Annotated in this window: 42 protein-coding genes, 10 pseudogenes and 1 riboswitch (2 of these 53 only partly in view); of the genes and pseudogenes, 32 read left to right on the top strand and 20 right to left on the bottom strand. The window is 68.3% G+C overall.

What is annotated here, in order from left to right:
* On the bottom strand, positions 1-95 hold the 5' end (the start) of the coding sequence (locus K7396_RS34460; RefSeq protein WP_086718758.1) for a DUF2975 domain-containing protein. Its footprint begins 397 nt before the window's first position; only the first 95 of its 492 coding nucleotides appear in the window; its start codon is at positions 93-95; its stop codon lies beyond the left edge, outside the window.
* Between the two features lie 176 nt (positions 96-271).
* Here K7396_RS34460 and K7396_RS36115 point away from each other — a divergent pair.
* The 4 genes and pseudogenes from K7396_RS36115 to K7396_RS34475 all read left to right on the top strand — a co-directional run.
* Positions 272-568: pseudogene (locus tag K7396_RS36115) on the top strand (IS110 family transposase); the annotation flags it as partial.
* 429 nt (positions 569-997) lie between these two features.
* Positions 998-1,120: pseudogene (locus K7396_RS36070) on the top strand (flavin reductase family protein); the annotation flags it as partial.
* Positions 1,121-1,130: 10 nt separating this feature from the next.
* Positions 1,131-1,325 (top strand): transposase, encoded by a 195-nt coding sequence (locus K7396_RS36075; protein WP_086718759.1) that lies wholly within the window; start codon positions 1,131-1,133, stop codon positions 1,323-1,325.
* Between the two features lie 154 nt (positions 1,326-1,479).
* Complete coding sequence (locus K7396_RS34475) at positions 1,480-2,259, top strand: SDR family NAD(P)-dependent oxidoreductase (protein WP_086718760.1); 780 nt, start codon at positions 1,480-1,482, stop codon at positions 2,257-2,259.
* Between the two features lie 290 nt (positions 2,260-2,549).
* Here the strand turns inward: K7396_RS34475 and K7396_RS34480 are convergent, their stop codons facing one another.
* On the bottom strand, positions 2,550-2,936 hold the full coding sequence (locus tag K7396_RS34480; RefSeq protein ID WP_086718761.1) for a VOC family protein: 387 nt from the start codon (positions 2,934-2,936) through the stop codon (positions 2,550-2,552).
* Between the two features lie 63 nt (positions 2,937-2,999).
* Here K7396_RS34480 and K7396_RS34485 point away from each other — a divergent pair, with 63 nt between their 5' ends.
* Positions 3,000-3,965 carry a helix-turn-helix transcriptional regulator gene (locus K7396_RS34485; RefSeq protein ID WP_086718762.1) on the top strand — a complete coding sequence of 322 codons (966 nt, stop codon included), beginning with the start codon at positions 3,000-3,002 and terminating at the stop codon, positions 3,963-3,965.
* A 273-nt stretch (positions 3,966-4,238) separates the two neighbouring features.
* On the opposite strand, the gene K7396_RS34490 is transcribed toward K7396_RS34485, so the two are convergent.
* The 3 genes from K7396_RS34490 to K7396_RS34500 form a co-directional block, all read right to left on the bottom strand.
* Positions 4,239-4,538 carry a VOC family protein gene (locus tag K7396_RS34490; RefSeq protein ID WP_086718763.1) on the bottom strand — a complete coding sequence of 100 codons (300 nt, stop codon included), beginning with the start codon at positions 4,536-4,538 and terminating at the stop codon, positions 4,239-4,241.
* Positions 4,539-4,817: 279 nt separating this feature from the next.
* Entirely contained in the window at positions 4,818-5,384 is a 567-nt protein-coding gene (locus K7396_RS34495; RefSeq protein WP_086718764.1) for a hypothetical protein, read from the bottom strand.
* A gap of 109 nt (positions 5,385-5,493) precedes the next feature.
* A complete protein-coding gene (locus K7396_RS34500) occupies positions 5,494-6,822 on the bottom strand; it encodes an AbrB family transcriptional regulator (protein ID WP_317852140.1) in 1,329 nt (442 codons plus the stop codon).
* Positions 6,823-6,939: 117 nt separating this feature from the next.
* Here K7396_RS34500 and K7396_RS34505 point away from each other — a divergent pair, with 117 nt between their 5' ends.
* The 6 genes from K7396_RS34505 (at position 6,940) to K7396_RS34530 (ending at position 13,938) form a co-directional block, all read left to right on the top strand.
* Positions 6,940-7,617: a response regulator transcription factor gene (locus tag K7396_RS34505; protein ID WP_086718766.1), complete on the top strand. Its 678-nt coding sequence runs from the start codon at positions 6,940-6,942 to the stop codon at positions 7,615-7,617.
* Between the two features lie 6 nt (positions 7,618-7,623).
* Complete coding sequence (locus K7396_RS34510; protein ID WP_086718767.1) at positions 7,624-9,084, top strand: sensor histidine kinase; 1,461 nt, start codon at positions 7,624-7,626, stop codon at positions 9,082-9,084.
* A gap of 372 nt (positions 9,085-9,456) precedes the next feature.
* Entirely contained in the window at positions 9,457-9,858 is a 402-nt protein-coding gene (locus K7396_RS34515; RefSeq protein WP_223660324.1) for a hypothetical protein, read from the top strand.
* Positions 9,858-10,520, top strand: a complete 663-nt coding sequence (locus K7396_RS34520; RefSeq protein WP_086718773.1) for an ABC transporter ATP-binding protein — start codon at positions 9,858-9,860, stop codon at positions 10,518-10,520. The genes K7396_RS34515 and K7396_RS34520 overlap by 1 nt, the downstream gene beginning before the upstream one ends.
* Entirely contained in the window at positions 10,520-11,296 is a 777-nt protein-coding gene (locus K7396_RS34525) for an ABC transporter ATP-binding protein (protein ID WP_223660325.1), read from the top strand. The genes K7396_RS34520 and K7396_RS34525 overlap by 1 nt, the downstream gene beginning before the upstream one ends.
* The gene (locus K7396_RS34530) at positions 11,293-13,938 is read left to right on the top strand and encodes an ABC transporter permease (RefSeq protein ID WP_086718769.1); all 2,646 of its coding nucleotides are present in this window, start codon (positions 11,293-11,295) and stop codon (positions 13,936-13,938) included. The genes K7396_RS34525 and K7396_RS34530 overlap by 4 nt, the downstream gene beginning before the upstream one ends.
* 24 nt (positions 13,939-13,962) lie before the next feature.
* On the opposite strand, the gene K7396_RS34535 is transcribed toward K7396_RS34530, so the two are convergent.
* Both K7396_RS34535 and K7396_RS34540 read right to left on the bottom strand, forming a co-directional pair.
* A complete protein-coding gene (locus K7396_RS34535; RefSeq protein ID WP_086718770.1) occupies positions 13,963-15,306 on the bottom strand; it encodes a HAMP domain-containing sensor histidine kinase in 1,344 nt (447 codons plus the stop codon).
* Between the two features lie 2 nt (positions 15,307-15,308).
* Positions 15,309-15,992: a response regulator transcription factor gene (locus K7396_RS34540; protein WP_086718771.1), complete on the bottom strand. Its 684-nt coding sequence runs from the start codon at positions 15,990-15,992 to the stop codon at positions 15,309-15,311.
* Positions 15,993-16,170: 178 nt separating this feature from the next.
* Between K7396_RS34540 and K7396_RS34545 the strand changes: the two genes are divergently transcribed.
* The gene (locus K7396_RS34545) at positions 16,171-16,326 is read left to right on the top strand and encodes a hypothetical protein (RefSeq protein WP_158101139.1); all 156 of its coding nucleotides are present in this window, start codon (positions 16,171-16,173) and stop codon (positions 16,324-16,326) included.
* A gap of 354 nt (positions 16,327-16,680) precedes the next feature.
* Here K7396_RS34545 and K7396_RS34550 read toward each other — a convergent pair whose 3' ends face one another.
* The 11 genes and pseudogenes from K7396_RS34550 to K7396_RS34600 form a co-directional block, all read right to left on the bottom strand.
* Entirely contained in the window at positions 16,681-17,196 is a 516-nt protein-coding gene (locus tag K7396_RS34550) for an alpha/beta hydrolase (protein ID WP_233476827.1), read from the bottom strand.
* 12 nt (positions 17,197-17,208) lie between these two features.
* Complete coding sequence (locus K7396_RS34555; protein WP_223660327.1) at positions 17,209-17,427, bottom strand: hypothetical protein; 219 nt, start codon at positions 17,425-17,427, stop codon at positions 17,209-17,211.
* Positions 17,428-17,561: 134 nt separating this feature from the next.
* Positions 17,562-17,894: pseudogene (locus tag K7396_RS34560) on the bottom strand (citrate/2-methylcitrate synthase); the annotation flags it as partial.
* 16 nt (positions 17,895-17,910) lie between these two features.
* Positions 17,911-19,233 carry a tRNA uracil 4-sulfurtransferase ThiI gene (thiI, locus tag K7396_RS34565; RefSeq protein ID WP_152104944.1) on the bottom strand — a complete coding sequence of 441 codons (1,323 nt, stop codon included), beginning with the start codon at positions 19,231-19,233 and terminating at the stop codon, positions 17,911-17,913.
* A gap of 171 nt (positions 19,234-19,404) precedes the next feature.
* Positions 19,405-19,623: riboswitch (cobalamin riboswitch) on the bottom strand.
* Positions 19,624-20,148: 525 nt separating this feature from the next.
* On the bottom strand, positions 20,149-21,423 hold the full coding sequence (locus K7396_RS34570) for a helix-turn-helix domain-containing protein (protein ID WP_143589032.1): 1,275 nt from the start codon (positions 21,421-21,423) through the stop codon (positions 20,149-20,151).
* 94 nt (positions 21,424-21,517) lie between these two features.
* Positions 21,518-24,793, bottom strand: a complete 3,276-nt coding sequence (gene carB, locus K7396_RS34575; protein WP_086715722.1) for a carbamoyl-phosphate synthase large subunit — start codon at positions 24,791-24,793, stop codon at positions 21,518-21,520.
* A complete protein-coding gene (gene carA / locus K7396_RS34580; protein WP_223660328.1) occupies positions 24,793-25,893 on the bottom strand; it encodes a glutamine-hydrolyzing carbamoyl-phosphate synthase small subunit in 1,101 nt (366 codons plus the stop codon). Before carA ends, carB begins: the two co-directional genes overlap by 1 nt.
* A gap of 1,037 nt (positions 25,894-26,930) precedes the next feature.
* A complete protein-coding gene (locus tag K7396_RS34585) occupies positions 26,931-27,317 on the bottom strand; it encodes a class I SAM-dependent methyltransferase (RefSeq protein ID WP_086715718.1) in 387 nt (128 codons plus the stop codon).
* A 536-nt stretch (positions 27,318-27,853) separates the two neighbouring features.
* Positions 27,854-28,743 (bottom strand): annotated as a pseudogene (locus K7396_RS34590) (crotonase/enoyl-CoA hydratase family protein).
* A complete protein-coding gene (locus tag K7396_RS34595; protein ID WP_086715715.1) occupies positions 28,670-30,238 on the bottom strand; it encodes a hypothetical protein in 1,569 nt (522 codons plus the stop codon). The pseudogene K7396_RS34590 and the gene K7396_RS34595 overlap by 74 nt, the downstream one beginning before the upstream one ends.
* A 1,388-nt stretch (positions 30,239-31,626) precedes the next feature.
* Complete coding sequence (locus K7396_RS34600; RefSeq protein ID WP_143589031.1) at positions 31,627-32,838, bottom strand: MFS transporter; 1,212 nt, start codon at positions 32,836-32,838, stop codon at positions 31,627-31,629.
* Positions 32,839-32,983: 145 nt separating this feature from the next.
* On the opposite strand from K7396_RS34600, the gene K7396_RS34605 reads away from it, so the two are divergent.
* The 14 genes and pseudogenes from K7396_RS34605 (at position 32,984) to K7396_RS34675 (ending at position 51,489) form a co-directional block, all read left to right on the top strand.
* Positions 32,984-33,517 carry a PadR family transcriptional regulator gene (locus tag K7396_RS34605; RefSeq protein ID WP_174886984.1) on the top strand — a complete coding sequence of 178 codons (534 nt, stop codon included), beginning with the start codon at positions 32,984-32,986 and terminating at the stop codon, positions 33,515-33,517.
* A gap of 697 nt (positions 33,518-34,214) precedes the next feature.
* Positions 34,215-34,991, top strand: a complete 777-nt coding sequence (gene thyX, locus K7396_RS34610) for an FAD-dependent thymidylate synthase (protein ID WP_086715711.1) — start codon at positions 34,215-34,217, stop codon at positions 34,989-34,991.
* A 26-nt stretch (positions 34,992-35,017) separates the two neighbouring features.
* Positions 35,018-35,581 carry an LOG family protein gene (locus tag K7396_RS34615; protein ID WP_086715709.1) on the top strand — a complete coding sequence of 188 codons (564 nt, stop codon included), beginning with the start codon at positions 35,018-35,020 and terminating at the stop codon, positions 35,579-35,581.
* Entirely contained in the window at positions 35,578-36,723 is a 1,146-nt protein-coding gene (locus tag K7396_RS34620) for an isopenicillin N synthase family dioxygenase (RefSeq protein WP_223660329.1), read from the top strand. The genes K7396_RS34615 and K7396_RS34620 overlap by 4 nt, the downstream gene beginning before the upstream one ends.
* Positions 36,724-36,835: 112 nt before the next feature.
* On the top strand, positions 36,836-37,540 hold the full coding sequence (locus K7396_RS34625; RefSeq protein WP_208629091.1) for a class I SAM-dependent methyltransferase: 705 nt from the start codon (positions 36,836-36,838) through the stop codon (positions 37,538-37,540).
* 73 nt (positions 37,541-37,613) lie between these two features.
* Entirely contained in the window at positions 37,614-39,329 is a 1,716-nt protein-coding gene (locus K7396_RS34630) for a carbamoyltransferase N-terminal domain-containing protein (RefSeq protein WP_086715706.1), read from the top strand.
* 146 nt (positions 39,330-39,475) lie between these two features.
* Positions 39,476-39,910: a PPOX class F420-dependent oxidoreductase gene (locus K7396_RS34635; protein WP_086715704.1), complete on the top strand. Its 435-nt coding sequence runs from the start codon at positions 39,476-39,478 to the stop codon at positions 39,908-39,910.
* A gap of 236 nt (positions 39,911-40,146) precedes the next feature.
* A pseudogene (locus K7396_RS36120) lies at positions 40,147-41,173 on the top strand (IS630 family transposase).
* Positions 41,174-41,201: 28 nt separating this feature from the next.
* Positions 41,202-41,405, top strand: a pseudogene (locus K7396_RS36080) (carboxylesterase family protein); the annotation flags it as partial.
* Positions 41,381-41,638, top strand: coding sequence for a carboxylesterase family protein (locus tag K7396_RS36085; RefSeq protein WP_143589033.1), 258 nt, complete (start codon positions 41,381-41,383; stop codon positions 41,636-41,638). The pseudogene K7396_RS36080 and the gene K7396_RS36085, both read left to right, overlap by 25 nt.
* A 127-nt stretch (positions 41,639-41,765) precedes the next feature.
* Positions 41,766-41,997: pseudogene (locus K7396_RS36090) on the top strand (kinase); the annotation flags it as partial.
* Positions 41,998-42,190: 193 nt separating this feature from the next.
* Positions 42,191-43,291, top strand: a complete 1,101-nt coding sequence (locus tag K7396_RS34665; RefSeq protein ID WP_086715702.1) for a hypothetical protein — start codon at positions 42,191-42,193, stop codon at positions 43,289-43,291.
* Between the two features lie 161 nt (positions 43,292-43,452).
* The gene (locus K7396_RS34670; RefSeq protein ID WP_158101077.1) at positions 43,453-46,710 is read left to right on the top strand and encodes a hypothetical protein; all 3,258 of its coding nucleotides are present in this window, start codon (positions 43,453-43,455) and stop codon (positions 46,708-46,710) included.
* Positions 46,711-46,731: 21 nt separating this feature from the next.
* Positions 46,732-51,489 (top strand): hypothetical protein, encoded by a 4,758-nt coding sequence (locus tag K7396_RS34675; RefSeq protein ID WP_143589029.1) that lies wholly within the window; start codon positions 46,732-46,734, stop codon positions 51,487-51,489.
* Positions 51,490-51,843: 354 nt separating this feature from the next.
* Here the strand turns inward: K7396_RS34675 and K7396_RS34680 are convergent, their stop codons facing one another.
* Positions 51,844-52,020: a hypothetical protein gene (locus K7396_RS34680; RefSeq protein WP_158101076.1), complete on the bottom strand. Its 177-nt coding sequence runs from the start codon at positions 52,018-52,020 to the stop codon at positions 51,844-51,846.
* A gap of 761 nt (positions 52,021-52,781) precedes the next feature.
* Between K7396_RS34680 and K7396_RS34685 the strand changes: the two are divergent.
* Positions 52,782-53,307 (top strand): annotated as a pseudogene (locus tag K7396_RS34685) (glycosyltransferase); the annotation flags it as partial.
* 422 nt (positions 53,308-53,729) lie between these two features.
* Here K7396_RS34685 and K7396_RS34690 read toward each other — a convergent pair.
* Positions 53,730-54,080 (bottom strand): winged helix-turn-helix transcriptional regulator, encoded by a 351-nt coding sequence (locus K7396_RS34690; RefSeq protein ID WP_086715754.1) that lies wholly within the window; start codon positions 54,078-54,080, stop codon positions 53,730-53,732.
* Positions 54,081-54,168: 88 nt separating this feature from the next.
* Between K7396_RS34690 and K7396_RS34695 the strand changes: the two genes are divergently transcribed.
* The 5 genes and pseudogenes from K7396_RS34695 to K7396_RS34715 form a co-directional block, all read left to right on the top strand.
* The gene (locus K7396_RS34695) at positions 54,169-54,990 is read left to right on the top strand and encodes a polysaccharide deacetylase family protein (protein ID WP_086715695.1); all 822 of its coding nucleotides are present in this window, start codon (positions 54,169-54,171) and stop codon (positions 54,988-54,990) included.
* Between the two features lie 151 nt (positions 54,991-55,141).
* Positions 55,142-55,915, top strand: a complete 774-nt coding sequence (locus tag K7396_RS34700; RefSeq protein ID WP_435837633.1) for an NmrA family NAD(P)-binding protein — start codon at positions 55,142-55,144, stop codon at positions 55,913-55,915.
* Positions 55,916-56,590: 675 nt separating this feature from the next.
* Positions 56,591-57,250, top strand: coding sequence for an MSMEG_1061 family FMN-dependent PPOX-type flavoprotein (locus tag K7396_RS34705; RefSeq protein ID WP_086715693.1), 660 nt, complete (start codon positions 56,591-56,593; stop codon positions 57,248-57,250).
* A gap of 122 nt (positions 57,251-57,372) precedes the next feature.
* Positions 57,373-57,534 (top strand): annotated as a pseudogene (locus K7396_RS34710) (IS982 family transposase); the annotation flags it as partial.
* A 28-nt stretch (positions 57,535-57,562) separates the two neighbouring features.
* Positions 57,563-57,671 (top strand): annotated as a pseudogene (locus tag K7396_RS34715) (DUF317 domain-containing protein); it runs 554 nt beyond the window's last position.

Below are 57,671 nucleotides of genomic sequence, written 5' to 3' on the forward strand. Positions count from 1 at the left end.
GTCAGCATCGCCACCATTACTGCCTGGGCGGAGACCGCCCCGGCGTGCAGCGCCACCATCACGGCACGCAGCGCGAGCACTGTCAGCTTTCCCAACGTCGCTCCCTCGATCGAATATCGATAGAAAGCTATCGAATGTCGATAGGAGTGGCAAGTTGGGTCCGTCGACGGGACGGGCCTGCGCGCCTCCCGAGTTCCTGACGCACTGAGGCGAGCCGCTTCCAGGGCGCACGTGGAGCGGCTGGAGCACGGCACCGAGGTCCAAGCTCGGGCTGGCCTCCGCGGCGGGGTTGGCGCCCGTCCCACGTGAATCCGGCCGCCGCACGGACAGCCACCCCCCGCCCACGCGCTGCAGCCGCTGCCCACGAAGGGTGTTCCGCATGTCCGTACAGACCAGCATCATCCGAGAGCGGCCGAACCGGGACTTCTGCCTCAAGAAGCGCGGCGAGGGCTCCCAACGCGTCCAGGCCGTGATGGCCCCGGTCCGCCGACAAGTCGGCGTCCTGTGGGCCCTCCTGCGCGACAACCGGGTCTTCACCCCCGAGCTGCAAGTCGTGCACGCGGCTTGACTCCATCATGGAGACTCCAGGGGAACGAGGCGGAAGGTGCCACGTTCATTCTTGAAGCGCCAGGTCAGCCCGGTCTTCGTCCGCGGGGCCCAAACCCGGATCAGCCGTTTGGCTCACCCGCACCCCGGCCGTCATCCTCCGGTCTGACCTTCGGGCCGCGAGATGGGTCAGGGTTACGTTTCCGACCCGTAGCGTCATCGCTACGCGGCGACCTGGCGTACCACCCTCACTGCATCCTTGATAGCTCTTCGTCGCCGCGGTTCTCTTGCGCTGTGCCCGACCGCAACAACCGTGCCGCCGACGACCAGCCGGCCTCGGCAACTCGTGCTCGGGTACGGCATGACCCCGGCACTCCACCTGCCCACCCCTGAACGTTGAGTCGGGGTCGGGCGGCCCCATACGAATCGAGCGGGAGCCAGTGACTGCACCCTGCGCTTCTCTTCCCGCTCGGGAGGCATACCGTGTCTGACCGCCACCGTGGTGCCGCGGCCGATCGCCTGGGTGTCGACCACGTCGGAGGGCGGAACGCACAACCTCGCACCCGCGAAGTTCTGAGGGGGGTCTGACTGACGACGAGTGGGCGGTGCTGGATCCGCTGCTGCCGAAGAGCAATATCCGGTGCGGGCGGTGGCGGGATCATCGGCAGGTGATCAACGGGATCGTCCATCGGCTCAGCACCGGTTGCCAGTGGCGCGAGCTGCCCGTCGACGGATGCGGGAGGCACCTGCCTTGCCCCGACTTCGGTGTCGACGAGTAGGGGAGGCAGCGCCCACGGAGAACCTGCGGGACTGATGGCTCGCTTCGAATTTCCCCACACTGTGTTCATGGATGGCCAAACCAGCTCAGTGATCCCGCCCAATGCGTTCTGCCCCGGGAACTGCCGCTGTGGACGGGTCTTCTAGGGTGCGGGCATGATCTCGCGAAGCTACCTTTCCGAATTGTTCTCGCTGGACGGCCGGGTCGCCGTGGTGACGGGCGGCAGCTCCGGCATTGGCCGGGCCATTGCCGGGGCTCTCGCGGGAGCGGGGGCGAGCGTGGTGATTGTGGCGCGCAAGGAGTCGGAGCTGGCCGCCACGGTCGACGAGCTGGCGGCGGACGGCTGTCGGGCAGCCTGGGTGAGCGCCGACCTGGGCTCCCGCGACGGGGTGCGCGCGGCGGCGGAGCAGGCAGCCGAGGTGTTCGGCGAGCCGGACATTCTCGTCAACAGCGCCGGGATCAACCTGCGGCCCCCGATGGGCGAGTTGGGCGAAGAGGTGTGGGACGCCACGATGGCGGTGAACCTGGAGGCGCCCTACTTGTTGGGCCAACGGTTCGGGCCCGGGATGGCCGAGCGGGGCTTCGGGCGGATCATCCACGTCACCTCCCAGCAGGCGCACCGGGCGTTCGTCCAGAGCGGCGCCTACGGGGTTTCCAAAGGGGCGCTGGAGTCGCTTGCCCGCTCGCAGGCCGAGGCGTGGTCGCCCCACGGCGTCACCTGCAACACGCTGGTGCCCGGCTTCGTCATGACCCCGCTCAATGAGCGGTTGTCCTCCGATCCGGAGAAGGTGGCGGCGCTGGCCGCGCGCACGATGGTCGGGCGCAACGGCCTGGCCGAGGACTTCGCCGGAGCAGCGGTGTTCCTGGCCGGCCGCGCCTCCAGCTACGTCACCGGGCAGGCGATCTTCGTCGACGGCGGACTCTCCGTTCACTGAGCCCAACACCGCATAGCCACTGACGCCGTAGCGAGCGTCTTTGGCCCCGGCTTGCCTCCATGGGATGACGCCGTTGACGGCAGTCGACCGCGCAGACGTTGGCGGGTGCCATCCGGACTCATCGACATCTCGGCCTGCCGGCGTGCGTCAGCGCCTCCCAATCCGTTCGAGAAACGCTGCTGCGCGTCATCTGCAGAGCCGTGCAACCTCTCCACGATCCCGGCGGGACAGCGGCGAGTTCGCTGCTCAGCCTGGGTGCGCCGTGGTGGTCATCGGCCTTCCGGTCGTGCTCAGGCCAGGGTGGATATGCAGAACGGGTGGCCTGCGGGGTCCAGCAGGACCCGCCACCGGTCGGGGGCCGGCTGGAACTCGGGCCTGACGGCCCCCAGGGCCAGCAGCCGGGCCTGCGCGGCATCCAAGTCATCGACGCCCAGTTCGATGTGGGCCTGCTTTTCCTGGGAAGGGGCCGGCCAGGTGGGACGGCGGTAGTCGGCCAGTCGGTTGAACCCCAGTCCGGCCGCGCCTTCCTGGCCGAGGAGGACGAAGTCCTCGGTGGAGAAGACGACGGGCAGACCGAGGGCCTCGCCATAGAAGCGGGCCAGTTCGGCGGGGTCCGGGCAGTCGAAGGTGACGGCCGAGTAGCGGAACGTGGGAGCGGAGGTGTTTTCCGTGGTCATGCAGAGGACCCTAGGACGGGACCAGGACAGATTCGGTCCTGGTCATGTGGAACACTCGGGAACGTGATCAGCGCATCCGCCCGCCTGCTGCGTCTGGTCTCCTTGCTGGCCGCCAAGCCGTCGTGGACCTGCGGCGAGCTGGCCGACCGGATGGCGGTCACCGACCGCACGGTGCGGCGGGACATCGCCAAGCTCCGGGAACTCGGCTACGCCATCGAGTCCGACCCGGGACCATGGGGCGGTTACCGTCTCCGCGCCGGAGCCCGGACGCCGCCGCTGATCCTCGATGACGAGGAAGCACTCGCCGTGGCTGTCGGACTGCGTGAGGCCGCGCTCAGCGGTGCTCTCGGCGGCGACCAGGCCGCGCTGTCGGCGCTGCTGAAACTGCGGCAGGTTCTGCCTCAGCGCATTGCGGATCGGCTGACTGAGATGGACGACGCCTTCGTACACACCCCTAGACCCGACGAGCCACAGATCACGCCCGGCATGCTGCTGGAACTGGCGGCCGCGTGCCGCCGAGGCGAGCGTGCCCAACTGTCGTACCGCGACTGGGAAGGAAAAGCCACGGTCCGGGACGTCGACCCGTACCGCCTCGTTCACACGGGACGCCGCTGGTACTTCGTCGCCCGGGAGGTGACGCGGGACCAATGGCGAACCTTCCGTGCCGACAGGGTCGACCGACTGCAGCCAACCGGGCACGCGGTGGAACTCATCGACCCACCCGACCCGGCGCTGCTCGTCTCGCGCTCCGTCGCCAACGGCCCCTACCCGCTCTCTGCCACGATCCGTCTCCCGGTGTCCATGGACCAAGCCCTGCGGCTGATTCCTGCGACGGTCGGCACCCACCGTCCCGAAAGCCCCGACACCACGATCGTCGACATCGGCGGTCCCGACGCGGACGGGCTCGCCAGGTACCTCCTCAGCCTGGCCACACCCCTGCGAGTCCTCGCACCAGACGCTGTCCGGCAGGCCCTGCTACGCCGTACTCAAGAACTCTTCGAGGACAACGCGAACGGTCAGTCCCGGTAGAGCGACGTTGCGCAGGAACGAACTCTGGCCCAATGACCAGAACAAGGCGCCGCTGATCGGAGAGACACGGCCTAGTCGAGGTACCTTACGACGTTCTTCGTCGTACATATGACGATGCGCGCCTGTTCCAGGTGAAGGCGATGGGCACGTTGCGCGGGGTTCCGTCTCTGGAGACGTAGGCCAGGCGGGTCACGTCACGGGTCGGCAGCTCCTGGCTGATCGGACGGTCCCGAACTTCGATGATCTCGTTCGGCTGCATGGTGTTCCTGCTTCTCAGTGCAGTTGTTCGGCCAGTCCGACGATGATGCCCTCCGGGCCGCGGAGGTAGCAGAGCAGATAGCTGTCCTCGAACCGGGCGATCTCGCCGACGAGTTCGGCGCCGTGAGGACGCAGGCGGGCCACGGTGTCCTCGATGTCGTCGACGGCGAACATGACGCGGTGCGTGCCCAGGATGTTGTGCGGCCGGTTGCGTGGCCCGGCGCTGATCGCCATGCTGGTTTCTCCTTCTACCTCGTGCGGCCGGTGGTGGCCGCTGATGTTCCTGGGACGGAGCCGGTGGCACGTTCTCGACATCCTCTGCCGTTCATCCCCTCGCCGCACCCGTCCGGGCCCGCCGCGTAGGGTTCCCGACTCTCGGCGTACTTCTGGGGCATCAAAGTCCTGTGCACCACGGTCGGCGAGACGCGACCGACCTGCTGACCGAGAAGCTCGGTCTGGGCACAGTGATCACCAGTGTGTTGTTCTTGGTGACCATCCTCAGTCTGGTGGTGTTTTTGACGGTCATCCGAAGGGACGGCCGGACCAGGCAAGCCGTCGAGGGTGGGCGGTCTGTATGTCCACGGTGCTGGTCCGCTATGCCGTACCCGGATCGATTTCAACAGATGTCTCTTGCACGGGAGCCGGACGAGGGTGAGTCTGGGAGCCGTCACGACGTCTTCTTCTTGGCGATCGTGGTTCTCGCGGCGGCTGGATATGGGACAAGCCGTGGGTATCGGTGCTGCAGTAGACCAAGCCGTCGTGATCGACGTCTTGGGGGGTGATGGTGCCGTCGTCGTACACCAGCCAGGCGAGCACCGGGCGGTCCTCGCTGGTGGGACCTGTCGGGGTGTCGAGGTGGTAGCAGGCCGTCCAGCCCATGCCCGGGAGTGCGGTGATGACGCGGGGGCGGCGCTCGTAGCCGAGGAAGCCGGGATGCAGATCGGCCCGGATGATCCGGCCGCTCTGTGCGTCGTGGATGTAGCCGACCAGTTCTTTCTCGCAGCGCCACCAGTGCACGACGTCGCACTCCTCCGGCCCAACCGCGTCATGGTCGACGAGGGCCACCCACTGCTGCTCGGCCAAGGAGACGCACTCCGGCGCGGCTGCCATGACGGCGACGACATCGGGGAGCGGGGACGAAGCCGGTTGAGAGGGGGCCATGGTGCCAAGACCTTTCCGGTGAGGTGGAGCAACTGCTCGAACGCTGCCGGGTATCCGACGGATCGTGGGCGTGGACGTGACACTGTGAGGCCCCGAGGTGGGGGAGTCGTCAGGTCTGTGCCCGCTCCTCGGTCCTCGCGCCGGTTGCCGCGGGGCGGGCTGTCGTCAACCAGCGTGTGATCACCGGGGTCACCAGCACGACGATCAGTAGCCGCAGGCTCTGCACCGTCGAGATCAAGGCGACATCCGCATGCGAGGAGACCGCCGTGGCGAGGACCGCGTTGATCCCGCCGGGGGTCGTGGCGAGATAGGAGTCGACTACGGGGGTGCCCGTGAGCTTGGCGAAGAGCCACGCCAGCCCCGCGCAGCCTGTGCAGACCGCGGCGATGGCCGTCAGGATCGAAGGCATGAGACGCCGTACACGAACGAGTGTCTCCCGGGTGAAGCGCACCCCTACGTCGAGGCCGACGAAGACAAAGACGAGGTTCTGGAGCAGGCCGGCTGGGGCGAATCCCGGCACGGCGCCGCTCAACGTGACCACGAGTGCGGCCAGCATGGGGCCGATCAGCGAGGGTGTGGGCACCCGCAGCCGGCGGCCGGCCAGGACGCCGGCGACCGACACGGCGGCGAGGGTGAACAGGCCGGTCAGCTGGTCGGAGCCCATGACCAGGGGGAGGAAGCCACTGCCCTGACCACCGATACCCGTGTGGCCGGCGGAGCCCGCCGCTGACGCGGATGCCAGCCAGTGGGCGGCCAGAGGCGCGGTGGTCGCCACCAGCCCCACCCGCAGGTATTGGGTGAAGGCGACCATGCGCACATCGGCTTGGAGTTCGTCGGCGCAGGTGACGATCGCCGCTGAACCGCCCGGCACCATGCCGAGGACGGCACTGGGACGGCTCAACCGTCCCCCGCGTGCCAGGAACCAGGCGACGGCGACGCTCAGCGCGATGGTGGCGGCGGTGACTGCGGTCAACGGCAGCGCGACGGGCGCCGCGGCGGTGAGGGCGGGCCAGGTGAGGTAGCTGCCCATGAGCGCGCCTACGAGAGCTTGAGCCGTGCGGTTCGCCGGGGCAGGTACTCGCTCACGCACTACGCCCGTCAGCGCCAGCGCGGCGCCGACCAGCAAAGAACACAGAAGGTAGGGGGCCGGCACACCGAAGGCGGCGGCTGCCAGGCCCGCCGCGTACGCCGCCGCGGCAATCAGTGCCCAGCGTCCGGCGGGGGCCGGTCGGGATTTTCGGACTTCGGTCGGGTGTGGGGCGGGCTTCGCGGTGCCGGGCGAGGGCGTGTGCTCTCGCTGCAGCGCGGAAGTCGGAGCCACGAGGACGCCTTTCGTTCGCAAGAGGCATGTCCCGGGAGACGGGATGTCCCACAAGACATCTGCTCCGCCACTGTGCGGCAACGCCCCTGAGCTGCGGCTGAGAGTCGCTGAGCGCACGCTGAGGGCATCCTGAGAGAACGCTGAGAGCAGGCGAGTGACCAGGCGCGAAGCCTCTAGACTCGAAACCGGAGATCAGCCCTATGGCTGGCCCCATCGCGTTGCGAGGAGATTCGGGTGCGCGTGCTGGTAGTCGAGGACGAGCGACACATCGCCGCCGCGGTGGAACGGGGGCTGCGCGCCGAGGGGTTCGCCGTGGATCTGGCCGAGGATGGCGAGAAGGCGCTCATCCTGGCCCGCCACAACGTCTACGCCGTGATCGTGCTGGACCTGATGCTGCCCGGCCGCAACGGCTACGACGTCTGTCGGACGCTGCGTGCCGAGGACGTGAGCACCCCGGTGCTCATCTTGACGGCCAAGGACGGCGAGTACGACGAGGCGGACGCCCTCGACCTCGGCGCCGACGACTACCTCACCAAGCCGTTCTCCTTCGTCGTCCTCCTCGCCCGGATTCGCGCTCTGCTGCGCCGCAGCTCCCCCCAGCGCTCCGCGGTGCTGAGCGCCGGGGACCTATGGCTGGACCCCGGCGCCCACCGCTGCGGGCGCGGGGAGAACGCTTTGGAACTCACTCCGCGCGAATTCGGGCTTCTGGAATTCCTGTTGCGCCACCCCGACACCGTGGTGAGCAAGGGCGAACTCCTCAGCGAAGTCTGGGACGCCTGGTTCGACGGGGATCCCAACATCGTCGAGGTGTATGTCGGATACCTCCGCCGCAAGATTGACACCCCCTACGGCCGCACAGCGATCGAGACGGTACGAGGAGTCGGATACCGGCTCAACGGGAAAGGGGGCTGAGCCGGAGTGCGCCGCCTGTTCCCCCGCCTGGTGCCGACCCGCCGGCTTTGGCTGGCCAGTCGGTTGACCATGCGGTCACGGGTGACCTTGTGGGCCACCTCGATCGTCGCCATTGCCATGATCATCGCTAGCCTCGGTTTGTTGTTCGGGCTGCAGCACTCGCTGTGGAGGAACCTGGACGGAACAGCACGGCAGCGCGTATCCGACGTTGCCTCCCTCATCGAGCACCATCAACTGGTGGAACTGATCCCCTCCAACGGCGGCGACGCGGACGTGGTGGAGGTGGTGGATTCCGCAGGACGAGTGCTTGCCAGATCCGACTACGAGACGCGACCCGGCACTCCCAGCGGACTGCCGCATCCGCTGCCGCGCAGGCTCACCAAAGGCCACGCCGAGACACTGCACGACCTGCGCATCGGCGATGGCGGCGACTTCCGCGTCACCGGCAGGCCCACCAGGGTCGACGGCCGCCCAGCCACCATCGTCGCCGCCGTCTCCCTGGACCAGGCCCAATACACACTCTCCAGCCTGGCCACCGGCCTTGCCGTCGGCGCCCCGGCGCTGACCGTCCTGGTCGCCTGGACGATCTATCGCACCGCAGGACGCACCTTGCGGCCAGTGGAAACGCTACGCCGCCAGGCCACTTACATCAGCGCCACCGATCTGCACCGCCGGCTCGACCTTCCCGCCTCCCGGGACGAGGTGCACGCCCTGGCCGCCACCCTGAACGACATGCTCGCCCGGCTGGACGAGGCATCCGCCGCCCAGCGGCGTTTCGTCGCCGACGCGGCCCACGAACTGCGCAGCCCGCTCACCGCGATCCGCTCCCAACTGGAGGTGATGGCCGCCTACCCCGACCCGCAACGCGATCCGCTCGTCGCTGCGGCGCTGCTGGAAGACGCCCTGCGACTGAACGAATTGGTGGAGGACCTGCTGGCGCTGGCCCGCAGCGAGGACCCGGCAGCGCGGCGACCGAACACCCTCACCGATCTCGACGAGGTCGTCCTCGCAGAGGTACGCCGTCAGCGCGACCTGACGCCGACGAGCATCGACGCCCGAGGGGTCTCGGCAGGCCGAGTCCGGGGCGACGCCGAGGCGCTGCGCCGGGTGGTGCGCAACCTTCTGGACAACGCCCGACGGCACGCCGCACAACAGATACGAGTAACCCTCACCGCGAGTGGCGGCACCGTCGAACTCACCGTCAGCGACGACGGCACCGGCATCCCGGCGGACCAGCGCAGCCGCGTCTTCGAACGCTTCACCCGCCTGGACGAAGCCCGCTCCCGCGAGGCCGGCGGATCCGGCCTGGGCCTCGCCATCGTCGGGAAAGTCGTCACCGCCCATGGCGGCACAGCCCATGCTGATGCGGACCCGGCACCCGCCGATGGCGGCCTGGGGGGAGCACGCCTGGTCGTCAAGCTGCCCCGGGCGGATACGCCGCACAGTTCCGGCCCCGGCAGAACCTGACAACTGGGCCCCGCAAGGGCACGGTGTTAACCGTGCGCTAACCCCACGCAGAGCGGGCCCTGGCCTGCTGACGCCTAACGTCGGACCAGAGGCGCACGCCGTGGCGGCGGACCGCCGCCGCCCTCGCCGCGGGAGGTGTCCACCATGCGTCATCCGTTCGCCGCCGCCGCAACAGGTCTCGTACTCATCACCGGAACCGTGACCGGAGCAGCGGCCTGCTCGTCCACGGCAGCCGCACCACCACAACGCCCGATCACAGCGGCCGCACCCTCCAGTCCGACACCACCGCCACCAGCCGACTCCAATCCGCCCGGCGACATCCCCGACTCCCAGGTGTACGTGCCGTGGTCACCGCCCGGCGGCGGAATCACCGTGAAGGTCCCGGAAGGATGGGCGCGCACCACCCACGGGCACGAGACGGTGTTCACCGACAAGTTCAACAGCGTACGGGTGGCCCGCGGCCAGACCACGACCGCGCCGACGGTGAACTCCGTCCGCGCTCACGACGTTCCGGCCCTGCGCGCCACGAACTCCCACTTCCAGCTGATCAAGGTGGTCAAGGTGCCACGCAAGGGCGGAACAGCGGTGCTGGTCGAATACCGCGCCGATTCCGCGCCCAACCCGGTGACCGGCAAGCGCCTCGCCCTGGACAGCCAGCGGTACGTGTTCTACAAGGCCGGCCGGGGTGACGCGGTGCTGACGCTCTCGGGCCCGGTGGGCTCCGACAACGTCGACCCCTGGCGGACCGTCACGGACTCCTTCCGGTGGTCCTGATGGCCGCGCCCGTGCTCAGCGCCCGCTCCCTCTACCGGTTCTTCCGGGCCGGCGAGGAGGAGACGTTCGCGTTGCAAGGTGTCGGACTGGAGGTCGGGCGCGGTGAAACAGTCGCGGTGACCGGGCCGTCCGGATCGGGGAAGACCACCCTGCTGAACTGCCTGGCGGGGCTCGACGAACCAGACGGGGGAACGGTACTCGTGGCCGGCCAACGGCTCAGCCACCGACCCGAAAGCGAGCGGGTCGGCCTGCGTGCGCGGCACATCGGGATGCTCTTCCAGTCCGGCAACCTGTTGGACCACCTCACCGTCCGGGACAATCTCGCGCTGGTGCAGCGGCTGGCGCCGGGCCGGCATCGCCGGGGAGCGGATCAGCTTCTGGAGCGGGTCGGTATCGGTCGGCGTTCCGGTGCCCTGCCCGGGGAGTTGTCCGGCGGGGAGGCAGCCCGCGCGGGGCTGGCCGTCGCCTTGGCGAACGCTCCGGATCTGCTGCTGGCCGACGAGCCGACCGGCGAGGTGGACGCAGTGACCGAACGCCGTGTGCTGGACCTGCTGCGGGAGCACGCCGCGGGTGGCGTCGCGGTGGTCGTGGTCACCCACAGCCGTGCTGTGGCCGGCGCCGCCGACCGGGTGCTGCGGCTGAGAGACGGAAGGTGGGCCTGATGCCCACAGAGATTCCTTCGGTCGCCGACGGCATGCAGCGCATGGATGCGGCCCTGGTGCGCTGTGATGACGTTGCCCGGACCTACGGCAGTGGACCGGCCGCTGTCGTCGCCGTTCACGGACTTGACTGCCACGTCCCGCCCGGCGCCCGGATCGCGGTGGTGGGGCCCTCCGGGTCGGGCAAGTCCACGCTGCTGCACCTGATGGCGGGCCTGGACCGGCCCACCGCGGGCAAGGTGAGCCATCCCGGCATCGACGGCGCGGACGCGGACACCCTCACCCGGCACATCGGTGTCGTCTTCCAGGGCCCGAGCCTGCTGCCCCCGCTCACCGTGGCGGAGAACGTCGCCCTGCCGTTGCGGATCGACGGCGTGCCGGAGACCGAAGCCGACGACCGGGCGCAGGTGGCCCTCGCCCGCCTCGAGTTGACCGAGCTCGCTCGGCGCCTGCCGGACGAACTGTCGGCGGGTCAGGCTCAACGCGTGGCCGTGGCCCGGGTGTTGGCTCGTAGGCCCCGGCTCGTCCTGGCCGACGAACCCACCGGTCAGCTGGATCGTGCAACCGGCCGTCAGGTGCTGGCCATCCTGCTCGGCACGGCCCAGGAGCTGGGGGCGGCCGTGTTGGTCACCACCCATGATCCGCGGATCGCCCGGGCGCTGGACGTCCGTTGGTACATGGCCGACGGACGGCTGATCCGCCCGGAGGCCGGTGACGGGGGAGATGACAGGACCGACCACCCCACGGACCAGCGGTCTTCAGGAGGCGAGAAGACGTGATCAGGATCTGGCTGGCCGGTCTGCTGCGCCGGCGCGGTGGGCGCCTGCTCGCTGTGGCTGCCGGTGTGGCCACCGCGGTGGCCCTGTTGGCGGCGCTCGGCGGCTTCCTCGGTGCCACCCACGCCACCATGACCGCACAGTCCGTACGATCGACCGTGGTCGACTGGCAGGTGCAGGCGGCCACCCCTGCCGATGTTCCGCAGGTGTTGAGGACCGTTCACCACACGCCGGGCACCCGGGCGGCACTGCCCGTCGGCTACGCCGCCACCAGCGGTCTGAGCGCCACCGCAGGCGGCACCTCTCAGACCACCGGACCGGGCAGCGTGCTCGGCGTGCCCGCCGGCTACCGTACGGCGTTCCCGGGAGAGATCCGGGTGCTGGCCGGACGTGGCGACGGGGTGCTGCTGGCTCAGCAGACCGCCGCGAACCTGCACGCGGCCCCCGGCGACACGGTGGCCGTCGGGCGGGCGGGGCTGCCACCGGTGCGGGTGCGGGTGGACGGTGTGGTGGATCTGCCGCACGCCGATGCGCTGTTCCAGAAGGTCGGCGCACCGCCGCAGTCGCAGCCGACCGCGCCCCCGGACAACATCGTCCTGCTCCCGCAGCACCGCTGGCACGCGGCCTTCGACCCGCTGGGCAAGGCCCGGCCCGACCTCGTGCACGAGCAGATCCATACACGCCGCAGCCATGCCCTGCCAGCTGACCCGGCCCTCGCCTACGCGACGGCGACCGGCCGTGCGCACCACACCGACCTGCGGCTGGCCGGCACCGGCGTGGTCGGGGACAACCTCGGCACGGTGCTGGACGCGGCCCGCTCGGACGCCCTGTACGCACAGATGCTCTTCCTGTTCCTCGGTGTGCCCGGTGCGGTGCTGGCCGGGGCGCTCACCGCGGCAGTTGCCGGCGCCGGTGCCGCGCGACGGCGCAGGGAGCAGTCCCTGCTGCGGACCCGGGGAGCCTCGGCCGGAAGGCTGCTGAGCCTGGCGGCCGTGGAGGCCGCGGTGGTGGCGATCGCCGGCGGGGCGGTGGGCCTGGCGGTGGCGGCGCTGCTGGGGCGCACGGCCTTCGGCGCGGCCGGCAGCCTCACCGCCGGCTGGGCACTGGCGGCGCTCGTCGTCGGCGCGCTGATCGCCGGCGCCACGGTGCTGCTGCCCGCCCGCCGCGACATCAAGGCCGTCACCGTGGTGGCCGGACGGGCCACGGTGGAGCGACGCCGGGTGCCGCGCACACTGTGGTGGGCGGTTACCGCCGTGCTGCTGATGCTGTCGCTGGTCGTCTTCGCGATCACCAGTCGCACCAACTATGCCCTGGTCCTCGCGCCCGAAGGGACACCCACGTTGTCGGTGGACTACTGGGCGTTCGCCGGTCCGGCCCTGCTGTGGGCCGGGGGAGCGCTGCTGGCCTGGCTGCTGACGGACCTGCTCCTGCGGCGCGGGCGGCCGGTGCTCACCAGGTTGCTTCGCCCCATGACCGGTGCCCTGTCCGGCACGGTCGCAGCCAGTCTGTCCCGGCAGCGGGGCACCGTGCTGCGGGCGGTGGTGCTGCTCGCCCTGGCCGTCGCCTTCGCCGCGTCGACTGCCGTGTTCAACTCCACCTACCGTCAGCAGGCCGAGGTCGACGCGGTGCTCACCAATGGCGCCGATGTCACCGTGACCGCGTCCCCCGGCTCCACCGCGGGTGCGGCCGACGCGGCCCGGGTGGCGGCCCTGCCCGGTGTGCGCAGTGTGGAGCCGCTGCAGCACCGCTTCGCCTACGTCGGCCCCGACCTCCAGGACCTCTACGGAGTCCGGCCGGCCACGGCCGTCGGAGCGGGGCGGCTGCAGGACGCCTACTTCTCCGGCGGCAGTGCGCGGCAGCTGATGGACCGCCTCCAGCGGCAGCCCGACGCCCTTCTCGTCAGTGCCGAGACCGCCAACGACTTCCAGCTCCACCCGGGCGATCACCTCCGGTTGCGCCTCCAGGACGCCCGCACCCACCGGCTGCGGCCTGTGGAGTTCCGCTTCGCCGGGATCGTCAAGGAGTTCCCGACCGCCCCCAAGGACAGCTTCCTGGTGGCCAACGCCTCCTACGTGGCCCGGGCGACCGGCAGTGGCGCGGTCAGCACCCTGTTGGCCGACACCGGAGGCAACGGACAACGCGAGGTGGCGCACCGCGTGCGGTCCCTGCTCGGGCCCACCGTCCAGGTGACCGACCTCCCCTCGGCCCGCACCGTCACCGGATCCAGCCTCACCGCGGTGGACCTCGGTGGTCTCACCCGCGTGGAACTGGGCTTCGCCCTGGCCCTCGGCGCGGCGGCGGGCGGTCTGGTCCTGGCCCTCGGCCTGGCCGAGCGGCGCCGCACCCTCGCGCTGGCCTCCGTGCTGGGCGCCCGGGGGCGGCAGCTGTCCGGGTTCGTGTGGAGCGAGGCCGGAGTGGTGGCGGTGGCGGGCACGCTCGGCGGCGTACTGCTCGGCTGGTCGCTGTCCGAGGTGCTGGTCAAGGTCCTGTCCGGTGTCTTCGACCCGCCGCCGGCCGCTCTCGCCGTGCCGTGGGGCTATCTCGGCGTCGTCGCCGTGGCCGTCGCAGCAGCCGTTGCCATGGCCGCGACAGCCGCCGTGCGCCATGCCCGGCGGCCCCCGCTGAGGGAGCTGCGGGAGTTGTGACCGTCACCGTGGACGTACCGGGCGTCAGGTCGCCGGTGTCTGCCTCCCACCGGCGACCAGCCAGGTGAAGCAGGGGTGCGGTGCCCTCCTGGAGACTCGGAGGCGCCCGCCCTCGGCCTCCACCAGGGAGCGCGCGAGCGCCAGACCGATGCCGTGCCCGCCGCCGGCAGTGTCACCGTCGTAGCCATGTCGCCGGGCAAAGACGTCCACGCTCTCGGGAAGGCCCGGCCCCTCATCCGTCACATCCACAGCCGGCACCCCCGCCGCGTCCCGGACGGTGACGGTCACCGTGCCCGCACCGTGGCGGAGGGCGTTGGCCAGCAGGACGTCCAGCACCTGCCGGCCGGCACGTGCCGAGCCGACGGCATCCGGCAGGGGCGACTCCACGGTGACCCGTAGGGGGCGGCCCGCGGCCGCCAGTTCGCCGTGCCAGCGCCGCTCGGCATCGGCGAGCAGCGCCCCGATGTCCAGCGGTGCCCGTTCCGGCACGTCGCGGGCGAGCGAGAGCAGGTCCTCGATCGTCGTCTCCATGGCGGTCAGCGAGGCCAGGGCGGCCCGCAGCGCGCCGCGTGGATCCGTCGGCGCCTCGGTGGACGGCCCTTGCTTCGCCGCATCGCCCTCGGTCAGCCCGCTCTCCAGCTCCAGCCGTACCCGGGTCAGCGCGGTGCGCAACTGGTGCGAGGCGTCCGCGCTGAACGCCCGCTCCCGGCGCAGCAACTCCTCGATCCGCGCGGCGGCCCGGTTCAGCGCGGTCGCGACGGCATCGGCCTCCGGCAGCCCGGACACGCCGGCCCGGGCCGACAGCTCACCGTCCTCCAGCCGGCCGGCGGTGGCAGCCAGCGCCTCCATCGGATGGGCCAGCCGCCGACTGGAACGGATGCCCACCACAGCCGCCACACCGACCGCGACGACGGCCAGCGCCGCCAAACCGGCCCACGTCACCAGTGCCCTGCGCCAGGGCCCGTCGGCCGGTGCGCTGGCTCGCACCGCCGCGCGGACCCGCTCTCCGGAGCCCACCGGCACCGTCGCCACCAGCCGGCCGTCGCCCCGGTCTGAAGTGGCCCGTCCCGCCAGCGCGTCATGCACCGGCCGGTCCCCGGCTTCCGGCCCCGTGCCGACCACCCGCCGCGCTCGGTCGTCGTACACCCCCACCTGCCTGCCCGGCCCGACGCGTGGCAGTTCCATGGGGTCGCGGGGGTGGTGCACATCCGCCGGAACGGTCACCGCCACTCGGTCGGCGAGCTGTTGCAGTGCGCGCACCTCGTCCTGCCGGTACAGCCGTAGCGTCGCCACCGCCAGCGGGACGCAGAAGAGCACCACGGCGCACACCACCGCGGCGATGACCGCTCGCAGGATCCGGCGGCGCACGGTCAGCTCTCCCCGGGAGGTTCGAGCCGGTAGCCGAAGTGCCGCAGGGTCGTGATCCGTACCCGGTCACCGAGCTTGTGGCGGAGTGCCGCGATGTGCACGTCGAGCGTCTTGGTGGAGCCGAACCAGTTTGTGTCCCACACCTCGCCCATCAGGTCCTCCCGGCTCACCGCACTGCCGACCGAGGCGGCCAGCCGCACCAGCAGATCGAACTCCTTGGGCCTCAGCTCCACCTCGCCCTCCGGGGTCAGGCATCGCCGGGCGGTGCGATCGATGAGCAGGGCGCCGTGCCTGGTCGGGCCAGTCCCGCCGTGCCGGCCCGGAGCCGCCCGCCGCAGGTGGGCGGCGATCCGCGCCTGCAGCTCGGCCAGCCGGAACGGCTTGGTCAGATAGTCGTCGGCGCCCGACTCCAGCGCCTCGATCACATCCATCTCACCGCTGCGCGCCGTCAGGACGACGAGCACGGCCCGCGGCAGCAGCTCGCGCAGCCTCCGGCACAGCTCGAAGCCGTCCACGTCCGGCAGCCCCAGGTCCAGCAGCACCAGCTCGGCGGGCTCCCGCCCGGCACGCTCCAGCGCCGCCGCCCCGTCGGGGCACCAGTCGCACTCATGACCCCGCGCGCGCAACATCGAAGCGAGCCTGCCGCCGATGGCCTCGTCGTCCTCGACAATCACGATCCGTGCCACGCCCTCACGCTAGCGGTGGGCGCGGCCCGGTACGACTCGGCGGGGGCGCACATACACGGGCGGGGCCAGTCGGGTGATGGCGGGGGACAACGCCCCGCCGGCCGCCGCGAGGAGAACCTGCCACAGCGACAGGTGCACCCCCGTTCCGCCGGGCACACCAGGCTCCCTCCTGGCACGCTTGCTAGGTGACCGCACGCCACTGACCCTGCCCACCGGGATCCTCGCTGCCGGACTGCTCGTCGCCGCGGCGGCTTCGGCCGCTTCCACGCTCCACGCGGCGAGCGAACTGCACAACAACGTCGAGATCGCCGAAAGCCGCTCCGGCGTCGGATAGGAAGCCCAGGTCTGGCCGCCCTGGCGGCGCGCGAACGCGACAAAAGATCACACCCGGCCCTGTGGGGCAATGGCGACCCCCGAGAAATCGGCCCGAGTCCCTCTGCGCACAGCGCTGGGCACGTTGAATTCCTGCGCTACTGCACGGGCCGGCGGATCGCGGGTGGACGGCGGACGGCCCTCCAAGAGCGAGTGACGATAGTGAGCTACGGGACTTCCTTCAGTCACCGGCCGCCTGAACGCAAGCAGCCGGATATCCGGTCCGACCCCGCGTGCCACGGCAGACCGATGCGCTCCTGGTGAAAGGCCACGGGAGGCGGCCATCCTCTACATCTCGGCTCGTGCATGGCTGTTGTCACAGGTTCAGCAGCAGGTCCCGGACCGTGTCGGGCTGGGACAGGAACGGGTGGTGGCCGGCGTCGAGTTCGACGACGTTGTCGGCCCGGCCGGCGAATTCGCGCTGCAGGCGCGGCGGGGTGCCCCGGTCCTGAGCGCAGACGAGGTAGGTCGAGGGCGCCTGCTGCCATGCGGCAGCCCCGACCTGCTGCCCGGTCACCTGCAGGCTCTGCGGGGCAAGGTGGTGGGCCGCCTGCGCCTGGACCTCGGGGTCGCAGTCCTGCAGGAACGTGTTCACGAGCAGCTCGGGGAGGACCCCGAACGTGCCGGCGTCGGGGTCGATGTCGAGGAACGGGGCGGGGTTGTCGGCCCCGAAATCCGACAGGCTCTGCCCGGCCTCGGGCAGGTAGCTGGAGACCAGTAGGAGGTGGCGCACCGACCCGATTCCCGCAGCGGCCTCCGCAGTGACGATGCGGCCGTAGCTGTGGGCGACCACGACGGTCGGCTCGTCGCCGGCCTGCAGTACCTGCCGCACCGCGGCCACGTCCTAGGGCAGCCCCGGACCGCCGACGCCGCTGGGCAGGCCCGCCTCGCCGCAGCTCGGCAACGCCGGGGCCACACTCGGCACCCCCTGCTCCTGCAGCAGCTCGGCGGCGCGGTGCCACCACCACGATCCGTCCCGCACGCACGCCCCGTGCACGAACACGACTCTCATCGCCACCTCCCAGTCGGCCTCGACCGCCCCGGCCCGTTTGTCGATCGTCAAGTGCCCAGTACATGCGTCCCGGCGACGAGGGAAGGGACGACGGACCCTCGGTTACAGGCAGCCTCCCTGCGCAGCCGGAGACACGCCGGTGCAAGTCCAGTCAACCGGATGACGGTGCGCTCGATCCGCAGGCACTACCGAGCGTGTACCGGGACCGCGCGCCGGCCGGGTCCGTTGTAGACGCCGAGTGGGCGGATGCGGGAGTTGTGCTCCAGCTGCTCGGTGATGTGCGCGGTCCATCCGGTGATCCTGCTCATCACGAAGAGAGGGGTGGAGGTGGGGACGTCGAACCCCATCAGGTGGTACGCGAGCCCGGCGGGGTAGTCGAGGTCGGGGTGGATGCCCTTGCGGCTGAGCATCGCGTGGCGGAGCGCGGAGTGCAGGGCGGCCAGCCGGGCCGCGTCGGGGGAGTCCGCACTCGCGACCAGGAGGTCGGTGGCCTCTTGCACGATCGGGACGCGGAAGTCGGGCGACGGCCCCCGGTCATGAGGGCACCATCCCGGACTGTCCTGTCGCGCACGTGGCCGGAACGGGGTGGCCGGACGCGAGGCCGTGGTCCTGACCGTCCGCGTCGGGCTCCGCTTCCTCGCCGGGGACTCCCGGGTACATGACCTGGACGTCGCGCAGCAGGCCGTCCACCACGTCGTCCAGGTCGAGGCGCTTCTCCACGGTGTGCAGGTTGGTCAGCCCGGCCCGCAGGCTGACGCGGGGCGGCGCGAGGAGTTTGCAGCAGTCCTCGTCCGGCAGTACGGAGATCTCCGCGGTGCCGATGGACCGGGCCTCGTCGATGATCTCCTGCTTCTCCCAGCCGACCAGGGGCCGCAGCACCGGCAGGGTTGCCGCCTCGTCGACGGCTGCCATGTTCGCCAGGGTCTGGCTGGCCACCTGCCCCAGGCTGTCACCGGTCACCAGGGCTTCCGCCCGGGTGCGGCCCGCCAGCGCGGAAGCGGCGCGGACCATCAGCCGTCGCTGTGCCACGACCTGGAGCCTGCCGGCCCCCGCGATGGCCAGCTGCTTCTGTGCGTGGCCGAGGGCGATGACGTGCAGCCGCCCGCCGGGCTGGTAGCGATTCAGTTCACGCGCGAGGGCGTACGCCTTGTAGACCGATGCCGCGTTCGTATACGGAGCGCCGGTGAAATGCACGAAGTCGCAGCGCAGCCCGCGGCGCATCGCCCGGTAGGCCGCCACGGGCGAGTCGTAGCCGCCGGAGAGCAGAACCAGAGCGCGTCCGCTGGAGCCCACGGGCAGGCCGCCCGGTCCCGGGTGACGGGTCCAGGAGACGTAGCTCTCCTTGTGGTCGACCTCGACCGAGACCAGTACGTCCGGGCTGGAGAGGTTCACCGGGAGGGGGCCCAGGGCTTCCCGGACGCGGGCCCCGAGAAAGCGCTCGAACTGCGAGGACGTCATCTCGAAGCGCTTGTTCCGCCGCTTGACCCGCACGGCGAAACTGATCGAGGGCCGTTCCGCGCGAGCGGCGGTGAGCGCCTCCACGGCCGTCTCGGTGATGTCCGACACGGTGCTCGGGACACGCAGGGCGGGCTCCACCGAGTTGAACCCGATCACCCGGCGGGCGCGCTCCACGAGATCTTCCAAGGGAACCTCGCCGCCGAGCACGGTGACGTTCTGGCCGGACTTGATCCATGTGGAGCCGCCGATGCCACGCAGGGCGCCGCGGAGGTTGTCGTGCAGCCGCTCGGTGAACAGGTGCCGGTTGCGGCCCTTGAGGAAGATCTCACCGTGCTTGAGCAGGACACAGGGCCCGCTGGGGATGGGGAGGGGCGCCCTGGGGGAGGGGACGGCGGGCATGCTCGGTTCGGCAGGCACGAAACTCTCCTTCGCGAGTCGTCGTGAGGGCCGGCGCAGGGCCGCGAACGGGGCGCAGACCCGGCCGTCCCCGCTCTGCGCAGGGCTGGGTGGGACACACCACTCGCTCAGCGGTCCCGCTGCCGGGACGCGTGGATCCGTGCGCGGTGATCACCCCCCGCACGAGCAGTGGCAGGTCTTCGGACTCGTGGGCACATCCCGACGGAAGGGACACCCACTGGCCGTCGCTTCCCAGGTCACATGCGGACCCAGTGCTTCATGACGGCGGTCGTTCCCACTCACCGCTGCGAGGCAGTCCCGGACTCCCACCGGGTTCCCTCTTGCGACACCCCGTCTGGCGGACGGGCTGAACCAGCTGCCGGTCCAGGGTAGACAAGGCGGCGCGCATTCCGTGAACCGGACCTTGATTCTGCACTCTGAGCCGGGATGGCCGATTCGAGGCTCTGTCGGGTATGGGAATGATGCGTCATTCTGAGGCGCCTGTCGGTATGCGCCTGTCAGTGCCGGCCGTGCCGCCACCTCCTGCCCTGCGGCGCGCGGCGCCGGGAACGCTCACGCTCCACCCGCCGCCGTGATGCACAGGATGTCGTCCGGCCCGGCCGGCACGCCTCTCTGTCCGCAGCGTGCCGGTGCGGCTGTCGGGCGGCGAGGACAGAGCGATCTCCACCCGGCCGTCCGGCACCAGGTCGAGCAGCACAGCCGTGTCCCGGTCCGTGCCGCAGCCGGCGTCCACGACGGTCTCGCGCCCGTCGGATTCAGCCGGCCGAGGGTGCGCTTGCCCCACTGCTGGTGCGGCAAGGGAGGCGAGTCGCATGTCTCGGCATCCCCGGTAAGGGGCACGATCCCGGCACGGACTGCCGCGCCGGGCCGTGGCGCCCCGGTGTCGTGCAGCCACCGTCACGGCAATCCGCAGTGCTCTCGTGCCGGCGCGCCGTGGAACTGCCTGACCATGTTGAGGATGCGGAACTGCGGGTATTGGGGCTTACCTGTGGGCATGGCGAGCCCATGGGCCAGGAGGTCTTGGACGAAGTCCACGGCCTCGACGTCTGAGTACCCGGAGATCTGGGCGGCCTCGTCCACAGACCAGCTGTCGGGGATCCGGACCAGTCGACCGAAGAAGGACCTCGATCTACCAGTCAGCTCCGCAACCGCTGAGTGCACCGACTCCGCAACGCCTGGAGCGCTGTCGTGCGTCGTGCCCTGGGAGACGACCCGGACGTAGTCCCGCGAAATCTGGTCGAGCACGCAGTCGCTGGAGGAGAACGCGAAGCGGGAGGAGATCTGCTTCATGGTGCCCGGGACGCCGTCCACCAGGTTGCAGATTGCGGCGAGCGACCGGCCGTTCTCGCGTGTGACGTCGAACTCCGGGACGTAGTAGCGAACGTAGTTGCGTAACAGGAGGATCGACGCGGTCGGCTCGTGCCATTGCTCGTGGCCGCCCCGGTCGGGGAGCAACAGTGGGAACACGGGGAATACTCGCTCACTGGGGCCTCCCGCGGGAGTACGTGCGGTGAGCACGATGCGGAGTGTGGTGAAGCGCTGGAGCAGGAGTTGGGCGCAGAGCGGGTCGATGCTCTCCGCTGCGTCGCACACGAGCAGCGACGGTTTGTCCCCCACCACGTCGCTCAGTCCCTGCACCACGTCGGCCAGGTTCGCGGTTGAGCCGTCCAGGTAGCTGCGGATCGAGCCCTCGAAGGGGAACTGCGGGGCGCCCTGCCGGGAGATCCATAAGACGGGCCAGTCGTCGGCGTGTAATCGGCGCGCTATGTCCGCGGCCAGCCGGGTTTTCCCCACACCGCCGACGCCGGTCAGTGTCACCAGCCGTTCCGACCGGGTGACCAGCCAGTCGATGAGCGCGTGTACTTCCTGTTCCCGGCCGACCAGGCCGTTGGTGGGGGTGGGGGGCGCGATCGATCCGGACAGCGCGTGGGACGCCAGGTCAGCGGGCCGGGCTCGGCCCGCGGCGCTCTCGAAGTCGTGTTGGGCCCGCCCGGTCAGCCGCAGTGCCTGGACCAGCATGCGTACGGTGTCCAATCGGGGCCGGTGGGTGCGCTTGACCTCCAGATCGCGGACAGCACGCTCGCTCAGGCCCGCCAGGTCGGCCAGTTGCCGCTGGGTGATCCCGGCCCGTTGCCGGTGGTCACGGAGGATCGTGCCGAATGATGTACCCATCTTGCTCACACCGCCTTCGTCAGAAGTGGGGGGCGCCGTAGCCCGGCGACGGGGACCACGGTGGGCAGCGCTGCCGCGCGCCCGGACCCGCAGTTCACGCCTGGAGCGGCCGTACGCCGAGGGTGTCGTGCCTGCCGTCCTCGATGCCCTGGACCGCTGCCGCGGCGCCCTGGATGGTCGTCACGCAGGGCACGTGCCGGGCCACCGCGGCGGTGCGGATCTCGTAGCCGTCGACGCGCAGCCCGGGCTTGCCGTAGGGGGTATTGATGACGAGATCGATCTCGCCGGCCCGTATGCGGTCGACGATGTCGTGGGGCACACCGTCCTGGTGCTTGGCCACCACCTCGCAGGCGATGCCCGTACGCCGCAGCACCTCGGCCGTGCCTGCCGTGGCCAGGATGGTGAAACCGAGGTCGGCGAGGCGTTTGGTGGGCAGGATGACGTCGCGCTTGTCGCGGTTGGCCACCGAGACGAACACTGTGCCGCTCAGCGGCAGCGAAGCGTAGGCGGCGGTCTGGGACTTGGCGAAGGCGGGGCCGAAGGCCACGTCGATGCCCATGACTTCGCCGGTGGACTTCATCTCGGGGCCGAGCACGGAGTCGATGCCGTGGCCTTCGAGGGTGCGGAAGCGGTGGAACGGGAGTACGGCCTCTTTGACTGCCACTCGGTCGTGGGTGCCCCACTCGGCGCCGTCGTCGGCCGGCAGCAGACTTTCGGTGCGCAGCCGGTCAATCCGGGTGCCGAGCATGATGCGGGCGGCGGCCTTGGCCAGCGGGACACCGGTCGCCTTGGAGACGAACGGGATGGTGCGGGAGGCGCGCGGGTTGGCCTCGAGGACGTACAACACGCCACCCTTGAGCGCGTACTGGACGTTCAGCAGCCCGCGTACGCCGATGCCGCGAGCGAGGGCGGCGGTCGACCGGCGCACCGCCTCGACGTCCCGGCGACCCAGGGTGATCGGGGGTAGTACGCACGCGGAATCGCCGGAGTGGATGCCAGCTTCCTCGATGTGCTCCATGATGCCCCCGAGGAAGAGTTCCTGGCCGTCGTACAGGGCGTCTACGTCGATCTCGACGGCGCCGTCGAGGAATCGGTCGACGAGCACCGGGTGCCGGGGGTTGATGTCGGTGGCGCGGGCGATGTAGCCCGCCAGGCACTCCTCGTCGTGGACGATCTCCATACCGCGCCCACCCAGCACGTAGGAGGGTCGCACCAGTACGGGATAGCCGATGGTGTCGGCGACTTGGCGGGCCTGCTCGAAGGAGGTGGCGGTGCCGTACTTCGGGGCGGGCAGGCCGGCTTCCCTCAGCACCGCGGCGAACGCGCCACGGTCTTCTGCCAGATGGATCGCGGCCGGCGGGGTGCCCAGGATGGGTACGCCGGCGGCCTCAAGTCGCTGCGCCAGTCCGAGCGGTGTCTGTCCGCCCAACTGTACGATGACGCCGGCCAGCCGGCCGGAGCACTGCTCGGCGTGCACGACCTCCAGGACGTCCTCCAGGGTGAGCGGCTCGAAGTAGAGCCGGTCGGAGGTGTCGTAGTCGGTGGAGACCGTCTCAGGATTGCAGTTGACCATCACCGTCTCGTAGCCGGAGGTGCGCAATGCGGTGGCGGCGTGGACACAGGAGTAGTCGAACTCGATGCCTTGGCCTATGCGGTTGGGTCCGGATCCCAGGATGATCACCTTGGGGCGCTCGTGTTGTTCGGCCACCTCTGTCTCGGCGGCCGGGTCCAGTTCGTACGCCGAGTAGTGGTAGGGCGTGCTGGCTGCGAATTCGGCGGCGCAGGTGTCCACGGTCTTGAACACCGGGCGCACGGCGAGCTGCTGTCGCAGCGTGCGCACTCCCTCCTCACCGGACAACTCCGGCCTCAGCAGGGAGATTTGCCGGTCGGACAGGCCGCAGCGCTTGGCCCGTCGGAGCAGCTCCCTGTCTACCGCAGGGGCGGTGACGATCTGCCGGTGCAGTTCGACAACGGCGGCGATCTGGCCCACGAACCACCGGTCGATGCCGCTGGCGGCGTGCACCTGCTCCACGGTGGCACCCAGGCGCAGCGCGCGTTCGACGGTGTAGAGCCGGCCGTCGTGCGCGGTGCGCAGTTCCTCCAGTGTGGCGGCCGCGTTGGTGCCGGTGGGGTCGGGGGCGGTCCACCAGCCGGCGCGAGAGGTTTCCATGGAGCGCAGCGCCTTGCCGAGCGCCTCAGGGAAGTTGCGCCCCAGCGCCATGGCCTCGCCGACGCTCTTCATCGTCGTGGTCAGCGAAGTGTCGGCACCGGGGAACTTCTCGAAGTCGAACCGGGGGACCTTCACCGCGACGTAGTCCAGAGTGGGTTCGAAGCTCGCGGGTGTCTGGCCTGTGATGTCGTTGCGGATCTCGTCCAGGCTGTAGCCGATCGCCAGCCTGGCGGCGATCTTGGCGATCGGGAAACCGGTGGCCTTGGAGGCCAGCGCGCTGGATCGGGAGACCCGTGGGTTCATCTCGATGACCACCATGCGGCCGGTCTCCGGGTGCACAGCGAACTGGATGTTGCAGCCGCCGGTGGCCACGCCGACAGCCCGCAGGACGGCGATGCCCAGGTCGCGCATCTGCTGGTACTCGCGGTCCGTGAGCGTCATGGCCGGCGCGACTGTCACCGAGTCGCCGGTGTGCACGCCCATGGGGTCGACGTTCTCAATGGAGCAGACCACGACCACGTTGTCGCGGTGGTCGCGCATCAGCTCCAGTTCGTACTCCTTCCATCCCAGGACACTCTCCTCGACGAGCACCTCAGTCACGGGGGACTCCGCGAGCCCCAGTTGGGCCATCCGCCGCAGCTCTTCGGGGGTGTGAGCCAGGCCAGAGCCCAGTCCGCCCATGGTGAAGCTGGGTCGGATCACCACCGGCAGCCCATGGATGTCGGCGAACGCCTCCACCTCCCGCATCGAGCGGCACACCGCGCTCTGTGGCACCTCGCCGCCGACATCCCGCACGATGTCCTTGAAGCGCTGGCGGTCCTCCCCGCGCTGGATGGCGTCGATGTCGGCGCCGATGAGCTCCACCCCGTATTTGGCCAGTACGCCGCGTTCGTGCAAGGCCAGTGCGGTGTTGAGGGCGGTCTGGCCGCCCAGGGTGGCCAGGATCGCGTCCGGACGCTCGGCCTCGATGATCTTTTCCACGAAGTCCGGGGTGATCGGCTCGATATAGGTCGCGTCGGCGAACTCCGGATCGGTCATGATCGTCGCCGGGTTGGAGTTGACCAGGGAGACCCGGATGCCCTCGGCCCGCAGCACCCGGCATGCCTGTGTCCCGGAGTAGTCGAACTCGCAGGCTTGGCCGATCATGATCGGTCCCGAGCCGATGACCAGGACGTGTTGGATATCGGTCCTCTTGGGCATCAGCGGTCCCCCTCCATGAGCTGCGCGAAGTGGTCGAACAGCGGCGCCGCGTCATGCGGTCCGGCCGCCGATTCCGGGTGGAACTGCACCGAGAACGCGGGGCGGTCCAGCAGCCGCAGCCCTTCGACAGTGCAGTCGTTGGCGCAATGGTGGCTGACCGCCGCGGGGCCGAAGTCGGTCGCGAACTCCTCGCCCGGCTCTCCCTCCACCGCGAACCCGTGATTCTGCGCGGTGATCGCGACCGCACCAGTCGTGGCATCCACCACCGGAATGTTGATTCCCCGGTGCCCGTAGCGGAGCTTGTACGTCTCACGCCCCAGCGCCCGGCCCAGGATCTGGTTGCCGAAACAGATCCCGAACAGTGGGATGCGGCGGTCGAGGATCCGCCGGACCAGCTCCACCTGCGCGTCGGCAGTCGCCGGGTCTCCCGGGCCGTTCGACAGGAAGACGCCGTCTGCGCCGATGGCCAGCACCTCGTCCAGTGGCGTGGAGGAGGGCAGGATGTGCACCTCCATGCCGCGGAGGGCCATCATGCGCGGGGTGTTCGTCTTGATGCCCAGGTCCAGCGCTGCAACGGTGAATCGTTTCCGCCCTCGAGCCGGGACGACGTACGGGCGGCAGGTGGTGACCTGGGTGGCCAGCTCCGCGCCCAGCCCACGGGGACCGGCGGAGACTTGGGCGACCATCCGCTTTGGCGCGGATAGCGCGGAGCCGGAGAATATCCCACCGCGCATCGTGCCGTGCTCGCGTACGTGCCGGGTGAGTCCGCGGGTGTCGACTCCGGCGATGCCCACCACGCCCTGGTCCACCAACTCCGCTTCCAGCGACCGCCGCGAGCGCCAGCTGGAAGGCATCCGCGCGGGGTCGCGCACCGCGTAGCCGGCCACCCAGATGTGTTGTGATTCGTCATCCTCGTCGTTCCAACCGGTGTTTCCGATCTGCGGTGCCGTCGACACCACGATCTGTCGGTGGTACGAGGGATCTGTCAAGGTTTCCTGATACCCAGTCATACCCGTGGTGAACACCACTTCGCCCAAGCATGACCCAGTTCTACCGAATTCCGCACCGTGAAAAATCCGGCCATCTTCCAGCACCAACATCGCAGCAGACCGCACGGTTTCCCCCTTGTGACGACACACGAGGCCAGTTGATTTTCGGCTTCCGAACATGCGCTAAGACGCAACCCCGCACGGCGGGACGCGCCTGTGATCCATGAAATTGAGCCGAATCCGATGAAAAAGAGGCAAGGTTATGGCACCTTCGCGTGCTGACGTCGGAGAGTCCACTCCGAGATCTCCGCGAAACACCGAGTACCTGGGAATTCTCCCGTCATCCCCATCGCGCCACGGTGAACTGGGACACGTGTCGGATTCGGCGGGCAGGCGTACATGCCCACTGTCGATGTCTCCCTTGCGGGGCGAGTCGGCCGGGCGGAGCAGACCCGTCGGGCGCTCCCTTACCTCGGACAGCGGGAGCCCCGGCCGCTCCGGCGCCTGATTCACTTGACCATGCCCAGGCACCCGGTCTGCTCGGGCCCGGCATACGTCTGCGCAACCGCAGCTTCAATGCTCATGAGTGACCTCCGACAGTCCGGACCACGTGGGGTGGGATGCGTCGTTGAATGCCGACCGGACCTTGGCCGCAGGGCTCGAGAGTCCTGCCCGCAGTTGGCTTCGTAAGGGCTTCACTCCGGCGGGCTCCCTCCAGGTATCCCGACCCGCTCAACCGGCGGGCATGGTTTCGGCTTCAGGCGTACAGCGCAGGCGCCGACGAACACCGGAAAGCTTCGCAGAAAAGTGCAGAGAGGTCGTACCCAACGGACCCAGTGCGTTCTACCCATGGGTATACGCCGCTGACCAGCACTGTTCCCGTTCTCTCTGTGGATTTTTCCGCACCTGGGGACCAGTTTTTCCGCCGGTTCTTCCGCCCCTCCTCTGTTGGTCGCCCCCGTTCCCGGCCCTTGCCGCGCGGTTGGCCGGACAGTAGCCGGGCCGGGGATGTCAGGACCTGCGGGCAGTGACGAGGGCGTGCTTCATAGCCCGGGCGGCCGCGGCGGTACCCCCGTCCGCGGGCACCACGCGTCGCGGACCATCCGCTCCCAGTGCTCGGTGGCGAAGTAGCTGCCGGCGCGGACAGATCACCAATGCCAGCCATCAGGCGGTCGTTCTGTTGTGGGAGTGAGGTAGGCGGCGAGCGCCTCACAGAGCCAGGCGGTCGGGCGGTCGGGGTTGAAGCCGTGCCGTAGCAGCTCGGCCTGCCAGTCGGCGCTCAGGTCGACGGGGACCACGACGCGGCGGCAGCGGGCGGCCGTTTGGTCCCTGGTCGGCAGCCGGGCCAGGAGGCCGTCCTTGTACGCGCACAATCGCGGGCCGTCCATCTCGTACACCGTGCTGTGCGTGTCCTCGGGCCACCGCAGGCGAAAGGCATGGGTGTCCAACCCGGCACCGAGCAACACGAACTGCCGACAGCCCATCTCCTGCGCGGCGTGCACGTAGTCGTCGAAGAACCGGGTGCGCAGCGGCACGTAGTAGACGAGTCACTGCCAAAGGGGGTCGCGGTCTCTCGGGGAACGGCCATGTGTCCAGGGAACCAGCCGCCGCGAGAAGACGTTCGGCCACCGCGTCGCGGTAGAGCGCGTCGGGCCGCCCGTTTTCGGTGACCGTGCACCAGTCACCAGCATCGCCGTCAGCTCGACTCCGGAGGGCAGCGGGGGTGTGTTGGCCGGCATAGGGACATCTCCTCCACGCTGCGATCTCCGGACTGTTCACTCTTTCCTCGTATCCCAACATTTCCAGGTGCTGTGGGTGCAGCCAGCCTTGCATCCTCTTGGGCCATTCAGGATGCGGCCAACTCCTGGATGGCCTTGCCACGTTGAATCAGGAAAATCCAGCGCAGATTCAATGCAAGTGAGCGGACCTGCCGCACCTACTGTCGTACACCACGTCGAAAGTGCTGCCGAGTCGACGCGCAATGCGTTCCCAAGCGCGTGCTCGCATATGGGCCAGTTCGCGACCGTTTCACGTGCGGGGCGGCTGCGGCCGTGCCGCACCGCCGGTCGCGTCAATGTCGGTTCCAGACCGGTGTGCGCTTCTCCGCGAAGGCGCGGGCTCCCTCCTCCGCGTCCTTCGAGGCGTTTACCGGGGCCGCGATCTCATCCTGTGCCGCGAAGGCGGCCGCCGAGTCCCTGCCACCGCAGACCTGCTGCACGCGCTTGATGGCGGCCAGCGGGAGGGGGGCGTTGCGAGCGATGCGGTGCGCCAGCTCCAGTGCGGCCGGCAGGCTCTCACCGTCCGCGACAACCCGGTTGACCAGCCCGAAGTGCTCGGCCGTCGCGGCCGTCAGTGGCTGGCCGGTGAGCAGCGTCTCCATGGCAACTGGTAGGGAAGGCGCTGCGGCAGCCGCAGGGCGCCGCCCTCGGCCGGAATGAGCCCGCGGGTCACCTCAGGGAGCGCGAACGTGGCCGAGCGGCCGCATACGATCAGATCGCAGGCGAGGGCGAGTTCGAGCCCACCGCCGAGCGCCCAGCCCTCCACGGCGGCGATGACCGGCTTCTCCAGCTGGGCCCGGGTCAACCCGCAGAACCCCTGGCTATCGACGAGAGGTATGCCCTCGGTCGGGAACGCCTTCAGGTCCATGCCGGCGCTGAAGGTGCCTCCGGCGCCCGTGATCACTCCGACCGACAGGGCATCGTCATCCGCGAAGCGCCTCAGCGCGTCGGCGAGTTGTTGCGACACCGCGCGGTTGACTGCGTTGCGTGCCTCGGCCCGATCGATTGTCATGACGCATACCCGGTCTTGGACGGACGTCGTGACCACTCTCGTCATGTACACCACCCTTGGTGTTCCCGCCGCGGACAGTGCACCGCTCAAGGGGTGGTCATGCACATCGCGTCGATACCTCCCCAGGCGCCCCGATATACGGCGTTTGATTGCTCGACACCTGCCCAGCATTGCCGTCCGCTACTCCCGTCGTGCAAAACCCCTTGATCCTCTCGTGGAGCTCGCGGCTGAGGTGGCTGTTCCGGTACGGCGGCCCTGAGACCTCGGCGAGGAGCTCCTGCAGACTCAGCCGCAACATGGTCAGCCGCTGGGTGGGGCGGACCTCCAGCACCGGGTCGAGAGTGTCCGGTACCGCGTCCAGTTCGCCCTTGCGCAAGTAGGCTCGGGCCAGGTCGATCCGGGTGAGCATCTCCATGCCGTAGTACCGCTGCCCGCGGGGCAGTCGCTCATGGAGCGTCAGCGCTCCCCGGAGCTTGGCCAGCGAGTCGCCTGTGCGATTCAGTAGTAGCAGGGAGCCTCCGGCGAGATAGCGCTCCCGGTCCTGGGTGAGGTTGAAGAACACATCCTCTCGGTTCGGGTCGGCGTCGTAGACCGAGCCGTGCTCCCACTGCGCCAGCAGCGCGAGTGCTTCTCCGGCCTCCCCCTCCGCGCCCCAGGCCCGCGCCTCCAGCAGGGTGAGGTAGGAATCTGTGCCATCGGGAAAGCTGCGGCGACGGCCGTCGGCGGCGAGCCGTGCCGACTCCGGGTAGTCGCCGGCCCAGAACGCCAAGCGGGACTGGACCGCCCGGATCCACCGCCGGGCGCCGTCGTGGTCGGCCTGTTCCGCGCACATCCAGCCGGCCCGGACATGGGTGAGTGCGGCGGCGTGGTGGCCCAGGTCCTCACAAAGCCAAGCGAGCAGGGCACAGGTCTTGGCGGCGAGCAAATACAACTCACGGGTGTACGCAAGCTGTTGACGATCACGCAGGAGAGAGGTCACCCTGTCCCTCAGTTGGAGGGCGCGGCGGAGAGAGATGGGCAAGGGGCTGCGCATCAGGACGTATGTGAGGTCCAGGAGCTCTTGGTGCAGCTTCCCCAGCACCTCCTCGTCAACATTTGTCTCGGTCGCCAGAAAAGCCAACTGCAGAGATTCTTCCGAGCTACGCTCCAGAGTCTCGAAAATGTCCTGAGTCGGAGGACGCCCCGGGGAATGAGCTGAGGAAACATCCAGCATCGCGAACGCCGGACGGGACGTACCCGGTGCTCCGTCGAACATGTTCCGTTTCGTATCAGATGAATCCGGCGCCCCTGTTCTGGTTCTATTTTGCGCAGCCGCCGCGTGGTACGCGGCTCGCTCCGCCTCCGGCAAGTGCTGTAGGTCCGAGTAATCGACCAGCTCGTCCCAGGAGACCCCGTAGATCTCGCTGAGGGTGCGCAGCGCCTTCATGGAGGGGCGTGTCCCGCGCGCAGGCCACTGTTCATAGTCCCAGATGCGGGCGCCTTTCATGGGCGCTCTCGGGTCGCTGAGCAGCGCGTTGAAGCGGCCCGCTACCTCGTCCAGGGTCAGTTCGTTGGCCAGTCGCCAGGCGAGACGCGGCCGCATCGCGCAGCTGCGCATGAGCTCCGCCGCCATGTGGTGAACGAGCTGTCCCTCGGCAACGCCTAATCGGAGCAGATCGGCACGCATTTTTTGACGGTGCGGCTTTCTCCCCGGCTGCATGGATTTACTCACAGCCAACACCCCCAGTGACGTGGAACCTCCTCAAAGGCATCTTCGTCATGTTCCGCACGGAACCCACCACGACGTCTTCGTCATCCCTCTGCCCTGCCGGAAAGGCCGGTCGCCGCACGTGCTCAGAGTATGGTTTTTCGTCTGTTCGAATTCCGGGAAACTGGCGGCCCCCACCGACGACCAGTTGAGGCCCTCCCGCCGAATGTCGGACACGGAACGTCACCATCCCAAGTCGTTTCGCGTACGCTCGATGGCGTAGCGTCGAAGGTCGTTGAAGGGCGGCCAGTGGGGGCGGTGCGTCTTCTCGCCCGCTCCGAACCGGCCGAGGAGACGTCGGCGTTCTCCCCCTGTGGCGGGTTGAATGGGACAGCGCGGTGAGGGAACAGGCACAGTCACGTGTGTCTCCAGCCTTGGGGTCAGTGCAACCGTTGGTGCTGAGAGTGATCTTGTCCGGTTAGCGCGCTTAGCGGCTGGTTTCCAGTCAGATGGTCCTCGGCTGGTTCGGACGGGTCGGCGAGCCGTCCTGTTACCGCTGACCGCCGTTCGACGGCTCTCGGTGCGATCGGACAGCGGCATGTTCTTGAGGCCGGACATCGGCCTCGGATCCCCTGCCCTCTCGTGGCGTAGCTGATCAAGGTGTGGGAATGCGCGGGCTTCGCCCTCGCGTTCCAGGCGTTGATGTGGTTGCGGATCTGCTGGACCAGGGCGTTGATGCTGGAGAAAGCGCTGCGGCGGAAGGGGTACTGGGAGGTGATCCCGAACCAGATCTGTATCTGGTTCATCCGCGAGGACCCGACAGGGGCGAAGATGGAAGTGGGCGTGTGGGTTTTCCGCCAGCCATGCCTCCACGTCCGGGAGCGTATGCGTGGACAGGTTGTCCAGGAAGGTATGGATCTCCCTTCCGTGCTCGACGGCCGGCTTCAGGACGGCCAGGAAGTTCGTGCCGTTCCGGTTCGGCTTGCATTCGCCAGGCACCTCACCGGCCGCCGGCGCCGAACGCCGAGCCTTTCGAGATCTTGTAGGTGTCCGAACGGTGCGGTTTCAGACTCTCCTCACGCCAGCCCCTGGCAACGTACTGCCGGGACGCCGAGCTGCCTGCGTAGCGCTTCAGGTGGCCGGCCGGTGTTCGTGTCGACCAGTGGGAGAGAGTCCGGAATCCACCGGCGGGGACATCCTCGTCAAGGCGATCACCCGGCCCGCACCCGAGGCGCCACGACAGTCGGCACATCGCGCAGACCCGCCTATACCGGCAGCTCAGCCATCGGTTCAGGGAAGAGATGAGATCCGTACCAGACTCAACGATTACGGCAGCCTCAGGATCCACAAACCGAATCACGAGAACACTAAAGCGCATCGCCGCGTCGCCGGGCGGATACCACCATCCAAACCGTGGCGACCAATGGCATGACCAGCACCACAGCGCCGATCCAGCCCAGCGAGCGCTGTGGGTATCCCGCCGCCAGAGCCTGACCGCCGATCACCGATCCCAGTCCGTTACCGAGGTTGAACGCCGAGGTGTTGGCGGACAGCGCCAGGACGGAACTGCCGCCGGCTGCGCCGAGCACCCAGGTGTTCAGCGCAGGAATCAAGGCCCCGGACGCCAGGCCCAGCCCGAACACTGCTGTCGCTGCCAGCGGCTTGCTGGCCAACATCGCGCCGAACAACAGCAGTACGACGCCCAACAGCACCAACAGCACCAACACAGTGCCCCGTACCGACCGGTCCGCCAGCGGCCCGCCGGCGAGGTTGCCCACAAGGCTGCCGACCCCGAACACGAACAGCAGCAGGGTCACCATCGTCGGGGCCAGCCCGGTGGTGTCGGCCAGCGAAGGCCCGATGTAGGCATAGGGAGTGAACCAGGCGATCTGGGACAGCGTCGTCACAGTCAGCGCGAGCAGCACCGGCCCCCGGCCGAGCACCGTGACCTCGCTTCGTACGCTCTGCGGCCGCTGCTGGCCGCCGCCCGCCGGCAGCAGTGCCACCAGCACGGTGGCACCGACCACATTGACCCCGGCCACTGCCCAGAACGCCGACCGCCAGCCCCACTGCTGCCCGATCAGCGTCCCCAGTGGCCCACCGAAGACCGTTGCCGCGGTGAATCCGGCGGTCACCCACGAAACCGCCGAAGCCGCACGATGCGGCGGTGACATCCGCACGGCCGAGACGATGCAGGCGGCGGCGAACGTACTGTGGGTCAGCGCGGCGACCGTGCGAGCCGCGACCATCATCCCGAAGCTCCCGGCTGCCGCGACGAAGACATTGGCGAGCGCGAAGACCAGCATCAGCACCACGATGAGCCGTTTGAGCGGCACCCGCGCCGTCAGGGCACTGACCGCCGGCCCTCCAATTGCAGCCGCCAACGCATATGCGCTCAGCAGCCAGCCCGCGCTCGGTACGGACACCTTCAACGACTGGGAGATGTCTCCCAGCAGACCGACCAGGACGTACTCCGACGAGCAGAGGGCGAACACACACAGTGGCAGCGCCAATAGGGCACCCGTGCGTGTCCTGCCCTCCACTAAGCCGGAGTGAGCCTCATCCGTCGTCACGGCCACTGCAAATTCCTCTCTCGCAGTCAAGGTACCTAGATGTCGATGTATAACGTAGGCTACGTAATCAGGTGCGGGCAATATGGTTCCGGGTCGGCCGACGGGCCGTCAGAAGCTCGGCGACCACACAGAACAGGGGATAATGCGAGACATGCTGGAGCTGGCGATCTTGGGGTTCCTCTACGACACCTCGCTGCACGGGTACGACCTGCGCCGCCGGATCGCCGCTCTCGCTGGTCACATTCGCCCCATCGCGGACGGCACGCTCTACCCCGCGATCAAGCGGCTGGAGAAGGCCGGCCTCCTCGCCCGGGAAACCCGGCCCGGCCAGGCCGCCGCCCCCCGGCACATGCTCACCCTCACCGAACAAGGCACGGCCGAGTTGCGCGAGCGCCTACGTCGCCCGGTCGAGCAGGACATCACCGACGAGGGCCGCTGGTTCGTCCTCCTGGCCTTTCTGCGCCATTTGCGTAATCCCGCAGAGGAGGCCGCGGTGCTTCGTCGACGCCTGGCCTTCCTCACCGAACCGTCCAGCTACTTCTACGAGGACGGGCGCCCGTTGCGGGCCGAGGACTTCGACGACCCCTACCGTCGGGGCATGCTCAGCATCGCCCGGGCCACCAGTGCCGCGGAGCTGGCCTGGCTGCACGAGACCCTCGCCGTGCTCGAACCGCCACCCCAGTAACGGCAGTTAACATTTCGTCTCATTCGGTGTGCTCGGTAGTCTGAACTTGTGCCGATCACGGAACTCTTGGTGCCGCACGAGCTGTACGCCCCGTTTCAGCGGGTGGTGCTGCCCATCCCGTCATGATTTCAGGGTGCAGGGCACAGGGCGACGGCGGTACGGTCGGCGCGTGGTCCTCGCGGCGATCATCTTCGTGGCACAACGGCCTGACGCAACGTCAGCTAACGCAGGTCTCCGGACCGCCGGGGCGGCCGCACATCGTCGATTCCAAATGCGCCTGTGCTCAGTTGGTGCAGACAGGCCGTGATGCGGCCTGGCCCGCACCCCACGTCTGCAACCGGCCCTTCTCCGTTAGAGCGCACCAGCTCGGCGAACAGTGCCAGGACGGCTCGCTCTCCGGGTGCTTCGTCCAGGAGATTACGCATCTGGTTCGCATGACTCGCGGCAACAGTGCCATAGGACGGCCGTGTGTCTCCCCACCGACTGTCAGTGTTCGGCCCGATTCCCACACCGGCAGACTACCCATCAGTCAAATGAGTTGACCCCCGAACCACCGGACGCAAGTACCCGATCCACGGCGGCAGTTCGGCGGCGAAAGCCGCCGCCGGACTGCCGGTACAACTTCCGCTCCCCGCGCCAACCGACGGCTAACTTCGAGTGCGTTGACATCCACGCACGGCTTCGAGGAAGTGACGCCATGTCGAACCAGACCAACGGGGGTGGCGAGGTGGCCGCCGCCACCCTGGAGGCGGACGAGCGCTCGTCCGACATCGAGTTGAAGAGCGAGATAACCGTCGACCTCGTGGACTCCGTCGGCGACGACCTCGCGGTGGTGCGGGCAGCTCGGGTTTCCACCATTGGAGAGCGGGCGCAGCGGGAATCCGCCAGCGACTCCTATGCCAGCGGGCTCATCAAGTACCTCATGCGCAACCGGCACGGCAGCCCGTTCGAGCACAACCAGATGACGTTCCTGGTCAAGGCGCCCATCTTCACCGTGCGCCACATGATGCGGCACCGCACCTGGTCCTTTAACGAGGAGAGCGCCCGCTACCGCGAGATCTCCCCGGTGTTCTACGTCCCCGACTCCGATCGCCTGCTCCGGCAAGAGGGGAAGCCCGGTCACTACCACTACGTCGCTGGCGGCGAGGGCGACTACGAACGGCTGCTGTCGGTGGCGACGGATTCGTACCGCACTGCCTACTCCGCCTACACCGAACTGCTTTCCCGGGGCATCTCCCGTGAGATCGCGCGGTCGGTGCTGCCTTCCGCGACGTACTCCAGCGTCTATGCGACCTGCAACGCCCGTTCCCTCATGCACTTCCTCAGCCTGCGGACGAGCAATCCGGACGCGGCGTACCCGTCGGCACCCCAGCGTGAGATCGAAATCGTCGCGCAGCGCATGGAGGAACTCTGGGCGGGACTGATGCCGCAGACACACGCGGCCTTCAACGCTTGTGGCCGGGTCAGCCCCTGAATGCCCAACAGTCCCGGAGGGAGCATATGAACGGCCGGGTAACCATATACGCAGGTTCGCATTCGGGGACGGACCACGAGTTCGAAAAGGCGGTCGACCGCTTTGTACGCGACCTCGTCGGACATGGCATGGGGATCGTCTATGGGGGTGGTCGGGTCGGGCTGATGGGTACGGTCGCCAACGCGGCACTGTGCGAGGGCGGTGAAGTGACCGGGGTCATCCCGCGCTCGCTCACCGACGCCGAGATCACCCACCCCTACCTCACCCAGTTGCACGTCGTGGATTCCATGCACGAGCGCAAGCACCTCATGGCGGACCTGGGTGACGTCTTCGTCGCGGTACCGGGCGGAGTCGGGACGGTGGAGGAACTCTTCGAGGTCTGGGCCTGGTTGATCCTGGGCTTCCATCAGAAGCCGGTCACTCTGCTGAACATCAACGGGTACTGGGACCCGCTGCTGTCGATGATCCGCGTGATGACACGGTCCGGATTCCTCAGCGAGAAGGAGGAAGCAAGCATCCGTCCCATTGAGAACGCCGCGGAACTCGTGCGACTGCTGGGCGGCTGGCGACCGCCACCCCCCCGTTGGTGACCCTCGACACCACCTCACAAATGGGCTCACGAAAGGCCCGCCACTACGCATTCCCCCAAGGACACTCCTCCGGCAAGGACACCATGAACGCATCTCACGGCACCAGCGGAACGGCAGTCCAGCCCACTGCCGACAAGGTAACCCTGATAGATGGCTATGTTCCGGTGATCGACCTCAGCAGCGCCTGGACGGGCGGCCCCGAGGGACGTCGGGCCGTCGGCCGGGCGCTCGGAGAAGTCTGCGAACACAGCGGATTCCTCGCTGTCGCCGGACACGGGGTCTCCGAGACAGTCATTGCGGAAATGTATCGCGCGACCCAGGAGTTCTTCGCTCTTCCGCTGTCCGAGAAAAAGCGGCTGCTCGCGGATCCCGACGATCCGCTGATGCGCGGATTCGGCCGCCCCGGCAGCCTGGCTGCCTCGAACGCGGACGCAAGCCTGGACCGGGAACGCGCGCTGCCCGACATCTCCGAGACCTACACCATCAACAAGCTCGGCGAGCCGGCGTCGCCCGGCCTTCCCAGCGACGCCGACCCTCATCTCAAACTGCCCAACAAGTGGCCCGAACTTCCGCGCTTCGCGGAGGCGTACCGCGCGTACTACGCCGCGATGGAAAACCTGGCTCGGGAGATCATGCGGCTGTTCGCGCTCGCGCTGGACCTGCCGGAATCGTGGTTCGACGACAAGATCGACGAGCACATGACGAACATGACGGCGAACTACTATCCGGCGCAGCCCGATCCGCCCGAGCCCGGTCGGGCGCGCAAGGGGCACCACAGCGACTGGGGCTGTCTGACCATCCTCTACCAGGACGGCGCACCAGGCGGGCTCCAGGTTCTGGACAAGGCAGAGCGATGGGTGGAGGTGCCGGCGATCGCCAGCACCTTCGTCATCAACATCGGAGATCTCATGGCACGGTGGACCAACGACAGGTGGGTGAGCACAGTCCACCGGGTGGTCAATCCACCGCGCGCGGTGGCCATGTGCGAACGGTACTCGGTCCCGTTCTTCTACCAGCCGAACTACGGCGCGGTCATCGAGTGCATTCCCACGTGTACGGATCCCGGCAACCCGCCGAAGTACGGACCGATCACCTCCGGCGCCTACATCATGGACAAGTTCCGGCGTGCCTACGGCAATTAACCACAAACTTTGGGGGTCCCCCTTGGAAGCAGAACACACGACGCCAGGCTCCATAGCAGGATTACCGGACGGGAGTGCGCAGGGATCGCCAAGCGTTCCAACTGACCGGCCGGTGGCCGACTACGACGAATTCTCCGACGCATACGACAAGTTCAGCACCAGCAATGCCTGGAACGTCCTGTACGACCGGCCGGCGATCCTTGACATGCTCGGTGACGTCTCCGGGAAGCGGATCCTCGAAGTCGGGTGTGCGGCGGGGGCGATGACCGAGCAGCTGGTTGAGCGCGGAGCCCAGGTCACTGGCCTCGACATCAGTAAGCGCAACATCCATCGGGCGGTTGAGCGACTGGCCGGAAAGCCGGACGGCAGCGCCCGGTTCGCCCTCGGAGATCTCCGGGAACCACTGGATTTCGCAGAGGACGGCGACTACGACCGAATCGTTGCCTCGCTCGTGCTGCACTACGTCCGGGACTGGGGGCCGACGCTGCAGGAGCTCTACCGGGTCCTCAAACCCGGCGGGGAGTTTGTTATGTCCACACATCATCCCTGCGAGGACTGGCGCTGGCTGAACCGACAGAACTACTTCGCCACGGAACTGGTCACCGACCGCTGGACAATGGAGGGCTCCGAATACGCCGTTCGCTTCTACCGGCGACCGCTCCACGCGGTCTTCTCGGCGATCCGCGGATCCGGCTTCGTGCTCGAGGAGCTTTCCGAACCCATGCCGCTCCCGGAATGTGCCGAGTCGTTTCCAGAGGCATACGAGATCCTCACCACTCAGCCTCGATTCCTCTACCTCCGCTGCGCAAAACCGTAGCCGTACGACCGGAGCCAAACACCACCCGCACCACAGCCGATACCGGCACTGAAGTCGAGGGGCAAGAGTACTCATGTTGATATGCGGTCTGAAGCTGACCCACGACGGCGCGATAGCCCTGCTGGACGACGATGACCTCAAGTTCAGCGTGGAGATCGAGAAGCTGGACAACAATCCGCGGCACAGCCGCATCGACGACCTGCGATTGATCCCCGATGTGCTGGCGCGCTTCGGATATTCGGTGGCCGATGTCGACACCTTTGTCGTGGACGGCTGGGTCGGCGCCGAGCAGGCCGAGATTCCAGTCGGAGACCAGGGCGTTCCGATCAAGGTCCGAGCGGCTGGCTACCACGAGGACAACACCCGGTACGGCGCCCTGGATCCTTTCGTCACCGGCTCACTGGAGATCGGTGGTGTGGTGAAGCCGTACGTCAGCTATTCGCACACCGCTGGTCATGTCGCGGCGGCCTATTTCACCAGCGATTTCGCTCGGCGGAGGGAAAGCTCCTTCGTGCTGGTGTGGGACGGCGGGATGACCCCACGCCTGTATTTCGCGGACCCCGTAGCGTCGATCGTCGAATACGGTGGTTCGCTCTTCCCGGCGGTCGGGCACATCTACGCGGCGGCGGCACAGCATTTCGGACCCTTCCGCAAGCCCGCAGACGTGAAGGTGGACCTCACGGTCGCCGGCAAGATGATGGCATATGTCGCCCTGGGAAAGCCGGACACCCAAGTCAGGAAGATCCTGCAATCCGCATTCGACGGGGTGTTCAACGGTGAGAAGCAGTTGCTGGACGACGGCAGTGGCATCGGAATCGAAACGGACCGGCCGGAGCCGCTATTGTGGCTGGCGCCGCTGGAGGAGTTCTACACCCGGGTGAAAACGGACGTCGCCGCGCTCGGTATCGCGGACGCCGATGTCCTCGCCACGGTGCACGAGTTCTGCGGCGAGCTGCTGACTTCGGCCTTGGTGGACCGGGTCATCGCCTGGAAGGGTAAGGGTGAATGGAACCTCTGCTTCAGCGGCGGCTGCGCGCTCAACATCAAATGGAACAGCGACCTGAGGGCGAAGGAGCTTTTTCGGGACGTCTGGGTCCCGCCGTTCCCGAATGACGCCGGCGCCGCCATCGGAACCGCCGTCTGCCACCGGGCTCAGATGTCCGGCTTCGGGCCGTTGAACTGGCATGTGCGCAGCGGTCCGGCCGTCCGGCCGTCCGAGTTGCCGTCGGACGGCGCGTCCGCCGCCTGGCGCGTCCGGACCTGCTCGGCCAAGGACATTGCGGACTTGCTGTTCCGCACCGGTCAGCCGGTCGTCTTTCTCAACGGTCGGGCGGAGCTGGGCCCACGGGCGCTGGGCGGCCGCAGCATCATCTCTCCTGCCACCTCGCCCGCGATGAAGGATCTCCTCAACGAACTCAAGGGGCGGGAGAGTTACCGACCAGTGGCCCCGGTCTGCCTGGTGGACAGGGCCCCCGAGGTCTTCGAGCCCGGCACCCCGGACCCGTACATGCTCTTCGAGCACCGAGTCCGCCAGGACTGGTTGGACCGCATTCCCGCCGTCGTCCACCTCGACGGCACGGCCCGCCTGCAGACGGTGTCGCCTGAGCACGACGACGTCTTGCACGAGGTGCTGACGGAGTACCACCGCCTCAGCGGTGTTCCTGTCCTGTGCAACACCAGCGCGAACCTCAACGGCAGCGGGTTCTTCCCCGATGTGGCCTCGGTGATCGAATGGGGCCGGGTGAACTACGTCTGGAGCGACGGCGAGCTGTACTACCGGGAGCCGTAATCCCACCCGACAGCCACCGTGGGTGTCGGCCGTCTCCCGCCCCTGGAGCTTGCCGGCACCCACGGTTCTCCGTGTTGTAACCAAGTTCCACGATCCCGCACCACCATCCCGACGAGCCGAGGGGTCAGTGAACGACCGTGAGGAATATGCAACGTGACGAATGGCGGGCCTTGCTTACCGAGGGAACACGTACCGGAAAACTGGGGATCGTGCGTGACGGAGGTCTGGCGCACGTGACACCGGTCTGGTTCCTGCTGAACGAACCGAATTCCGGCCGTGACGAATTGGTGTTCACCACCTGGTCGGCCTCAGTCAAAGGACGAGCCCTGGTCAGGCGCCCGGAATTCTCCCTGTGCGTGGACGAGGAGTGCCCGCCTTACTCCTTCGTCACCCTGCACGCACGGGTTCGCGAACTGGACGAGGATCCGGTTCGGTTGCGGAGCTGGGCAACTCGGATCGGAGCCCGCTACATGGGATCCGAGCGTGCCGAGGAATACGGACGCCGTAATTCTGTACCCGGTGAGTACCTGGTCGTCGCCGAGGTCCTGAAAGTGATCGCCGTGCACGGCGTTGCCGACTGACCGCCGGGCACCGGCTCCGGCTGGCCGCTCGGCTTGACGCTCCTTGGGCATGGACGGCGCGTCGTACAGGTCCGAGGGTGGTCACCCGGTTGCCGCAGAGCCGGCCTGGCTCGCGGGTTCGCAAGGTTTACTGACATTGAACTCGTGATGGCGGCAGGTAGTGACGTTCGTGATCGTTGCGGTATGCCGTCTGTATGAGGTATGCGCAGGGTGGTGGGTTCACGCCGAAGGAATAACTGGCCCGTGAGCGGGTGCGGTTGGAGGCTGGTGCGCGATTCGAGCGAGGGGAGACGAGCGCCGGCATCGCGGCCGGGTTGCGGGTGGGTAAGCGGCAGGTGGAGAAGTGGCGGCGGGCCTGGCGCGAGGGCGGACTGGCGGCGCTGCGGTCTAAAGGGCCGATGTCGACCGAGCGGATCTCGCCTGAGCAGTGGGAACGTCTGGAACGGGAGCCGGGACGCGGTCCGCTGGCCCATGGCTGGGATGAGGGCCAGGGCTGGACGCTGGCGCGGGTCAGGACGTTGATCGGGCGGATGTTCCGCATCGGATACCCTGTCCAGGGCGTGTGGAAGCTGCTTCGCCGGCACGGCTGGTCCGCGCGGGTTCCCGTCCATCGGGCCATCGAACGTGACGAGGCGGCCATCGAGGTATGGAAGGCCGAGGTGTGGCCGCGGGTAAAAGCGCCGCGGCGGACTTGGGCGCCTATATCTGTTTCGAGGATGAGGCGGGACAGGGTCTGAGGCCGCCGAAGGCGCGCACGTGGGCACCACGCGGACGGACTGCTGTGATGCGGGCACGCGGCGGCAACCGAGGATGGGCCTCCGTTGCCGGGGTGGTGTGCTTCACACCCGGCGGAAGAGCCCATCTGTTCTACCGCCTGCACATGTGGCGCGGGCGCAACGGGGAACGTAAGAGCTTCGCCTGGACCGGATACCCGACTTGATGGTCATGGTCCACCACCCGCTCGGCGGCCCCATCGTGTGGGTGTGGGACAACCTCCTTGTCCATCTGTGCGGTGAACTGGCTGACTTCATCGCGGAGAACAAGGCATGGCTGACGGTGTTCCAACTACCCTCGTACGCGCCCGATCTGAATCCGACCGAGGGCGTGTGGTCGCTGGTGAAGCGGTCACTGGACAACTTCGCCGCCGCCGGCCTCGACCACTTGGCCCGTGTGCTGAAACGCAAGCTGAAGAAGATCCAGTACCGCCCGCGCCTGCTGCACGGCTGCCTCACTGAGACCGGCCTGACACTCAACACATCATGACCGAGCCCTGGCCGCCATCACGAGTTCAATGTCAGTAACTGGGGACGGGCCTCCTCGGGGTGCCGTTCGCCGTGGGAGTGCGGCGAACCACGGCGCCTCCCGCCTGGCCCGGGCCGACGACAGGGTCGTCGTCACCGCCAACTACCGCCTGGGAGCCTACGGTTACCTGGCCCGTCTCGGCCTGACAGCCGAGGCCCCGGATAGCGGATCTGGCGACTACGGCCTCACGGACCAGCAGGCCGCCCGCGCTGGACCAGGGCAAATGTGGCGGCGTTCGGTGGGGCCACGACGAACGTCACCGCGGGCGGCCTATCGTCCGACGGCCTGAGCGTCTGCGCCCACCTCGTGGCCCCCGGGTCGCGTAGGCTCTTCGCGCGCCCTGGTCCACAGCGCCCCCCTGCGGCCTGGCCTCCCGCCCCGTCGCCGAGGCCGAGCCGGCCGGCACGGTGTCCGCCACCGGCGTAGGCTCCGCCGGCGCCGTCGTGGCCTGCCTGCGCGGCAGTCGGCTGCCGACCTGCTGAAGGCCGCCCACGGCCCGCGCAGCCCCCTGGTAGCAGGTGTCCGGCACGCCCACCCCTGCCCACGCCCCGGCGCTTCACGCCAACGTGCCCGTACTGGCCGGCAGCTCGCTCGACGAGGGGACCATCGGCGTCGCTGCCGTCATGCGCTGCGACCTCCGCCGCTTCCCTGCCTGATCGATCTCACCGCCCGCTACGCCCTGGACAACGGCTTCCACGTCGTTGTGGAAGGCGTCCTGTACGCCGACAGCTACGGCACGATGCTCCAGGACCTGGTGCAGCGCCCACCGTGGCGTCTCGCGCTGCTCTACTCGGCGCCCGCAGCACGAGGTTGTACCTGCTCACCTTCGCCGGCGGGGAATTCCGGTAAGGTGAGTCTCCCTACGGAGTAATTCGCCTGGGCCAGGGCAGAGTTGAGCTGCTTTTGCCGCCCGGCCGAGGGGCTATTACGATCGTCATGTGCGCAGATAATTGGGGGGAGGGCGATGAGGAGGCATCAATGCTTTTTCCCGACCCCTTGCCAGATCTTTTGACGCCAGACCTGGGGATGAGTGCGGCGCTGACAGCAGCACAGGCGCAGACTGGCCTGACGTTTCCCGCCTTGGGTGTACACCTGAAATGCCCCATCTCGGTGGCGGCGGTCCGGAACCCGACCAGCACCTCCCCGTCCTTCGCCTATGCCGGTTTCCGTGACAGGGAGATGCATTTCTCGGGCAGCTTGCTGAAGGTCGCGGCCATGCTCGCCGCCTTTGAGTTGCGGCAGAGCGCTTCCGATTTTGCCGTCACCGAAGGCGACTGCTCGGCGAACGTGGTGTTCAACGACTTGAAGTCGGCCTTCAATGCAGCCATCCAGAAAGCCGCACCGCGTTTCCTGAGCGAACCGGGCATCACCGAGCAGATGCGCGTGCCCAAGTACCCCAGGATCTTCGATTCGCCGCAGGGCCTCGCGAGTGGCGGATGCCTGATGTCGTTCAGCCCCGATTTTGCGGCACACGTGCTGGGCATGATCGTACCCAGCAACAACGGCGAAGCCGCTGCCACGATCAAAGCGCTCGGGTACAGCTGGATCAATGGACTGCTGGCAAATGCCGGCCTCTTCGACCAGACCGCGAATCGGGGCATCTGGCTGGCCGGGACGTTCAAGCCCGGTCCTCCCGATCCCTTCCCTGCCGTGCGGGTGCCCTCCATGAATGACGGCGACTCGGCGCAGGCGACCACGACCATCGATATGGCGAGGTTCCTCGCACTGCTCATCGAAGGCGCAACACTGGACTCGCGCAGCGTTGACGGTATTGCCTCCGAAATGCGTGACCTCCTGGCCGGCGCTCAGTCTGTCGGTGACCGCTCTTTCATGACCACGGGAGCCCGGCCGGGCCTCAATGGCCTCGGCGCAGGTTTCACGATCACTCATTCGAAGATTGGACTGGGGCCCCTCAACGCCGGGGGAGTAGTCGCTTCCGAGGCGACCATCCTCTCCCACAACGACACCGGCCAGCAATTCCTCGTCGTTTGGCAGAACCTGCTGAACCTGAACGACCGCCACAACGCGATGTCGTTCATGGTGCGCCGGACCCTCCTCAATTTCCTTGGCATTCCTTGACCCGTAGCGGAAGCTCCGGTATCGGGAGCTGCCCGTTCCGCCCCCAGTGGCGGGCATCCGTCACCGGAGTGAGCATGGAAGAGAGGTGAAGGTGCCTACGGCGCACCTCGCCCCTCGTATGACCCTTCACCAGTTTCATGAGCTCGGGTGAGGCGTTCCTCATGTCCTTCCGTATCCGCCGTCCTGTTTCTCTGAGGCTCGGGGAAGAGCTGCGCGACCATCCCGGTGATGGCCAGCACGATGACCACGGCGACCGCGGCGGCGATCGCGCCGGCGGCGGTGGTGGCTTCCGGGGCGATGGTTTCGGCGAGGGGCCCGGCGGTGGCGGCTTCGGGGGATTCGGCGGCCCGCCTCACGGCCCGCCTCACGGTCCTGGTCCGCATCCAGGCCCGGGGCCTTTTCCCGGCCCCGACCGGCCCCCGGAGCCTGAGCCGCCGCACGAGGTGGACGTTGCGGAGGGGCCGTTCCGGGTGGTGCGGCCGGCGGACATGCTCGTCGTCGACATCGCCCTGGTCAACCTGCGCTTCGACGGCCGCCGCCTGGTGCGCAAGAACCGGGCGCAGCCCGCGTTCGTCCTCGCGGGGCTGCCGCCGCAGCATGTGCTGGAAGAGGTCCCCCTGAATCTGAAGGTCACTGCTTCCATGAAGGCAGTCACCGCCGGCTCGACCCGTCTGGCTTTCTCGGTGCCGGACAACATCGACAGCTTGGAGCTGTCGCTGGACGCGCTGCTCGGCTGGGCGCGCCTGGTGCCCATGACGGTGCCCGTCGTTGGCCCACAGAGCCCGGACACGCCGGGAACGACGGTCTTCCAGGGCCTTCCCCGAAGCGTCATCGAGTTCCCCACCCGACTGTTCCTCACCTACGACGACCCCGTGGACTGGGTCGTCCGCCCCCAAGCCCAACAGGCCGACGGCCGGACCGCGTTGTGGCACGCCCGGTTGCAGTTGCACGGTGAACGGGACGGCGACGTGCGGCTGCGGGCCTTTGCGACGGCCGGGGACCGGGGGGCACCGCCGGGGAACAGTCCGATCACTGCCGACAACATGGCGGACCTCGTCACCCTCAGCAGCCGGGCCGAGTTGGTCCCGCCTGGCGACGTGCCGATCGATGTACCCAGCGCGCCGTTGCATGCCGAGCAGTTCATCGTCACGCCTCAGGGCTCCTCGGTCCACCTGCACGGCCTATGGGAGAGTCCGCCGAATACCCCCGAGGAGCGGGAACGGTACAGGAAGGTCGGGCGTCATTTCCCCAATGTGGTGGCGTACGACCACATCACGGGGCTGGGGCGTGACCAGTACGTCCGCGTCGTGATACACGGCAGCTTGTCGACCGGTCACGAGTCCCTCCTCGTGACGGAAACCAGGCGGTGGTTCATCGCGAGCGCGGACGACGGAATCGTCGCGTACCTGCACAAGGAGCAGTACATCGTCGTCAAGCAGCCGGAGGTCGAGTATGGAGCTCATACCGGCTTCCAGCACGCAGGACGCGAAATGCCGTTCCGCACGCTGCGCATCACGGACCGGGTCACTCCACTGATCCAGACTCGGACGGAAAACCCGCAAAACGTGGCTTTCTGGGTGAACCTTCAGGACTCCGGTAAGGACTTCGATTTCACCCTGATCGGCACAGACACGGAGGGGCGCAAGGTCAGCTTCACCATGCCTCTGGTGTTCGTGCCCGACGGACTGACCGATGAACAGGAGCAGTTGACGAGGCTGTACAACCCGGCGACGCCAACAGAAGAAATGAAGGCAATGATGGAGAAGCGCCTGAGGCGGGAGATGCATGGTCAAGTGATGGCCATGGCGGAGCCGCCCGCCGACGCTTTCGGCAGCACCAGCCATGCGGTCGGGACCCTCACCTTCGGGCTCGGCACCTTCGCGCTCGGCACCCAGGATGGCACCCCTGTGGTGGGCCAGCCCCACGTTTCCGCCGCGGCGGTACGCGTCCCCGCCGTCGAGCAGTTCACCCCGAACGCCGGTGATCTCGAGGTCAAGTTCAACGCCACCTATCTCCAGCAGACGATGCAGGGACATCCGGCGGGTGCGTACCTGGATCTGCAAAGGCCGCTCAGCCTCACCTTCGGGGCCGAGCAAGCCGGTGGACTCTCCAGCCCGAATTCCGCGGTGAAGACGATCACCAGCCGGGCAGGCGTCATCCCGGACGTCATCAAGACGGACCCCACCACCGGCGCAGTCCTCGACGCGGCACCCATCAAAACCATCAGGGATGCCTTCGGCGGGGCCCAACTGCTCGGTATCGACCTCAGCACATACCTGAAGGGCCTCGTCAAGGATCAACTCGGCGCACTGCAGCAGCTCGACGACAACCAGATCAAGGATATTCTGGACAACCCCCAAAGGCAGCTGCCCGCGCCCGTGCTGCGCATACGCGACCTGGTGGACGGACAACAGGGCAAGGAACTGCGGTATGTGTGGAAGCCGCCGCTGGAACGGCCGACGACGGCAGGCGGTGGGGTGGACCCGACCGCCCTCCTCGACGTGTCCAAGGCCTCGCTGATCCTGGATGCCCGGACCGTCCGCTCGACGGAAGCCGTCGAGAAGTCCACGGTGCAGGGCAGCCTGAGCCACTTCGCGCTGGACTTCTTTGACATCGCCCGAGTGGAATTCGACGAGCTGAAGTTCAAGACCAGCCCAGGGCAGAAGCCCGATGTGACGGCCTCCGGTGTGGAGCTGAAGTTCAGCAGTGCGCTGGAGTTCATCAATTCCCTCCGCAGCGCGCTGCCCGCTGATGTCTTCGGTCCCGGCGCGTTCATCGATGTCCAGACCACCGGCCTCCGTGCCGGCTACAAACTCGCCCTTCCGGCCATCGGCGTCGGCGTCTTCACCCTGTCGAACGTCACCCTGTCGGCCGAGCTGGTGATCCCCTTCGACGGCAAGCCGGTCGCGTTCCGCTTCTCGGTCTCCGAGCAGAAGCACCCCTTCAACGTCACGGTCTCCCTGTTCGGTGGCGGCGGCTACTTCTCCATGCTGGTGGACGCCAGCGGTGTACAGGAGATCGAGGGATCCATCGAGTTCGGTGGCGCAGCGGCGCTGAATCTCGGCGTCGCGAGCGGCGGGGTGTCGATCATGGCGGGCATCCGCTTCCAGCTCGACAATAACGCGGTCTCCCTCAGCGGCTACCTGCGGTGCAACGGCTTCCTGACGGTGCTTGGCATCGTGACAGTGTCCGTCGAGTTCTATCTGGAGCTCACCTACGAGAAGAACAAAGAGACCCACCAGTCGGTGGTCCGCGGCAGGGGCACCCTCACGGTCAGCGTACGGATCGCCTTCTTCAGCAAGTCCGTCCAACTCGAAATGGAGCGGAGTTTCGCCGGCGCACCGGGCGACCCGACGTTCGCCCAATGCTTCTCGAAGGATCAGGACTGGCCGGAGTACTGCGCGGCGTACGCCGCGTGAGCGAGCCGCGTGGAGACCACCATGGACTTCGAACAGCAGATCAACTGGACCGTTCTCCCGGCCGGACTGTCGGACGACGGCAGGCACGTCAAGGTGTCGGTGTTCATCGCCCCGCGGCTGATGGGGCCGGCCCCGTCCGACGACCAGACGAAGCGCGCCACGCTGGCCCCCCACTTCCCCGATTTCGTCCACTGGCCGGACAAGATCACGCCCGCCACTTTTGATTTTGCCACCGGAGAGGGCACCTCCGAGCCCCCCACGACCGACGAAGTCTCCGAGACCTCCGACACGCCTGCCCCTTCGACGCCCTTCGTCACCGCGCTGAAGCCGCAAGCCCCGCTCCCTGATGTGAACTTGTGGAAGAGCCTCTTCAGTGTGGACACGCCGCTCGATCCCTACGTCTTCGAACGGCATACGGACCAGGCGTGCGAGACCTACTCCACCCAGCAGGTCAGCGGCTTCACCAAGGGCAAGTACGCCGAAGCGGCCATGAATTCACCCGAGACACCGCCCCGCACCAGGGACCTGATGCGCCCATCGAGCGACGGGTCGACCGGCGACCCCAGAACGGGCGAAGCCCCAAGAGCCACCGGGGGCACGGGGCCCGGGGACGTGCCCCCGGCGTCCCCCACGGAGGACGAAATGCCGATGCCTCCTGAGCTCGCGGACCTGCACAGCTTCCATACGATCGAGCTCAACAGGCCGCCCACCGTTGACGGTGAAGAGCCGCCCCCGTCGCCGCCACCGAAGAAGCACGATCCCGACTTCCACGAGATGCTCACCTGGCTCGGCGATCACCCCACGCTGCTGAGGCGACTCGGACTCGTTCTGGACTTCCTCCTGCCGGCCGACCTGATCCCCGTCTCTTCAGGCGAGCGGTTCCTGAAGGTGACTCCCCACTGGACGCCGGAACTGGGCAAGGGCACGAAGGGGTCGCACAACGTGTCCCCTCGCACGCGCTATGTCTTCCTCCCGGACCGCCGCGCCTTCGTCTCCCGGGCCTCGACCGTCACCAACGGCCCGCTGACGTCACCGTCCCTCGGCCTGGTGGAGCTGAAGGGAAAATTCACCGTTGAGCCGGCTGACATCGACGCCGCCGCAGGCAAGATGATCGCGCCCGCCAAGGACGCCACCGGACTCGCCCCGGTACGGACCCATGGGCTCTGCCTGGTCAGGAACGACCGGCTGGGCACCCTCAAGCAGGATTTCGCGCGGGCAGCCGAGCACGACGCGGCCTTCACCCGCGTGGTCGATCAGCAGAGAGCACAAGGTTCGACGCCCGCCCCGCAGATTCCGGGAGCCGCCGCCCCGCACGCCGCCGAGGATGAGGTGCCCGCCCCCGAGCTGTTCGCCCAGAACCTGATCCGGGGCCACCGGCTCGACATCTGGGACGAGACACGACGTCAGTGGTTCTCGCTGCACGAGCGCGAGGTGGAGTACCGGCAGGCGCGCGGCGGACCGGTCCTGCTCACGGCCTCGGACGAGGGTTTCTTCCAGGCCCACCTGGCCACACCACCCCGCGACGCCGTGAACCCCGACCACCTCTACGTACCCGAGCAGCTGGTCACCTGGGACGGATGGTCGCTCTCCGCGCCCCGGCCGGGCCTGGTGCTGGACACCGACGACGGTTCGGCCGAGGACAGCCGGCCCCCCAACAAGCCGGTGCCGCTCAAGAACCAGGCGGAGACGAAACTGCCCCTGGAAATCACGCCCAAGGTGCGGCCCGGCAGCCTGCCCAAGCTACGGTTCGGCCACGAGTACCGGGTACGGCTGCGTACCGTGGACCTCGCGGGAAACGGCCTGGACATGACGGAGGCCGACGCCCTGGTCGACCTGGCCGGCAGCGGCACGGACGGAGCGGCCCCCGATGGCCTGAAGGACAGGAAAGCCCTGATGCTCCCCGACGAAGCCGGGCTGCTGACCTTCCAGAGGTTCGAGTCCGTCCTGGCGCCCGCCGTGGTGCCCAGATTCCCGTTCGGGGAAGGCGCCTCGCCCTTCCGGATGGTCATCCGGAGCAGCCCGGGGGCCGGCCCACCCCCGGCCGGAGCCCGAACACAAGTCACGGTCCACCTGGCCAATGTCCAGTTCGGCAAGACCAACGACGAGGTGCGCATCGTCCAGCAGGCCCTCCTGGACAACGGCCGCTCCCTTCCCCACGGCGCGGACGGAATCTTCCGCAACGAGACCAAGACCGCCTACGCGGAGGAGCAACGTGCCCAGGGCTTCACGGGCAGCGATGCTGATGGCATCCCCGGCTGCACATCTCTCACCAAACTCGGCCGCAACAGAGGCTTCGCCGTCGACTGCGGCATCGGTACCGGCACTGGGACCGGGACCGTGGCGAGTACCGGAGCCGGCCGGACGGCTGAGCAGTACGCCGCGGACTTCAACCGGTCGTCACTGGTCACCGCGGAAGGACACCTCCCGTACCGAGGCACGGACGAACGCCATGTGGTGGCACCGAAGGCGTCACTGCGGTGCATCGAGTGGCACGGCCTCCTGGACGATGCCATCGGCTCCACGGACCGCAACGTCCAGAACGCGGTCTACGACCTGGCCGTACGGGAGAGCGGCTCGCTGAGCGACACCTCCCCGTCCCAGCCGGACCTCCAGGTCGAGACGATCAAGTCGCCGGCGGCGGACCCCAAGAACCCGGCGAACACCGTTCTGCACACGGGCGAGCAGGTCGAACTTCCCTACCTCCCCGATCCGTTGTCCACGGGAGCCGTGTTCCTGGACCTGCCGGGGATGCCCGCCGGGGAGCCCTTCCCGGTCCCCTGGGACGGCGAGATCTGGCACCGGCCGCAATCCCTGAGGCTGCGGCTGGCCGAAGGCACCGCGCCGCCGCGCTTCGACGAGGCGTCCCGCGTGCTGACCGTCTCCCTGCCGAAGGGCGCCGTGGCGACCGTCCGGGTGTGCTCCAGGATCGACTTCGACGAGAAAGTCATGGGCATGGCCGGGTGGTGCCGGGAGCAGCAGGAGTCGGCACCGAGGCTCGCGTCGGAGATGGAGGGGGACGCGGCGGCGAGAAGAGCGGCGGAGGCACGGAGAACCGACGACACGCTGGCGCTGGCCGCAGCCAGCCGGCACTGGATGTTCACCCCCTGGCAAGAACTGAGACTCGTCCACGCGGTCCAACAGCCACTGAATTCACCGGTGTTGACGCTGGCGACCCCGGCGACCCCGCGTGCACGCGGGGCGACCGCCGAGCATCTCGCCGGTTCCGTCGCGCTGGACGAGGACAGCACGGACCGGATCGACCTGATCGCCGAGTGGACCGAGGTGACGGACGGCGCCGGGGGCCGCGAGACCCGTGAGATGACCGCCCCGGTCTTCGACCTGCTGACGGCGAGGGCGAGCCTGAACGGCGTCCCGGGCACCGAACCCTACCTCCTCCAGAACGGCGTCCTGAGCTTCAGCACCCAGGCGGCCGAGGACAAGGCGAAAGCGGAGGCCGCGGCCGCGGCGGCACACCCAGGCAACCCCCCGACCCCGGACAACCCTCAGGGCAACCAGGGCAACAAGCCACACCCGCTCCCGCCCGTCCCCGCGAAGCACGAGTTCGGCGACACCAAACACCGGACGGTGCGCTACCACCCAGTGGCCGGCAGCAAGTTCGCCGACTACTTCCCGCCACAGTTCGCCACGCCCGGCAAGAACGTGCTGACCGTGGAGGGAGAGGCGCAGGAATACTCGGTGCCGAGCAGCGAGTGCCCGATGGCTCCCCGACTGCTGTACTGCGTGCCCACGCTCACCCTGGAGCACGTCGGCGGGCCGCCCGGTCCCATCGTCCACCAGCGGCGCGGTCGCGGAATCCGGGTGTACGTGGACCGCCCCTGGTTCTCGTCCGGAGACGGCGAACTGCTCGGCGTCGTCATCGGCGAACCGCCGGGAGGCGACCCCAAGTCCGCACGGGACTCCCTGGTCACCCTGATGGGCCGCGACCCCATCCACCGTTCCGCGCCGGTCTTCGCCCCGACCCCGGAGATGTTCACCAACGCGGTGCGTCGGTCCGGCCCGCTCCTCCTCCCCACGCCGTCGGGAACCATCCTCCCGGTCACGGTCGTCGGCTTCAGCCCGCAGTTCGAAACTGACACTCCGAAGCCCGGCAAGGAAGAGAACGAGGACGAGAACAAGGCCGGCCGCTGGTTCTTCGACCTGGACCTGGATACCGGGGACGCCTGCCTGCCCTTCGTCCGGCTCGCTCTGGTCCGCTACCAGCCGGATTCCATCCCCGGAGCGGAGATCTCCAAGGAGGTCGTTCTCGCCGACCTGGTGCGCACCCTGCCCGACCGCGAACTGAGGGTCACGCCCGGCGATCCGCTGTCGGTCAGCGTCACCGGGCCCTCCTGGGACCCTTCCGGCTCCCCGCCGCCGCGGATCACCGCCACGCTGCAACGCCGGAACAGCCTGGTCGACGACGATGACCTCGGCTGGGTGACCCTCGAAGACACCACCGTCCAACTCACCTCCGTCGACGCGGAGTCCTCCCGAACCCCCTTCTACACGGGCCAGCTCCCGATACCGCGCGGGCGTCGCGGCCCGTTGCGCCTGATGGTCCTCGAAACCGAGGGCATCCCTCCCGACGGCTCCACCCCGCCCACCACACCCGGGCCGGTGATCTACTGCGACACGGTCACCTTCGCACGGAGGCCGGGCGGCCCGGGTGGCCCGGGCGGCGACCATGACGGGGATGGCGACCACGACGGCCACGACCACCATGGGCCGGGCGACCACGGTGGCGGGTTCGGTGGGTTCCCTCACACTGACCCGCGCTGACATGCCAAAACCCGGTTAGCGGATCCAGGACCGGCGTACGCCCGCGCGAGCGAGGATCTCAAGCACTGGTGGGCGGAGAATCCGCGCACTATGCGTGCCGAGTACACCGAGCGGATCACCGGTATCGGTCGGAGGCCGCGGACGCCGCCCGCAAGAGCCGTACCGACCGCGACAACCGCCTGTGAGCGAAGGGGGGCAACGCATGACAGAGCGCGAGCAGGTCGTGCGTGCCCCCTGAACGAGGGCAATGAGGCCGGCCGCGCCGGTACCCCGCGCCACGGGCGCCCCGCGTGACCGACGACCTGTTGCATACCGCGTGGGTTCGCGGCTGCAACAAGGCGGACCCGTTCCCCATCAGCGCCGAGGGCTGACCTCGACAGAAAAGCCCTGCGCCCCGGGCCACTGAGTGGCCACGGTCTTGCTGGTGGCCCCATGAGACTCAGTCGCCGCCTGCCGGGTCAGGCCGAGCACCGACAACGAAAGTACTGCTGAAACAGCAACAGCAGCCAGCTTCTTCTTACCGTTGTTCATATCTTCCCCTCAGCGCCTCATCCAGCCGACAGGAGCCACTAGAAGCCAACTCTCCGCTGGTCAGGCGGTCGGTCATGCGATGATGCGGCAGATTAGCATGGCATGCGCATGCATCTTGTGACCTGTGCCATCACCTACCGGTGATCGCGCCGGCGTCCGCCCCGCTTCGGTGCACGAGCGGGAAGCAACGGTTCGATCAGCGGTGGCCTGCAGGCAGAAGGACGGCGGCGCCGGGCAGGGAGGCCCTCACCAGAACCAGGAACCCGCCAAGGAGCCGGTGCGGTTCCTCGCTTACGAGGAGGGCACCGTCTAAGTCATCATCTTCATCAATGCGAGTACCTCGCCGAGAAGGTGCAGAAGGTTGGTCAGCGAGCTGACCGACCGGATCAAGATGTGCGCCGGCAACAAGTTCCATAACCTCTTCGCCAAGCTGCCTCTGAGTTCCGGCTTACCGAGCCAGTGGAGAAGTTCGGCTAGCTCTTCCCTGAGTCGAACGGGGACGCCGGGGAGACCGGCGTCGGTGACGGTGTGCCGGCGCGGGTGCAGGGGGCGGAAGCGAAGTCCGGGTGGAGGGCCACCGGCCTGGGACCTACACGCTCCCCGTCGTGGGCGCCCCCGCAAAACGCCCGTGCCACAAGCACCCCCTAACCACAGTAAGAACGCTTCGCCCCCGGCCACGGTCGGGGGCTTTCGCATGCCCGCACGCTTTGGGCCGCTGTGACACCGACGTCCTAGATGGGGAGTGCAGCCCCACGCCGCCTCCGGGCGCCGGAGAACCGCGACTTGCGCTGCGGCTGATCTACGCGGGCCGGCTGACCCCGGAGAAGGGAGGCCAGGCCCTGACCCGTGCCCTGGCCGGCGCCCCGGGCATCGAGCTGAGCATCGCCGCGCCCAGGGCCCAGATCCACGCTCTCGCCCCGCTGTTGCGAAGGCAGGTATCGGGGCTCGCTACCTGGGGTGGCTGAGCCGCCCGCAGTTGTGGAGAGCCTTCGCCGAGCACGACGCGCTCGTCATGCCCTCGACCACGCTGGAGGCGATGGGCCTGGTCGCCCTCGAAGCCCAGGCATGCGGGCTGCCCGTGCTCTACCAGCCCGTCCCCGGCCTGCGTGATGTTCTCGGTGGCCACCGCGGCCCACCGACTTCACCCAGCCCGCCACCGTGTCCCGGGACCTTGAGCGGCTGCGGACCTCCCCGAGCGTGCTGCCCGAACTGCGGGAGGCGGGGTATGCCAATGCTGCCCGCTACCCGCTCTCGGCCACCGTCAGGGCCCTGCACACGGCCGGGCGTGGGCCGCAACCGGGCGACGGCGCTGCGCAGTCTGACGAGCGACCCCTCGCTCCGGCTGACCGAACCGGGGCGTGCGCTGGTGCGAGGGAGGCGCCGGAGCGCCAGGGTCGGGCGCAGCGCTTCGTGGAACTGCGCCAGGGCCCGGGTGATCCGCTCCTCGTCCGCGTAGCTCTCGCTGATCGCCGTGAACACCTCTTCGACGGCCGTCGCGAGCCCCGGCTCTTGGCGTTTCATCAGCGGCGCGACGGCCTACCCCAGACGGCCAAGGGGCGCCGCCAGCGCCGCCGCCGACGCCGCGCTTCCCTGATCCCACTGGCCGATCACGGTGGCCATGACCTGGTGGGAGCACTGCGCATCCGTCAGATCTCCACGTGCCAGAGAATCAGATCATCCCACCTCAAGATCCACTTCCGATACACGCCCTAGTCCGTTGTGGACTCTTGGAATCCCACCACGGTCGCGCCGTGCTCGTGAGCCCACTCAGTCAGCACGGCGATCGGCTTCACCAGCGTCCGGCCCAAGTCTGTCAGTACGTACTCGGCCTTCCCTGCCTCGGCGTGGCGGTCGACCAGCCCGTACCCCTGCAACCGCCGCAGCGTCTGGGTCAGCACTTTCCGCGAGATTCCACCGATCAGGCCGACCAACTCGCCGTGCCTGCACGGTTCGCGGCTCAACGCGAACAGCACGACCACCGCCCATTTGTCGGCGATGATCTCGATCGCCAGCCGAGCCGGGCAGTCGGCGAGGAAGACGCTGCCGGAGTACTCACGCATGCCCCGACGGTAGCCCACTGCCAGGAACCTGGAGGTACCTGCCGCCTCAGTAGCGTCCACGGCGGAAGCCAACGAGCAGGGGAACCGAATGAGAGCAGTAACCGGCAGGCCGGGCGGGCGGAAGGTCGTCGCGCTGGTCACCGTAGCGTTGGAACTGTGGTCACCAGGGCACTGGCCCGCCTACGCGCCGATGGCCGCGGCGTGGCCGCTGTCCGGCATCGACGACACACACAGCACCTCCTGGGCGGACTACGGCGTCACCACCGGCATCTGGCGGCTGCTCGATGTCCTCGGTGACCTGCCCGCCACCGTCGGCGTCAATGGACTGGTCGCCGAGCGGTACCCCGAGACCGTCATGGCCGTGCACGAGGCGGGTCACGAGATCGCCGCACACTCCTGGGCCCAGGACGTGGTGCCCGCGCTCCTCGATGTCGATGCCGAACGGACCAATATCCGTCGCTGCACCGACATCCTCGGCCAAGTCACCGGAGTTCGCCCGACGGGGTGGATGAGCCCGCGCGCCACCGGTTCGAGGCACACTGACGACCTGCTCGCCGAGGCCGGCTACCGCTGGACCGGCGACCACGGCGACCATGACCTCCCGCAGCTCCTGTCCACCGCTCACGGTCCTCTGGTCTCCCTCATGCACAGCGACCACTCCGACGTCCGCGACGCTGCGGCCGGCCCGTACGCCTACCGCGACCTGCACCGTGAGCTACTGAACCAGATGCTCGCCGAGGCCGGCCCAGGCGCCTTCCGCCTGACCATCCATGCCCACGTCGCAGGCCGACCGCTCCTCGCGGGCATGGTCGGCCAGATCCTCGACCACATCCGCGAGTCCGGCGACGTCTGGGTTGCCACCCACGCCCAGGTGGCCGAACACCTCCTGACACAGGGAAGAACGCCATGACCCACGTCCTCGTCGTCGGCGGCACCGGGGCCATGGGCAGCCACGTGATCCAACACCTGTTGGCCCCACCACCGACGCCACCGTCACCGTCCCCAGCCGCCACCCAAAGTCCGCTCACGCCACCGAACTCGCTGCCATCGCGCCCGACCGCGTGCGACTGGTCCGTTCCGACTCGGCTGCCCTCGAGGTCCTGATCGGGCAGGCCGACCGCGTGTTCGCCAACACCGACTTCTTCGCGACGGGCAGCGCCGTGGGGGAGTATCAACAAGGGCTGCACTTGCTGGCCGCTGCGGAGCGGGCCGGCGTGGAGCGATTCATCTGGTCCTCGTTGGACAGCGCGGTATCCCTGACCGGCCACCCCGTCCCGCACTTCGACAGCAAAGCCGCGGTCGCAGCCCACATCGGCCTGATGCGGTCGGAGGAAATGCTCCGCAAGGAGACCGACGGCTGGTACACGGACCACGTCTCGGTGCTGACCACGGCGCCGTACTTCGAGAACCTGCGGGACCGACTCACCCCCCGACCGGACGGCCGGGGCGGCCTGACCTTCCATTTCCCCCTCGGCGCCGCCCACTACCCCCTCGTTGCCCTCGATGACATTGCCTGGTTCGCCTGCCACATGTTTGACAACTGGCAGTCCTGGGGTGCCCGCGACCTCGCGGTGATCGGCGACAGCCTCACCGGCGACGAGATAGCCGCTGCCTTCGCTCAGGTCACGGGCACCCCCAGCACCTACATCCCGATGCCGCACGACGAACTGCACGCCACCATGCCCGACTTCAGCCACGACTACGCAGCAATGTTCCAGTTCTTCGCCAACCGTGATCTCTACGCCCGAGACCGGGACATCAACCTCCTGCGCCGTCTGCACCCCGGCCTGATGACCTTCAAGGACTGGCTGCACCACACCGGATGGACGGCATGACCACCCACCACGTCAACTCCGCACGCCGGCACGCGGAACAGGGCTCGCCGCTCCGGACCGGGATCGACGCCGGCCTGAGGCGCGCAAACCCGCCGTGACACCCACCAAGGGTCCATCCGAGGAAGATGCCACGAGTTCGAGACCGATCACGACGGCATCGCCGTGGACAACGATGAAAAGCCCGGGTCGCGCAAGATCGACATGCCAGGCGCGGCGGACCCTGCGTGAATGATGACGGTTCAGCTGGCCGGCAGTGGCACCGGATCCTCACTCACCTGCAGTCCCTGGCCGACGCGGAGGGTGCGATCACGATCGCGTGCGGGCCGAAGGCGTATACCTCTCGCAAGGACCGCGCCTACCTGTGCGCCGCCGTGGGATCCGCTGCACCATCATGGAGAAGGCCGACCAGGACCTAGCCCCTGCGAAGTTCTGAGGAAAGCGGTATCGGTCCGGACGACGTTAGTCCAGGTCAGAGCGCTCCGGCAAGGAACTGGCAGGGAGCTGCACTCCTCGGCAAGCCACCACAGCAGGTTCTTCGTCTGCTGGTGGTACGGAGCTCCCATTGGCGCTGACCTGATGGAAAGCAACGGTGACTGCCGTCGGCAGAGCGTTGGTCCGTGCATGGTCCGGATCTTGGCGTCAGCAGTCGCAGGTCGGCCCATTAGGGTCGGTGGCATGACGACGCCCCTTGCCAGCAGTGCCTTCGACTCGCTCCGCCTCGACGCCGTGCCCGATCAGGACGCGTTACGCCGGGTCTACGAGCTGCCCAAGGACACGGCCATACGCAAGCAGATGACCGAACTAACCGAGCAGACACGGCGGTTGATCGGCTGCTCCTCGCTGGTCCTGGTCGCCAGCGCGGACGCCGAGGGCAACTGTGACGTCTCCCCGCGCGGCGGCCCCGCCGGGTTCGTCGCCGTCCTGGACGCACGGACGGTGGCGATACCGGACGCGACCGGCAACAAGCGTCTGGACACCCTGCAGAACGTTATCGCCACCGGACGGGCCGGGCTGCTGTTCGTCATCCCGGGGCGTACCACGACGCTCAGGGTGAACGGCCGGGCCTGCGTCTCCACCCGCCCCGAGCTGCTGTCGCAGCTGACCGCCGTGGGCAAGCCGCCGGCCAGCGCGCTGGTGCTGGGGATCGAGGAGGTCTACCCGCACTGCCCCAAGTCGTTCCTGCGCAGCGGGGCCTGGAAGCCGGAGCAGTGGCTGCCGACGGACGCCCAGCCGACCTCGGCCGAGGTGACGCTGGGCCAACTGCGGATGCCGGAGTTGACGATCGCTGACGTCGAGCAGGCGGAGGCGGATTCGCTGAAGTACCGGTACGAGTAACGGGCCGACCTGCGTTAACTGAACCACCAGCCCGTCGAATCCCCGGACCAGTACGCCCCAAGATCAATCGCGGGGCGCCGGAAACAGGGGCGGCTGTGCCCGGCAACTCGTAGAGGCTGAGCTTCCAAACGTACCTGCTGACCACGGCCGAGGGCATGCCGGTGTCCTGGTGCCTGGCGAACCCGAAGCTCGACGAACGGGAGGTGATGACCGCGCTGCTGGAACGCGACCATCACCTCGTCCGGGCCGGGCAGGTGATCCTTGCGGACAAGGGCTTTGTCGGACCCCACATACTGGGTCACTCCGCGCCACCTGGCCGGCGATGACGACGCCCTCGCCGAGCGGATCGGCGACACCTTCACCGGGCTCGGCTGGCGTATGTGGCCGACCTCCCGCAACACCCTGCTCTATGTGAGCCCGG

It is taken from the genome of Streptomyces angustmyceticus, from assembly GCF_019933235.1.
GTDB classification, from domain to species: domain Bacteria; phylum Actinomycetota; class Actinomycetes; order Streptomycetales; family Streptomycetaceae; genus Streptomyces; species Streptomyces angustmyceticus.

Bases quoted from the DNA above. Each gene is read 5' to 3' on its own strand.
- K7396_RS34490 (WP_086718763.1), bottom strand. From the start codon at position 4,538: ATGTCGAGAACGTGCCACCGGCTCCGTCCCAGGAACATCAGCGGCCAC.
- K7396_RS34495 (WP_086718764.1), bottom strand. From the start codon at position 5,384: ATGGCCCCCTCTCAACCGGCTTCGTCCCCGCTCCCCGATGTCGTCGCC.
- K7396_RS34520 (WP_086718773.1), top strand. From the start codon at position 9,858: ATGGCCGCGCCCGTGCTCAGCGCCCGCTCCCTCTACCGGTTCTTCCGG.
- K7396_RS34480 (WP_086718761.1), bottom strand. From the start codon at position 2,936: ATGACCACGGAAAACACCTCCGCTCCCACGTTCCGCTACTCGGCCGTC.
- K7396_RS34475 (WP_086718760.1), top strand. From the start codon at position 1,480: ATGATCTCGCGAAGCTACCTTTCCGAATTGTTCTCGCTGGACGGCCGG.
- K7396_RS34605 (WP_174886984.1), top strand. From the start codon at position 32,984: ATGCTGGAGCTGGCGATCTTGGGGTTCCTCTACGACACCTCGCTGCAC.
- K7396_RS34570 (WP_143589032.1), bottom strand. From the start codon at position 21,423: ATGGGTACATCATTCGGCACGATCCTCCGTGACCACCGGCAACGGGCC.
- thyX (WP_086715711.1), top strand. From the start codon at position 34,215: ATGTCGAACCAGACCAACGGGGGTGGCGAGGTGGCCGCCGCCACCCTG.
- K7396_RS34680 (WP_158101076.1), bottom strand. From the start codon at position 52,020: ATGAACAACGGTAAGAAGAAGCTGGCTGCTGTTGCTGTTTCAGCAGTA.
- K7396_RS34595 (WP_086715715.1), bottom strand. From the start codon at position 30,238: ATGCGTGCCGATCTGCTCCGATTAGGCGTTGCCGAGGGACAGCTCGTT.
- K7396_RS34615 (WP_086715709.1), top strand. From the start codon at position 35,018: ATGAACGGCCGGGTAACCATATACGCAGGTTCGCATTCGGGGACGGAC.
- K7396_RS34665 (WP_086715702.1), top strand. From the start codon at position 42,191: ATGCTTTTTCCCGACCCCTTGCCAGATCTTTTGACGCCAGACCTGGGG.
- thiI (WP_152104944.1), bottom strand. From the start codon at position 19,233: ATGCCCGCCGTCCCCTCCCCCAGGGCGCCCCTCCCCATCCCCAGCGGG.
- K7396_RS34630 (WP_086715706.1), top strand. From the start codon at position 37,614: ATGTTGATATGCGGTCTGAAGCTGACCCACGACGGCGCGATAGCCCTG.
- carB (WP_086715722.1), bottom strand. From the start codon at position 24,793: ATGCCCAAGAGGACCGATATCCAACACGTCCTGGTCATCGGCTCGGGA.
- carA (WP_223660328.1), bottom strand. From the start codon at position 25,893: ATGTTGGTGCTGGAAGATGGCCGGATTTTTCACGGTGCGGAATTCGGT.
- K7396_RS34525 (WP_223660325.1), top strand. From the start codon at position 10,520: ATGCCCACAGAGATTCCTTCGGTCGCCGACGGCATGCAGCGCATGGAT.
- K7396_RS34670 (WP_158101077.1), top strand. From the start codon at position 43,453: ATGTCCTTCCGTATCCGCCGTCCTGTTTCTCTGAGGCTCGGGGAAGAG.
- K7396_RS34675 (WP_143589029.1), top strand. From the start codon at position 46,732: ATGGACTTCGAACAGCAGATCAACTGGACCGTTCTCCCGGCCGGACTG.
- K7396_RS34690 (WP_086715754.1), bottom strand. From the start codon at position 54,080: ATGCGTGAGTACTCCGGCAGCGTCTTCCTCGCCGACTGCCCGGCTCGG.
- K7396_RS34695 (WP_086715695.1), top strand. From the start codon at position 54,169: ATGAGAGCAGTAACCGGCAGGCCGGGCGGGCGGAAGGTCGTCGCGCTG.
- K7396_RS34705 (WP_086715693.1), top strand. From the start codon at position 56,591: ATGACGACGCCCCTTGCCAGCAGTGCCTTCGACTCGCTCCGCCTCGAC.
- K7396_RS34635 (WP_086715704.1), top strand. From the start codon at position 39,476: ATGCAACGTGACGAATGGCGGGCCTTGCTTACCGAGGGAACACGTACC.